This window comes from Methylococcus mesophilus, from assembly GCF_026247885.1.
GTDB lineage: Bacteria > Pseudomonadota > Gammaproteobacteria > Methylococcales > Methylococcaceae > Methylococcus > Methylococcus mesophilus.
The window spans coordinates 1,032,075-1,089,745 of sequence record NZ_CP110921.1; the positions used below are offsets into that span (position 1 = coordinate 1,032,075).

The 57,671-nt window shown below is 64.0% G+C and carries 49 protein-coding genes (2 of these 49 cut by a window edge); 19 read left to right on the forward strand and 30 right to left on the reverse strand.

The features are described 5' to 3' along the window. The 5 genes from OOT43_RS04660 to budA form a co-directional block, all read left to right on the forward strand. Nucleotides 1-95, forward strand: the 3' end of a protein-coding gene (locus OOT43_RS04660; protein WP_266023576.1) for a DUF2721 domain-containing protein. 346 nt of this gene lie to the left of the window's left edge; only the last 95 of its 441 coding nucleotides appear in the window; its start codon lies beyond the left edge, outside the window; it ends in the stop codon at nt 93-95. 13 nt (nt 96-108) lie between these two features. Next, a complete protein-coding gene (locus OOT43_RS04665; protein ID WP_266023577.1) occupies nt 109-1,830 on the forward strand; it encodes an NAD-dependent malic enzyme in 1,722 nt (573 codons plus the stop codon). A gap of 124 nt (nt 1,831-1,954) precedes the next feature. Further along, nucleotides 1,955-3,013: a linear amide C-N hydrolase gene (locus OOT43_RS04670; RefSeq protein WP_266023579.1), complete on the forward strand. Its 1,059-nt coding sequence runs from the start codon at nt 1,955-1,957 to the stop codon at nt 3,011-3,013. Nucleotides 3,014-3,087: 74 nt separating this feature from the next. Continuing rightward, entirely contained in the window at nt 3,088-4,749 is a 1,662-nt protein-coding gene (alsS, locus tag OOT43_RS04675; RefSeq protein WP_266023581.1) for an acetolactate synthase AlsS, read from the forward strand. Between the two features lie 119 nt (nt 4,750-4,868). Further along, nucleotides 4,869-5,651 carry an acetolactate decarboxylase gene (gene budA / locus OOT43_RS04680; RefSeq protein WP_266023582.1) on the forward strand — a complete coding sequence of 261 codons (783 nt, stop codon included), beginning with the start codon at nt 4,869-4,871 and terminating at the stop codon, nt 5,649-5,651. A gap of 17 nt (nt 5,652-5,668) precedes the next feature. Here budA and OOT43_RS04685 read toward each other — a convergent pair whose 3' ends face one another. From OOT43_RS04685 to OOT43_RS04710, 6 genes are all read right to left on the reverse strand, one after another. Beyond that, the gene (locus OOT43_RS04685; protein WP_266023583.1) at nt 5,669-6,139 is read right to left on the reverse strand and encodes a DUF1579 domain-containing protein; all 471 of its coding nucleotides are present in this window, start codon (nt 6,137-6,139) and stop codon (nt 5,669-5,671) included. Nucleotides 6,140-6,368: 229 nt separating this feature from the next. Next, nucleotides 6,369-6,899, reverse strand: coding sequence for an SRPBCC family protein (locus tag OOT43_RS04690; RefSeq protein WP_266023584.1), 531 nt, complete (start codon nt 6,897-6,899; stop codon nt 6,369-6,371). A 24-nt stretch (nt 6,900-6,923) separates the two neighbouring features. After that, complete coding sequence (locus OOT43_RS04695; RefSeq protein WP_266023585.1) at nt 6,924-7,364, reverse strand: YciI family protein; 441 nt, start codon at nt 7,362-7,364, stop codon at nt 6,924-6,926. Between the two features lie 17 nt (nt 7,365-7,381). Further along, nucleotides 7,382-7,804: a VOC family protein gene (locus OOT43_RS04700; RefSeq protein ID WP_266023586.1), complete on the reverse strand. Its 423-nt coding sequence runs from the start codon at nt 7,802-7,804 to the stop codon at nt 7,382-7,384. A gap of 126 nt (nt 7,805-7,930) precedes the next feature. Further along, nucleotides 7,931-8,263 (reverse strand): YciI family protein, encoded by a 333-nt coding sequence (locus OOT43_RS04705; RefSeq protein WP_266023587.1) that lies wholly within the window; start codon nt 8,261-8,263, stop codon nt 7,931-7,933. 211 nt (nt 8,264-8,474) lie between these two features. Then, a complete protein-coding gene (locus OOT43_RS04710) occupies nt 8,475-9,965 on the reverse strand; it encodes a choice-of-anchor tandem repeat GloVer-containing protein (RefSeq protein ID WP_266023588.1) in 1,491 nt (496 codons plus the stop codon). A gap of 165 nt (nt 9,966-10,130) precedes the next feature. On the opposite strand from OOT43_RS04710, the gene OOT43_RS04715 reads away from it, so the two are divergent. After that, the gene (locus tag OOT43_RS04715) at nt 10,131-11,375 is read left to right on the forward strand and encodes a dicarboxylate/amino acid:cation symporter (protein WP_266023589.1); all 1,245 of its coding nucleotides are present in this window, start codon (nt 10,131-10,133) and stop codon (nt 11,373-11,375) included. A 31-nt stretch (nt 11,376-11,406) separates the two neighbouring features. On the opposite strand, the gene OOT43_RS04720 is transcribed toward OOT43_RS04715, so the two are convergent. The 13 genes from OOT43_RS04720 to rlmE all read right to left on the reverse strand — a co-directional run bounded on the left by OOT43_RS04720 (nt 11,407) and on the right by rlmE (nt 29,915). After that, nucleotides 11,407-11,985: a lipid-binding SYLF domain-containing protein gene (locus OOT43_RS04720; RefSeq protein WP_266023590.1), complete on the reverse strand. Its 579-nt coding sequence runs from the start codon at nt 11,983-11,985 to the stop codon at nt 11,407-11,409. Nucleotides 11,986-12,083: 98 nt separating this feature from the next. After that, on the reverse strand, nt 12,084-12,485 hold the full coding sequence (locus OOT43_RS04725; protein WP_266023592.1) for a type II toxin-antitoxin system VapC family toxin: 402 nt from the start codon (nt 12,483-12,485) through the stop codon (nt 12,084-12,086). Then, nucleotides 12,470-12,664: a type II toxin-antitoxin system Phd/YefM family antitoxin gene (locus tag OOT43_RS04730; RefSeq protein ID WP_266023593.1), complete on the reverse strand. Its 195-nt coding sequence runs from the start codon at nt 12,662-12,664 to the stop codon at nt 12,470-12,472. Before OOT43_RS04730 ends, OOT43_RS04725 begins: the two co-directional genes overlap by 16 nt. A gap of 100 nt (nt 12,665-12,764) precedes the next feature. After that, the gene (locus OOT43_RS04735; protein WP_266023594.1) at nt 12,765-13,991 is read right to left on the reverse strand and encodes an FtsX-like permease family protein; all 1,227 of its coding nucleotides are present in this window, start codon (nt 13,989-13,991) and stop codon (nt 12,765-12,767) included. Continuing rightward, complete coding sequence (locus OOT43_RS04740) at nt 13,984-14,700, reverse strand: ABC transporter ATP-binding protein (protein WP_266023595.1); 717 nt, start codon at nt 14,698-14,700, stop codon at nt 13,984-13,986. Before OOT43_RS04740 ends, OOT43_RS04735 begins: the two co-directional genes overlap by 8 nt. Beyond that, complete coding sequence (locus tag OOT43_RS04745) at nt 14,697-16,658, reverse strand: vWA domain-containing protein (RefSeq protein WP_266023596.1); 1,962 nt, start codon at nt 16,656-16,658, stop codon at nt 14,697-14,699. Before OOT43_RS04745 ends, OOT43_RS04740 begins: the two co-directional genes overlap by 4 nt. Next, nucleotides 16,655-17,998, reverse strand: a complete 1,344-nt coding sequence (locus OOT43_RS04750; RefSeq protein WP_266023597.1) for a tetratricopeptide repeat protein — start codon at nt 17,996-17,998, stop codon at nt 16,655-16,657. The genes OOT43_RS04745 and OOT43_RS04750 overlap by 4 nt, the downstream gene beginning before the upstream one ends. Before the next feature lie 11 nt (nt 17,999-18,009). Further along, a complete protein-coding gene (locus tag OOT43_RS04755) occupies nt 18,010-20,679 on the reverse strand; it encodes a putative virulence factor (RefSeq protein WP_266023599.1) in 2,670 nt (889 codons plus the stop codon). 10 nt (nt 20,680-20,689) lie between these two features. Then, nucleotides 20,690-23,680: a virulence factor SrfB gene (locus tag OOT43_RS04760; RefSeq protein WP_266023602.1), complete on the reverse strand. Its 2,991-nt coding sequence runs from the start codon at nt 23,678-23,680 to the stop codon at nt 20,690-20,692. Nucleotides 23,681-23,701: 21 nt separating this feature from the next. Then, complete coding sequence (locus tag OOT43_RS04765; protein ID WP_266023604.1) at nt 23,702-25,282, reverse strand: SrfA family protein; 1,581 nt, start codon at nt 25,280-25,282, stop codon at nt 23,702-23,704. A gap of 435 nt (nt 25,283-25,717) precedes the next feature. Beyond that, nucleotides 25,718-27,061 carry a phosphoglucosamine mutase gene (glmM, locus tag OOT43_RS04770; RefSeq protein ID WP_266023606.1) on the reverse strand — a complete coding sequence of 448 codons (1,344 nt, stop codon included), beginning with the start codon at nt 27,059-27,061 and terminating at the stop codon, nt 25,718-25,720. Nucleotides 27,062-27,171: 110 nt separating this feature from the next. Further along, the gene (ftsH, locus tag OOT43_RS04775; RefSeq protein WP_266024833.1) at nt 27,172-29,079 is read right to left on the reverse strand and encodes an ATP-dependent zinc metalloprotease FtsH; all 1,908 of its coding nucleotides are present in this window, start codon (nt 29,077-29,079) and stop codon (nt 27,172-27,174) included. 203 nt (nt 29,080-29,282) lie between these two features. Further along, nucleotides 29,283-29,915 (reverse strand): 23S rRNA (uridine(2552)-2'-O)-methyltransferase RlmE, encoded by a 633-nt coding sequence (gene rlmE, locus OOT43_RS04780; RefSeq protein ID WP_266023608.1) that lies wholly within the window; start codon nt 29,913-29,915, stop codon nt 29,283-29,285. A gap of 57 nt (nt 29,916-29,972) precedes the next feature. Between rlmE and yhbY the strand changes: the two genes are divergently transcribed. After that, nucleotides 29,973-30,254, forward strand: a complete 282-nt coding sequence (gene yhbY, locus OOT43_RS04785; protein ID WP_266023610.1) for a ribosome assembly RNA-binding protein YhbY — start codon at nt 29,973-29,975, stop codon at nt 30,252-30,254. Here yhbY and greA read toward each other — a convergent pair. The 8 genes from greA to hrcA all read right to left on the reverse strand — a co-directional run bounded on the left by greA (nt 30,251) and on the right by hrcA (nt 41,024). Continuing rightward, nucleotides 30,251-30,727: a transcription elongation factor GreA gene (gene greA / locus OOT43_RS04790; protein ID WP_266023611.1), complete on the reverse strand. Its 477-nt coding sequence runs from the start codon at nt 30,725-30,727 to the stop codon at nt 30,251-30,253. The genes yhbY and greA overlap by 4 nt on opposite strands. A gap of 24 nt (nt 30,728-30,751) precedes the next feature. Further along, complete coding sequence (carB, locus tag OOT43_RS04795; protein ID WP_266023612.1) at nt 30,752-33,970, reverse strand: carbamoyl-phosphate synthase large subunit; 3,219 nt, start codon at nt 33,968-33,970, stop codon at nt 30,752-30,754. Between the two features lie 15 nt (nt 33,971-33,985). Further along, entirely contained in the window at nt 33,986-35,122 is a 1,137-nt protein-coding gene (carA, locus tag OOT43_RS04800; RefSeq protein ID WP_266023613.1) for a glutamine-hydrolyzing carbamoyl-phosphate synthase small subunit, read from the reverse strand. 131 nt (nt 35,123-35,253) lie between these two features. After that, nucleotides 35,254-36,063 carry a 4-hydroxy-tetrahydrodipicolinate reductase gene (gene dapB, locus OOT43_RS04805; protein WP_266023615.1) on the reverse strand — a complete coding sequence of 270 codons (810 nt, stop codon included), beginning with the start codon at nt 36,061-36,063 and terminating at the stop codon, nt 35,254-35,256. Nucleotides 36,064-36,081: 18 nt separating this feature from the next. Continuing rightward, the gene (dnaJ, locus tag OOT43_RS04810; RefSeq protein WP_266023617.1) at nt 36,082-37,218 is read right to left on the reverse strand and encodes a molecular chaperone DnaJ; all 1,137 of its coding nucleotides are present in this window, start codon (nt 37,216-37,218) and stop codon (nt 36,082-36,084) included. 95 nt (nt 37,219-37,313) lie between these two features. Next, on the reverse strand, nt 37,314-39,239 hold the full coding sequence (dnaK, locus tag OOT43_RS04815) for a molecular chaperone DnaK (RefSeq protein ID WP_266023619.1): 1,926 nt from the start codon (nt 39,237-39,239) through the stop codon (nt 37,314-37,316). A gap of 67 nt (nt 39,240-39,306) precedes the next feature. Then, a complete protein-coding gene (grpE, locus tag OOT43_RS04820) occupies nt 39,307-39,861 on the reverse strand; it encodes a nucleotide exchange factor GrpE (RefSeq protein ID WP_266023622.1) in 555 nt (184 codons plus the stop codon). 110 nt (nt 39,862-39,971) lie between these two features. Next, the gene (gene hrcA / locus OOT43_RS04825; protein WP_266023624.1) at nt 39,972-41,024 is read right to left on the reverse strand and encodes a heat-inducible transcriptional repressor HrcA; all 1,053 of its coding nucleotides are present in this window, start codon (nt 41,022-41,024) and stop codon (nt 39,972-39,974) included. Between the two features lie 214 nt (nt 41,025-41,238). Here hrcA and OOT43_RS04830 point away from each other — a divergent pair, with 214 nt between their 5' ends. The 5 genes from OOT43_RS04830 (at nt 41,239) to OOT43_RS04850 (ending at nt 46,084) form a co-directional block, all read left to right on the forward strand. Beyond that, nucleotides 41,239-42,111, forward strand: a complete 873-nt coding sequence (locus OOT43_RS04830) for an NAD(+) kinase (RefSeq protein WP_266023626.1) — start codon at nt 41,239-41,241, stop codon at nt 42,109-42,111. A gap of 3 nt (nt 42,112-42,114) precedes the next feature. Then, the gene (gene recN / locus OOT43_RS04835) at nt 42,115-43,791 is read left to right on the forward strand and encodes a DNA repair protein RecN (protein WP_266023628.1); all 1,677 of its coding nucleotides are present in this window, start codon (nt 42,115-42,117) and stop codon (nt 43,789-43,791) included. A 98-nt stretch (nt 43,792-43,889) separates the two neighbouring features. After that, complete coding sequence (locus tag OOT43_RS04840) at nt 43,890-44,045, forward strand: hypothetical protein (protein WP_266023630.1); 156 nt, start codon at nt 43,890-43,892, stop codon at nt 44,043-44,045. A gap of 108 nt (nt 44,046-44,153) precedes the next feature. Continuing rightward, nucleotides 44,154-45,200 (forward strand): agmatine deiminase family protein, encoded by a 1,047-nt coding sequence (locus OOT43_RS04845; RefSeq protein WP_266023632.1) that lies wholly within the window; start codon nt 44,154-44,156, stop codon nt 45,198-45,200. After that, nucleotides 45,197-46,084, forward strand: coding sequence for a carbon-nitrogen hydrolase (locus OOT43_RS04850; RefSeq protein WP_266023634.1), 888 nt, complete (start codon nt 45,197-45,199; stop codon nt 46,082-46,084). The genes OOT43_RS04845 and OOT43_RS04850 overlap by 4 nt, the downstream gene beginning before the upstream one ends. Before the next feature lie 79 nt (nt 46,085-46,163). Here OOT43_RS04850 and OOT43_RS04855 read toward each other — a convergent pair whose 3' ends face one another. Continuing rightward, nucleotides 46,164-46,502, reverse strand: a complete 339-nt coding sequence (locus tag OOT43_RS04855; protein ID WP_218806320.1) for an H-NS histone family protein — start codon at nt 46,500-46,502, stop codon at nt 46,164-46,166. A 365-nt stretch (nt 46,503-46,867) separates the two neighbouring features. On the opposite strand from OOT43_RS04855, the gene mfd reads away from it, so the two are divergent. Genes mfd through OOT43_RS04890 form a run of 7 tightly spaced genes read left to right on the forward strand, consistent with a single transcriptional unit; the run spans nt 46,868 to nt 55,545 of the window. Next, complete coding sequence (gene mfd / locus OOT43_RS04860) at nt 46,868-50,344, forward strand: transcription-repair coupling factor (protein ID WP_266023635.1); 3,477 nt, start codon at nt 46,868-46,870, stop codon at nt 50,342-50,344. Between the two features lie 16 nt (nt 50,345-50,360). After that, nucleotides 50,361-51,485: an ABC transporter permease gene (locus OOT43_RS04865; protein WP_266023636.1), complete on the forward strand. Its 1,125-nt coding sequence runs from the start codon at nt 50,361-50,363 to the stop codon at nt 51,483-51,485. 11 nt (nt 51,486-51,496) lie between these two features. Continuing rightward, nucleotides 51,497-52,222 carry an ABC transporter ATP-binding protein gene (locus tag OOT43_RS04870; protein WP_266023637.1) on the forward strand — a complete coding sequence of 242 codons (726 nt, stop codon included), beginning with the start codon at nt 51,497-51,499 and terminating at the stop codon, nt 52,220-52,222. Beyond that, nucleotides 52,209-53,123, forward strand: coding sequence for an HlyD family secretion protein (locus OOT43_RS04875; RefSeq protein WP_266023638.1), 915 nt, complete (start codon nt 52,209-52,211; stop codon nt 53,121-53,123). The genes OOT43_RS04870 and OOT43_RS04875 overlap by 14 nt, the downstream gene beginning before the upstream one ends. Next, nucleotides 53,120-54,493: a TolC family protein gene (locus OOT43_RS04880; protein ID WP_266023639.1), complete on the forward strand. Its 1,374-nt coding sequence runs from the start codon at nt 53,120-53,122 to the stop codon at nt 54,491-54,493. Before OOT43_RS04875 ends, OOT43_RS04880 begins: the two co-directional genes overlap by 4 nt. A gap of 40 nt (nt 54,494-54,533) precedes the next feature. After that, the gene (locus tag OOT43_RS04885) at nt 54,534-55,190 is read left to right on the forward strand and encodes a riboflavin synthase subunit alpha (RefSeq protein ID WP_266023640.1); all 657 of its coding nucleotides are present in this window, start codon (nt 54,534-54,536) and stop codon (nt 55,188-55,190) included. Nucleotides 55,191-55,242: 52 nt separating this feature from the next. Beyond that, on the forward strand, nt 55,243-55,545 hold the full coding sequence (locus OOT43_RS04890) for a DUF3175 domain-containing protein (RefSeq protein WP_266023641.1): 303 nt from the start codon (nt 55,243-55,245) through the stop codon (nt 55,543-55,545). Here the strand turns inward: OOT43_RS04890 and OOT43_RS04895 are convergent, their stop codons facing one another. Then, the gene (locus OOT43_RS04895; RefSeq protein WP_266023642.1) at nt 55,546-55,908 is read right to left on the reverse strand and encodes a (2Fe-2S) ferredoxin domain-containing protein; all 363 of its coding nucleotides are present in this window, start codon (nt 55,906-55,908) and stop codon (nt 55,546-55,548) included. Between the two features lie 40 nt (nt 55,909-55,948). Next, a protein-coding gene (gene recQ / locus OOT43_RS04900; protein ID WP_266023644.1) for a DNA helicase RecQ crosses the window boundary here: on the reverse strand, nt 55,949-57,671 show its 3' portion. Its footprint extends 437 nt past the window's final position; 1,723 of the gene's 2,160 nt are visible here — the last part of the coding sequence; its start codon lies off the right edge, out of view; the stop codon is at nt 55,949-55,951.

Consider the following 57,671-nt stretch of genomic DNA (forward strand, 5'->3'; position numbering starts at 1 on the left):
TCATCGCGGCCATGGCCACGCTGATGCTGGCCTTGCTCGTCTTCCTGGTGGAAATCTATATCGGCATCGCGACCCTGCGGGTCGGGCCGCGCTGAGGACTTGAATCCCATGATCGATTTCGAAATCGCCCGCGATGCTCAAACCGGCAAGGAAACCTGGTCGGTACCGCTCAAAGGCGCTTTGCTGCTGAACCATCCGTTGTTCAACAAGGGCACGGCCTTCCCTGAACAGGAGCGCCGCGAACTGGGCCTGCTCGGTCTGCTGCCACCGCATGTCGACACCCTTGAAACCCAGGTAGAACGTGCCTACGAGGCATTCAAGGGCAAGGCCACCGACCTGGAACGCCACATCTACCTGCGTGCCCTGCAGGACGAGAACGAAGTGTTGTTCTACCGGCTGATGCGGGATTACATCGGGGAGACGATGCCCGTCGTCTACACGCCGACCGTGGGCGAAGCCTGCCAGCGGTTCAGCCACATCTACCGGCATCCGCGGGGACTGTTCATCGCCTACCCGGAGCGCGAGCACATCGACGAGCTGCTGGCCAATACCCCGCAGCGCGACGTGGACGTCATCGTGGTGACGGACGGCGAGCGCATCCTCGGTCTGGGCGACCAGGGCGCAGGCGGCATGGGCATCCCCATCGGCAAGCTGGCGCTGTATACCCTCTGCGGCGGCATCCACCCCGCCCGCACACTGCCGGTGCTGCTTGACGTCGGCACGGACAACCCGGAACTGCTGAACGACCCGCTGTACATGGGCTGGCGCCACACGCGGGTGCGGGGCGCCGAATATGAAACCTTCGTCGAGCGCTTCGTGCAGGCGGTGACGCGGCGCTACCCGAACGTGCTGCTGCAATGGGAAGACTTCGCCCAGGCCAATGCCGGTCCGCTGCTGGAGCGCTACCGCGACCGGCTCTGCACCTTCAACGACGACATCCAGGGTACGGCGGCGGTCGCCACCGGCACCGTACTGGCCGCGGTCAAGGCCACGGGAGTTCGGCTGCAGGACCAGGTCTTCGCCGTGTTCGGCGCGGGCTCCGCCGGCTGCGGCATCGGCGAGCAACTGTGCGCAGCCATGGTCCGGGACGGCTTGTCCGAGACCGAAGCGCGCTCGCGTTTCTATCTGATCGACCGGCCCGGCCTGCTGCGCGAGGGGCTCACCGGACTGCTGCCGTTCCAGCAGCCCTTCGCGCAACCCGCCGCCCGGCTGGCCGGCTGGCGGTTGGATCAAGCCGGGACCATCGGCCTGGCCGAGGTAGTGAACAACGCACACCCGAGCGTGCTGATCGGCGTCTCAGGTGTGACCGGGGCTTTCACCGAATCCATCGTCAAAACGATGGCCATCCGGGTGCTGCGCCCTATCGTCCTGCCGCTGTCGAACCCGACTTCCCGCTGCGAAGCCCTGCCCGCGCAGATTCTGGCCTGGACCGAAGGGCGTGCCCTGGTCGCCACCGGCAGCCCGTTCGCCGACGTCGCCTGGGAGGGGCGGACGATCCCGATTTCGCAATGCAATAACAGCTATATTTTTCCTGGACTGGGGCTGGGCATCCTCGCCATAGGCGCGCGCCGGGTGACCCCCGGCATGTTCATGGCCGCTGCGCAAGCCCTGGCCGACGCCTCCCCCGCGGCAACCGACCCGGATGCGCCCCTGCTTCCGCCCCTGACAGCCATCCGCAGCGTATCGCGCCTTATCGCACTGGCTGTCGCGAAGGAGGCCATAGCCGCCGGCGTCGCCGGGTACTCCAGCGATGCGGACCTGGAACACTTGGTGGACGAACGGATGTGGACCCCGGTTTATGCGCAGCTGACAGGGATTAGCTCGTGGTAATACCTACGAAGCATGGCCGCTGCCGCTTTTGATCTTGAATCCCGTTCAGCCGCACCAGCATCGCAGCTTGCCTAGCGGGAGAGTTGGTTCATTTAATTGTTTGACGAAATTTAAGGGGATTTCCATGAAAAAAATAGCGGCTCGTATGGCAGGCTTTGTGGCCGTTGCCGGTGCTTTAGCAGGTCCAGTTGCCGATGCTTGCACCCGCTTCACCTATATCGGCGCGGAAAACAATGTAATTACCGGCAGATCCTGGGATTGGCCAAACGATGGACACGCGGATTTATGGGCATACCCGGCAGGAATTTCCCGTAGCGGCAATGGCAACGACAAAAACAGCCTGCACTGGGTCTCTAAATATGGCAGTGTTACCACGAGCGCTTTCAATATTGCAACCGCTGACGGCATAAATACAGAAGGGTTGAGTGTGAACATACTCTACCTTTCAGGAAGCGGGTATGCCAAGCCGGTTTCAGGCAAAAAGAACCTGACCCTGCTCAGCTGGGGGCAATTTATGCTGGACAACTATGCCACGGTCAATGATGCTGTAAAAGACTTTGGCAGCGGCAAATATAACATGCTGGCAGTGCCCGATGTTGACGGCAAAAAAATGGATCTTCACATGGCAATTAGCGATGCCAGTGGAGATAATGCCATTTTTGAATATATCAACGGCAAATTAGTCGTTCATCACGGCAGCCAGTATAACGTAATGACAAACGAACCATCGTTTGACCAGCAACTATCGTTGAATACCTATTGGCAGCGACAAGAGGGTAATTTTTTACCGGGAACCGAAAACCCCAGCGACCGTTTCGTTCGCGCCAGTTACTATCTGAGCAACGCCTTACGATCCACCGACTATCAACAAGAGATCGCCACGGTATTTTCAATTATTCGCAACGTATCGGTTCCGTTTGAGAAAGCAAAAGACGCCAGCCGTCCAAATTTGTATCCAACTTATTGGCGCAGCGTTGCCGACTTGAAACGCAAGATTTATTATTTCGAAGAAACCAATCATCCCAATGTGTTTTGGGTTGAGCTGGACAAACTGGATTTTAAACCGGGCGCCGCAATAAAAAAACTGGCCCTAGCTAACGGTGAAATTTATAGCGGCGAAACCAGTAAATATTTTATCGCGGCGCAAGCATTTACCACCCCGCAAATTACTCCCGACAAATAAAAATCTCGACCGCGGGTCCGAAACCCCACATTCAAACCAGTCTCCAACGACCGACGGATTCAGAGAACCCAGCCATGACCGAAACCTCCAAACGCTGCACCGGCGCCGACCTGTTGGTCGATTCGCTGCAAGCGCTGGGCGTCGAATACGTCTTCGGCGTGCCCGGCGGCGCGATACTCCCGATCCTGAACGTGCTGGCCGACCGCGGCCCGCGCTTCATCGTTTGCCGGGACGAAACCGGCGCCGCCTTCATGGCCCAGGCCTGGGGCCGGATCACCGGCCAGCCCGGCGTGGTGCTTACCACATCCGGCCCCGGCCTCATCAATGCCGTCTGCGGCGTGGCGACCGCTACCGAAGACCGCGACCCGCTGGTCGTCATCACCGGCCAGGTGCCGCGGGCCGTGCAGTTCAAGCAAAGCCACATGAACCTGGATTCGGTCGGCCTGTTCGCGCCGATCACCCAGTGGAGCGTCGAGGTCGAGGAACCGAACACCGTATCGGAAATCCTGGTCAACGCCTTCCGCACCGCGCAAGCGCCGCGCGCCGGGGCCGTCCACGTCTCGGTGCCGAACGACATGCTCACCGCGCCGGTCACGGCGCAAGCCCTGGCGCCGGCCGAACCCGCCGTCTGGGGTGCGGCCCCGGCCGCCATCGTCGAACGCGCGGCGTCCCTGCTGAACGATGCCAAAGCGCCCGCCATCCTGCTCGGCGTGCGGGCCAGCACACCTGGAGCGGCGGCGGCGGTCCGGCGTTTCCTGGAGCGGCATCCGCTGCCGGTGGCGATGACCTTCGAGGCCGCCGGCACCCTGTCGCGCAATCTGGTCGATCAGTTCGTCGGCCGGGTCGGTTATGTGCTCAACCAGCCGGGCGACGATGTGCTGCGGCAAGCCGATCTGGTGCTCACCATCGGCTACGACCCGATCGAATACGAACCTTCCGCCTGGATCTCACCGCAGTCGCAGGCGATCCACCTGGATGCGCTGCCCGCCACCGTCGACCGGGCCTACCGCCCTGCCGCCGAACTGGTCGGCGACATCGCCGCCAACCTGGACGCGCTCGGCAGCCTGCTCCGAATCGAGGATCGAGCCGAACGCCCCGCCGTCGCCGCGGCGCGGCAGCGTCTGCTGGAGGAGCAAGCCCGCGGCGCAGCGCTGACCGGCATGCCGGTCCACCCCTTGCGCTTCATCCACGACCTTCGGGCCACGCTGGACGACGCGGTGACGGTGACCTGCGACGTCGGCGCCCACGAGATCTGGATGGCCCGCTATTTCTTCTGCTACGCCCCGCGCCACCTCCTGTTCAGCATGGGCCACCAGACCATGGGCGTCGCCCTGCCCTGGGCCATCGGCGCGGCCCTGGCCCGGCCGGGGAAGAAGGTGGTTTCGGTATCCGGCGACGGCTCCTTCCTCATGACCTGCATGGAGCTGGAAACCGCCGTGCGCCTGAAGCTGCCGATCGTCCACATCGTCTGGAAAGACGGCGGCTACAACCTGATCCACAGCCTGCAGATGCGCGACTACGGCCGCAGCTTCGGCGCCGAATTCGGCCCCACCGACTTCGTCAAGCTGGCGGAAGCCTTCGGCGCGACCGGCTACCGGATCGAATCCGCGGACGACATCGTTCCGGTGCTGAACCGTGCCCTGGCCGCCGATGCGCCGGTCCTGATAGAAGTCCCCATCGACTACAGCGACAACGCCGACCTGGTCGATGCGATCAACGCCTCCGCCCAGCACTGACTTACTAATGGTTAAGAAAGCAATGTCACACAACATTACTCCCTCTCCCTCTGGGAGAGGGCTGGGTGAGGGCGATCAATCAATGACATTGCTTTCTTAACGACTAATAAGGAAACCCCATGGCCATCGACGACATCTTCATCCAAGCCTTCCGCAGCCACCAGCAGAAAGGCGATTTGTTCCACCCACCAGGCCGCGAGGACAATGAGGTGTTCCAGGCCTCGACCATCGGCGCGCTGATGGAAGGCGTTTACGACGGCGATACCACCTACGGCGAACTGGCAGAGCACGGCGACTTCGGTCTGGGCACCTTCAACGCGCTGGACGGGGAGATGATCGCCCTCGGCGGACGGTTCTTCCAGATCAAATCGGACGGCAAGGCCTATCCCGTCCCGCCCACCGCCAAAACGCCGTTCGCCGTGGTGACCCTGTTCGACCCGACCGTCCAGATCGACTGGCCCGACCCGATCGACTGGAAGCAGTTCCAGGCCGCCGTCGACAAAGCCGCTCCCAGCAAAAACCTTTTCTACGCCATCCGGGTACGGGCGCGCTTCGACCACATCCGCGTCCGCACGGTACCGCGCCAGCACAAACCCTACCCGCCCCTGGTCGAAGTCGCCCGCCGCCAGCCCGAATTCGAATACGAAAATCTGGAAGGCACCCTGGTCGGCTTCCGTTTCCCCGACTACACCCAGGGCGTCAACGTCGCCGGCTACCACGTGCATTTCCTGGACAAGGCCGAAACCGTCGGCGGCCACGTCCTGGACTTCACGATGCGCGAGGCGGAAGTCGACATCGACGTCACTTCCCAGTTCCGGATGGAAGTCCCCGAGTGCGGGGCTTTTCTCGACGCGGACCTGGCGAAGGATCAGGACGAGGCCATACACGAGGCGGAGGGCTGAAGCGGGGCAGATAGCCGCTACCGCTTCCTCCGATAGCTCGCCGTCATGAATGGGTGCCAGTTTCCGTCAGCATCCAGTTTGTAGCATGTCGTCAGCCGATGGTCGCCCGCTCTGATCTCGATGACGTCCTTTTGCTTCACCATCCTCCCTCCGTTGGCACAGTCGGGGCCTTCGGTTTCGAGCGTCAACACCTTTCCTTCCCCATCCAGGCATCCGTCATAGAGCCAGAGGTGGGTCATCATCGAGCCCACCCAGGTTCCGACATACCGCTTCTTTTCCGGGTCATAGCCCAGCGTCATCAAAGTATTTGCCACGCCTCCGCCGGGCATTTCTCCGCTGCTTTCGCACACCACCCAATAGCCGCCCATGGAACGCACGGTCTCAGATCCCTTGAATTTTTCCTGCGATTTGCCTATGCCCAGGGACCACTGGTGCTCGCAACTCCAGTCGCCCACCAGGTTTTGCAGCCATCGGTGTTCGTCTCGCATTTGGCTATTCATTGATCTTCTCTCAAGTTTCCATATGTCGTCATAGTCGCCAGTGGCAACAGCCGGTTGCAGGCGATGTAATCGCCGCTCCTTCGGCAACTTTCCGCCATACCTCGATTTGATCTTCCCGTATCGGATTCGGACGTCTGTTCCATCACGGCTTCGGCGCAGATCAGGCAAAGATATTTCATCGGTCGCTCCTGGCCCATACGCTGCTACGCGGCCTTTTTCAATTTTCGACGGCGGTCCTAAGGCTGGCGAGACCAACCTCGAAGTCCTTGCCTATCATCTTGTCCATGCTGAAGAATACCGTCATGAGTTTCGATAGGAACGGCATGGGCCCGTGTATGGCCCAGGTTAACTCCGTGGCGGCATCACCTTCAGGCTCCAGCGAAAATTCAACGATGTTGTGAGCTTCGAATGGACGGGTGAAATCCAGTTTCATGACCACCCTGGAAGGCGGCTGAGATTCGGTGATTTCCATGCTGCCGGCGCCGATTTCGTTGTTGCCGTCCCAGGCATACCTCGCCCCGACGCCGGCGGCCGGGCCGCTGAACGTCCTTTTCATTTCCGGATCTTTCTTCTCGTAAGGCGACCAGTCCAGCCAGGCGTGCAGATCATCGATGAACGGGAATATCTTTTCGGGTGGCGCCTTGATGCGGATACTCCGCTGTACTTGAAACGTATCGGGTTTGGTCGATGCATAGATGAGCAGTGCAAGGAGCAAGACCACGAGCATAATGGCAGTGAACTTCAGCATGAGTGACTCCAGTCGATATCAAAATCAAAGGGTCGAGGCGTCCTGCGGCCGTTTTTCAAAACAGACGTCGAGTTCCCGGAACCGCTCTATTGCCTCGCCTGGAGCAAAGTCTTCCAGCTCAAACAACTGACGAACTTCAATTTCGCAAGCAGCGCCGTCAATCGTTGGATTGGGAAAGCGCCGCGTCCATTCGATCGCTTCTTCCCTCGATTCCGCCTGGATGAGGGTGTAGCCGGCGATCAGTTCCTTGGTTTCGGCAAACGGACCGTCGACCACCGAGCGCTTGTCGCCCTGGTACCGGATCCGCCAGCCTTTCGCGCTCGGTTGCAGGCCAGAGGCATCGACCAGCATTCCTGCTTTCTGCAGTTCCTCGTGGTAGCTCGCCATTTCGGCAAGGAGTTTTTCCGTGGGCATCACCCCCTCCTCGGAATCCTTCGTTGCTTTGACGATGATCATGAATCGCATCGCTCTTCTCCTCTCGACTACGCCGGTTCGCGGCATTCGACGAGGACCATCCAGCACACGCCGAAGCGGTCGATGACCATGCCGAACCGGGGGGAAAAGAAGGTTCTCGCCAGAGGCATCTGCACCTGACCGCCCTCGGCCAGAGCGGCGAACAGGCGATCGGCCTCGTTTTCGTCCGCCACCGTCAGGGTCAGTGCAAATCCCTGGAAGCTGGGCTGTCCGCCGCAACAGCCGTCGGATGCCAGAATGACGCTGTCACCGACGCGGAAGCTCGCGTGCATCACTTTGTCTTCGCCCCCCTCGGGAAGCTCGCATTGCGGCGGCTCCGGACTCTCCTTGAAACGCATGAGCATGATCATCTCGGCGCCCAGTGCCGACCGGTAGAATTCGAGCGCTTCGTCGCAGCGTCCGTTGAAAAACAGATAGGGCTGAATTTGCATGACGTTTTCCTCAGTAGGGTTAATTGATCCCGACAAAGTCGGGCCAGCCGGCAAGCTTCTCACCCAGGCTTCACGCAACAGTCGAACGAGGGACGCGACAATCGACACGGGCCGTGAATTTTTTTGTCACGGGGTCAAAGTCCTGACCGGCCGCACCTCGATGCTGCCGACCCGTGCCGGCGGAATCTTCGCGGCGAGTTGGATGGCTTCGTTCAGGTCCCTCGCCTCGATCAGGTAGAAACCCGCCAGTTGCTCCTTGGTCTCCGCGAACGGACCGTCGGTGACGGACAGCTTGCCGTTACGGATCCGGACGGTAGTCGCGGTGTGCACGGGCTGGAGGGCTTCGGCGGCGACGAGATGCCCGCTGCCTTGCAGCGACTGGCAATAAGCTTGACACTCGCCGTCATCCCAACCTTCCAGTTTCTTTTCCTCACTGTAGACCAAACACAGGTATTTCATGGTTTTCCCCTATTGGACGGTCACGGGTTCGGCATTCGCCAAATCCCAAATTCGACAGTCTTGGATAATGGAGGCAATATCTTTCCGCCTCCGGCATTCTAGCCGGCTCCACAATCATTCGGCGGTTTGATGACGGAGCCTACATGGACAAGTCGAAAGCGTTCTTGATGTGGTCAGCGACGCAAGCCGAGAGTCCATTGCCCCAGTCTCTTCACTGATCCATGCCGATCCCGAGTTCCAGCTTGAACGCCGTGCCGCCGCCATACCTTCCGCCATGCTGCGTCGTGCCATAGAGAGTGCCGTCCACATCCGCAATCAGGCCCAACGGGGCGACACCGTCCGAGGCCCCTTGGGGACAACCGACTGGAACCCCAGGACAGCCGTCGCCATAGGGAGCACCAAAGCTCCACAATACCGTCTTTGTCCAAGCCGTTTCACCGGGGCCAGGCGGGGTCAGCTTGAATGCCGTGCCCGCGTTGTCATGGGTTCCGCCATACATGGTCACGCCGTACAGGGCACCGTGCTGGTCGGCAATCAGACCGCCCCGTGGTAAACCGCCGTCGAACGAACCGCCGAAGCTCCACAGCACCGCGTGGGTCCAGTCGGTCTGACCGGGACCCGGCGGCGTCAGCTTGAACACCGCGCCCCAGCCCAGGATCCCGCCCATTCCGGTCGTCGTGTATAAAGCGCCGTCCTTGTCAGCGAGCAGAGGGGCCTGGGTGTCGAAACCATCGGGTTGGCCTAATACCCACAGCACCGTATGGGTCCAAGTCTCCTGGCCGGGAACCGGCGGTGCCAGGCTGAACACCGTTCCTAAGCCCATCCCATCGTTTTCGGTCACGCCGTACAACACGCCGTTGTCGTCCATGATCAGCCCATTCTGTGAATAGACACCGTCGGGAAACGTCCATAGCACCGTCTTGGTCCAGGCCTTTTTTCCTGGTCTCGGTGGCGCAAGCTTGAACACCGTGCCGGCACTACCCATGGTCGTGCCATACAGCGCGCCGTACTGGTCCGCGATCAAACGGCCAACTGGGCCGATCGGAGCGCCGCCGCCTCGGGATTTCCACAGGGTCCTCAGACTCCACGCCTTCTTTCCGGGCTTCGGCGGCATCAGCTTAAACACCGTGGGGTGACCCGAAATACTGCTCGTCGCACCGTAGAGGATTCCATTCTTATCGGAGACGAGTTCAGCATCCAAATAGCGACTGTAGACAGGGCCGCTGAAGTCCCAAAGCACCCTCTTGGTCCATGCCTTCCGGCTAGGCGCAGGCGGCGTCAGTTCGAACACGGTGCCGCCCTTGTGCACCCCACCACCGAAGGTCGTCCCGTAGAAGACACCCTTTTTGCCGGCAGTCAGCCCCGACTGGACACCAAATCCGCCTTTGAAATTCCACAATACGGTTTCCGAGGAACTTGCGCGTGCGCCGGTGGGACATGCAGCGCTAGCTGTGATACCCACCGCGAAATAAAAACATAGGGAATGCAGAACCTTAGTCCTTATGGTCAACGCCTTCTTGCCTTGACGTGGAACGGGAGCGCCGAGTGCGGTCTGAGCCCGCCATCCGCATCCCAAATCGTTCGCGGTTGGCGCCGCAGCCAGGATTCTTGCTTGCAGCGATTCGCAATAATCTTGGCACTCGCCGTCATCCCAACCTTCCAGTTTCTTTTCCTCGCTATAGACCAAACATAGATATTTCATGGTTTTCTCCGGTCGTTGCGGACATTGGGTAGTCGTAAGCGAAAGGCCGGATTCGACACTCTTCAAACGAAAAAAGGAAGGATTTTCGGATTCGGCAAATCCGTATCGCGCTCTTCTCGCGGCATAATGGCCGGCCATTCGATCACCGGGTACCCGAACGCCTCCATGACTGACCATCACTCCAGCCCGGCCAGCCGGCAGACACTCTACGTATTGGCAGCGATCGCTCTCGGCGTGATCGCCGGGGAAGCCCTCAATCTCACCGTCGGCAAAGGCGAGCTGCTGAGCGGAATCACGAGCGTGTTCGGCGCGATGACAGACGTCTTCATGCGGCTGATCAAGATGATCATTGCGCCGCTGGTATTCGCCACCCTGGTGACTGGCATGGCGAAGATGGGGGACGGCCGCACCGTGGGAAGGGTGGGCGGCAAGGCAATCCTGTGGTTTTTCTCGGCCTCGCTGGTAAGCCTCCTGATCGGCATGGCCCTAGTGAATCTGCTCGCGCCGGGCGAGGCGCTGCACCTGGAGCTGCCGGCGGCGGGCGCCGACACGGGCTTGCAGAAGCATGATCCTACGCTCGCTTCGTTCGTGGCGCATGTGGTTCCGAGGAGCCTGTTCGAAGCCATGGCGCAGAACGAAATCTTACAGATCGTGGTGTTCTCGATCTTCTTCGGCATCGCCTGCGCCCAGCTCGGCGAGCTGGCCCAGCCCACGGTGCGGCTGCTGGACTCCCTGGGCCATGTGATGTTGAAGGTCACCGGCTATGTGATGCAGTTCGCGCCGGTCGCGGTGTTCGCGGCGATGGCCTCGATGGTCGCCAAGAACGGTTTCGGCGTGCTGGGCTCCTACGGCATCTTCATCGGCGAGTTTTACCTCGGCCTGGCCGTGCTGTGGACGGTGCTCGGCGGCGTCGGCTTTGTGCTGCTGGGCCGGCGGATCGCCAGCCTGCTGCGGCATGTCCGCGAACCGGCGCTGATCGCCTTCGCCACGGCCACCAGCGAAGCGGCCTACCCCAAGTTGCTGCAGCAACTGGAACGCTTCGGCTGCCCCGAGCGCATCTGCGGCTTCGTGCTGCCGCTGGGCTATTCCTTCAACCTGGACGGCAGCATGATGTACATGACGTTCGCCGTGCTGTTCATCGCCCAGGCCTACGGCATCGCGATGGCACCGGCGGACCAGTTGCTGATGCTGCTGGTGCTGCTGTTTACCAGCAAGGGGATCGCGGGGGTGCCGAGGGCGTCCCTGATCGTCATCGCCGCCACCCTGGACATGTTCGACCTGCCGGCGGAAGGCTTGCTGCTGTTACTGGGGATCGACCAGGTGCTGGACATGGGACGCAGCGCGACCAACGTGTTCGGCAACAGCATAGCCGCGGCGGTGGTGAGCCGGTGGGAAAAGGCGCTGAAGTGAGGCTTCCCGCCTCTTCCCTCTCCGGTTTGGGCTAGTTCAGGTCATCGTCCTTGTAGTACTTGGCGCCGGAGATGCTGATGCCGACGATAGCGCCGGCTTCGCTGATCTGGTACATCGTCACGCCCGGCGACACGGTGACCCCGAGACGACCGCCCGCACCCTGGGTAGTTGTCTGCAGGGCGGCCTCGGTATTCCCGCCGAACTCCCAGCCCGAATTCACGAACTTGTCGAAGGCATCCCGCGTGTCGAACAGGAGCACGACGCGGAACTTCTGGGCTCCGAAGCCCAGGCCCGGCGAAAGCTCGAACATCTTCATGAAGGTCGCCTTCTGGGTCGCGTTGCTGATGGCGACACCTTCGCCGTGCGAGCCGCCGCCGAAGATGATCTTCAAGCCGAAGTCGCTGAACACCGCATAACCGGCCGACTTGCGGACGCGCGCCTTGGCCTCGGGATAACTCTGATAGAGCTGTGCCATAGTCTGGCTCGCCATCGAGCGGATTTCCGCCCGCTGCGACTCTTTTTCGGCGCGAGTCAGCGGCTGCGACGCGCAGCCGGACAAGAAGAGAACGAAAACAGCGAACAGCGCAAATGCTTTCGGGGTTCTAGTCATCTGGAGTCTTTCCTTCGCTGGGGTTGTAAAAAATGTAGTCAGACAAAACCTGCGGCATCAGTTTAATCCGAGCGTGCCCCGGTCAATACCTGCTAAATCTACCAAATTGCCTTGGCATAGAACGCCCGCACGGTTTCATCCTTGCTGAGCAAAGGCAAATCGAACAGCTTCGCCGTGGCGACGATCGTCCGGTCGGCCGGATCGCGATGCTCCCACTGGAGTTCGAGATTAGCCATCCAATGTTCAACGTCGACCGGAACGATCCGCAAGCCCTTCACGAGCTGGAGCCGGCGGACGTAATCGGCGAAGTCGATGCCGAGCTCGAGCTGGCCTCGCTTGACCTTGATGCCGATCTCCCAAAGGGAGACGGAGCTCACTATCGCACCGACCGAGGCGACGGCATCGCAATGCCGCTTGGCAGGCGCGGAAAGCCGTCCCGGATCCAGCGTCCACCATACCAGCACGTGGGTATCGAGAACGACCATCAGGTGATTCCCCATTCTTCAGTCGTGGACGCCAGTAAATCACCGTGATAGGCGATCTTACCCCGCACGTCGGCGAAAGCTTCGTCCACCGTCATTTCCCGATGGTAGGGAACGACTTTCAGCACCGGCTGGCCGTTGCTGGTAACGACCAGTTCCTCGCCGCTGGCTTCGATATCCCGAAAATATTCGAGCATGCGCGCCTTCAAGACACTCTTGGATACGACCTTCATCATCGAGCCCCGGATACGACCATAGTCATCACTATGATCATAATAGGGATAGGCGTCAAGGCACTTAAACTTGCCGCAAACTCTCCGCCGGCTCGATACGGAGCACGTCCGCCACGCCGATCAGCGAAGCGATGACGGCGAGCACTTCTGTCAACAGCGCCGCTATCGCCCCGTCGCGCAGCAGCAGGCGGCACACGAATTCGTCCCGGCCCAGGTCCATCCGAAAGGTCTGGTTGATCGCCTCCGCTGCCGCGAAATAGGCGGCAAACGACAGTGCGATTCCAGCCGCGGCGACGCCTGCGGCCTGGACGGCCGGGAAGCCGGCGAGCAGCCGGTTGCGTATGCCGACCAGGCGCAGCAGCGCCAGTTCGCGCCGCTTGCGTTCGACGTTGGCCCAGAGGCTGGCGCCCAGCGACAGCACGCAGCCGGCGACGCCGACCCCGGCGATCAGGCGGAACAGGAAACTCAGGGCATGGTCGATGTTCTTGACCAGTTCGATGTCTTTGCTGCGGGTGGAGACGTCGTAGCCTTGGGTGCGCAGCGACTCGGCCAGCCCCGGCACCGCTTCCAGACTACGCGCATAGAGCCGGAGCCGGGCGTAGCGGGACGAACCGGAGGTGGGAGACGTGCCGTCGGCAACGCCCAGCTCGGACACGGCGTAACCGTCGCGGTAACGTTCCAGGGCTTGCAAGAGGGGTAAAGATACGAACGCGCCCCAGCCGGAATAATGGGATTCGGCCAGCACGGCGCTCACTCGCAGCGGCAGCCTCAGCACCTGGCGCTGCTGGTGGAGATTGCGGTAGACGACGCCTTCCACCCGCATCCCGGCCGAAACGCCGAGTTTGCCTGCCGCCTCGCGGGTCAAAGCCAGCTCGCCCAGCCCTTGCGGAACTGCATCCTCGACGCCGAACAGCGGATCGCCGGTATCCGTAGGAATCAGGTCGACGTCCTGCAGGCCTATCCCATCGGCTGCGGCAAGGTCCAGGGTGGCGGCCAGGGTCCGGGTGCTGGGCACTGCAAAGCCGACTTGCGGATTCGAGCGGAGCCTTTCCAACCAATCTGGCTCCAAGGAGGCGTTCAGCCGCCAGACGATCTCGAGGTTGCGCGGATCGGATTTCAGCCGCACCGTGAGGGTGTCGACGATGCCGGACTTCAGGCCGAACAGCACCAGCAGGGGAGCCAGCACGGCGGCGATCGCCAGCGCCAGGCAGAGCGATACCCGCCATTCGTGGAATAGATCGCGGCCGGCGAGCCCGCCGACTAAACGCAGTTGGCGCAACGTCTCACGCATTGGCTGGCCATTCCAAGCGGCTGCGGCAACCGGCGGGGCCAGCTTCCGGCACGACCCGGACCTCCGGCAGTCCCAGCTTGCGCACCAGCGCCCAGTCGTGGGAAACAATCACGAGGGCGATGCCGAATTCCGCCGCCAATTCCAGCATCAGCCGGCAGACTTCCAGCGCCTGGGGCGGATCGAGCGCGGCGGTGGGTTCATCGGCCAGCACCAGGGCGGGCCGGTGGGCGAAGGCGCGGGCGATGGCGGCCCGCTGGCGCTCCCCGACCGAAAGGGCGCGGGGTTTCTTGGCTGCGAGGCGGGCGAGTCCCAGGCGAGCCAGCAACTCGCCGGTCAGCGCGTCCGGCCCCAATCCCAGCAGGCGGCGTGAGAGCTCGACGTTTTCCCGCAAGTTGAGGAAAGGAAGCAGGCCGCCGGTCTGCAGGACATAGCCCAGGTGCCTGGAGCGCAGGGTGGCGAGCCCGCCGTCTCCGCCGGACCGCCATAGCGCGGCCACGTCATGGTCGAGAAACCGGAACGCATCCGCCCGATCCGGGCGCAGCACCAGTCCGAGCAGGTCGAGCAGGGTGCTCTTGCCGGAGCCGCTGGGGCCGGTGACGGCCAGGCATTCGCCTTTGCGGAGGGACAAACCCTCGACCGCCAGCGTGAAAGCCCCCTCGCCTTCGCCCCGGCGCCGCTCGACGCAGGAAAGCTCCAGCAACGGCGTCACGGCAAGGCGCCGATCGGCACCGGGTAGACCGCTTCGCTGGGGTCGTTCGAGCCGTCCAGCATCACCCAGCGGTCGGCGTCGTCGTGGTAGATCTGGTAGTGCCGCAGCTTGCGGCGGAGGCCGTCGAGGAAGTCCTCCTGCTGCCGCTGGCTCCACTGCTCCCATTGATCGGAAGTCAGGTTCATCACCGCGCTCTTGTACGGCAAGCCTTCCAGGTATTCGCCGAGCAGGCCCAGTTCGGCCAGCTTGCGGGCCTTGGGGTCGGCCAGCTTGGCGGGATCGCGCACCAGATGCGCGGCCGAGGACCGCAGCAGGTCGAAGAAGGCGGCGGTGCCGGTGGTTTCCTGCGACTTCTCGCCCTGGTCGAGGATGAGCTTGACGGTCTGGCTGAGATTGCTCAGTTCGTTCTTGGTCAGCAGCACCCGCACTTCGGTGGCGGCCAGCTCAGGATGGGCGTAGTCGCGGTCGCACAGCCAGGCCTGGAACAGATCCGGCGCCTGCGTGCCCTTCTCCCGGCCGAGATAGGCGAGCTGCATGGCGTGGCCCAGCAGCAGGGCGTCGCTGGTGATCCGTTCGCTCTCGTCCTTCGGTTTGACGCTCGCCGCGGTGCGTGCACTGCCGGCCACCATCTGGCCTTGCGAGGCCCCTTCCACCAGCTTGGCCATGGTGTCGGCCAGCGAATCGACGATCTTCCCGAACCTGCCCACGTCGCCGGATTCGACGTCGTAATACAGCGGCCGGCCGGCAACCGGGTTCTGGGTCAGCGCCTTGTACTGGCCGGCGGCCTTGGCATGGTCGGCCTTGCCGGCGGGCGTCTTCAGGTGCAGTCCGAACAGGGCCACGCCGAGCTGTTCGGCCTCGATGCGGACCTGCTCCGCGCCGAGTCTGGTCTGGGACAGCGGGTCGTTGCCGTCGATGGCGCCGGCGTCGGTGATGAGAACCACGTAGCGCCCGCCGAATTCGCTCCATTTGATCTTTTGCAGCGCAGTCATCACGCCGGCGTAACTGTCCTCGTCGAACGCCGAGCTCGACACCTTGGCCGGGCTGAGGCTCGCGACCTTGGCGAGAAAGTCCTTGCCGGTCTTCACTTCGCCGGGGTCGGCGTAGACCTTGGAGACGTATTCCAGCCCCGGTACCGCCTGGGTGCTGGAACGGAAGGCGACCAGCCCGAACCGGACCTGATCGCCCAGCCCGGCTTTCTCGAGCTTGGCGTAGACCCGGCGCACGGCGTCTCGGGTGCGGTCGATGTACGGCCCCATGGAGATGGTCGAATCGATCACGAACACCACCGCGGCGCTGAAGCTGCGCAGCACGGAAGGCGCATCGTGGGCCTTGCGCTGGGCTTCCGCCGGCGAAGTTTCGCCGGACTTGGCGGTAACCGAGGCGACCTCCAGTACCCGCACATTGCGCGGCGAGGTGAGTTCCTCCGCCTGCATGATGGGCAGCAGGTAGAATTTCTTGGCCGGATCGACGTATTCCTGGGGTTCCATCGAAATCAGCCGAGGATCGGGCTTGCCGGATTCCACGGTCTTCAGGATGGACGCGGCCGCGGCGCCGGGATCGGCGGCCTTGAGCAACTCCAGCACGCTCTCCTTCTTCTCGAACAATGGCGCCCTGGAACGGTTGGCCGGATTGGTGAACGCCAGCGTCAGTTGCTGGTTCCACGGCACGCTCTGGGCGGCGTCCAGCCAGCCGTCGATCTTGCCGCGGGCATTGCCGCCGACCTGCAGCCATTCCTTGCCGTCCAGGGTTTCCCGCTCGTAGACGTAGTAGCGCGACAGCGCCGCCGCGGGCTTGCCGTCGGTCTTTCCCGGATTGGGCACGATGCGGGCGCCGGGGCGGGTCAGGACGCGCTGGTAGAGGGTTTTCTTGCCGGGCATCAGCAGAGGCTCGGCGGCAAAGGCCGGAGCCATGAACAGAACGGCGACGAAGCCGAATACCCTCAAGCGCAGTTTCATTTCGCCTTCTCCTCACATTCCTTCAACAGTGCCTCAGCGGCCGCATCGCCCGGCGCTTCCGCGACGGACTTGCGCAGCAATTCCAGGGCGTGCGACAGGAAGGCCGGGTCCTGGGTATTGCGGCAGTACAGCCGCCCCGCCCCGAGCCTGCCATCCTTGTCTCCGGTGCGGGCCGCCTCGTCGTACCAGTAAGCCGCGGTCTCCCAGTCGGCGTTCGCCGCAGGGCTGGTTTCGGCGGACCAGGTGTCCGGATCGTACATCCGGCCCAGTTGGATATAAGCCTTCGGCGCACCCAGCTCCGCGGCCTCCTGGAACAACTGGCGGGCGGCATCCGGCTGGTGTGCAGCCAGACTCTTCTGCGCCGCCGCCAGGCAATCCTCGGCGCTTAAGCCCGTGCAATGCTGGGGCGGTGAAATCGGCTGCACCTCGGCGTTCTGCTCCGTCTTCGGCGCGGCGGTTTGGCACTGCGGCCCCGGCAGCGCGGGGATGCGGCAGTCCCACCAAGCCCAAGCGCCCGCGCCGGCCAGCGCCAGGGCGAGGGCGAATCCGAGCCAGAGGCGGCGCGACGGACGGGGAACAGGCACCGGAACCGGCTCGGGCGGCGGCTCCAGCGCCGGAATGGGCTCGGATTCGGAAACCGGCGCAGGCTCCGGGACCGGTTCAGGCTCCGCTTGGGGCGCGGGAGCCGGCTTGGCTTCGAAATATGCGCCGGAACCGAGCAAAGGCCGCTGAATCCGCAGGACGCAAGGGTAGCGGGCGCCGTCCGCCGACAGGGTCAGGCGGAACACCACGCTGTGGGGCTGGCTGACGATGGGGTCGACGATTTCGGGGCCGACCGGGATTTGGCGGGGGATGGACTGGAGGGTCCCCTGGCCCATAGATAGCATATCGGCGCCATGCGGCTTGTCACCCTCATCCGGCCCTTCGGGCCACCTTTTGTTTTCGGGCCATCCTGCCCGAAACCCTTCGGGTGAGCGCTGCTCAACCAAAACCGCTCCCGGCGGTTTTGTCCCAGAGGGAGAAGGATGCGAAGATCGGGCTTCGGCTGCTATTTCCTGAACTGTGGAAAAAGAAGATACGTCCGCTCCCTTCTCCCTCTGGGAGAAGGGTTGGGGATGAGGGCCTGCAACCGCAGAATCAGGCCCAACCTCCGAATCCACCCCATGCCAGAATTCCTGAGCCTGCCAAGTCCCCCCCGGCCCCAGAAAAGGCGCCGAGCCCTGGTTACGCTCCAGGCAGAATTCCAGCCGGCCCGCGGTTTGCTCCAGCCCGCCGACGCGGATCAGCCCGTGGCCGGGGCCCATGCCCGGATCGTTGACCAGTTCGCATTTGATCGCCATCGCCGCCTCCCTCAATGGCCAGGCACGGCGCCCAGCGCCGCCAGGATTTCGCCCAGGCGCAGATTCTGCTCCGGCGTGATCTCGCGGCCGGCGCTGTGTCCGGCGTTGTCTATCGCGAGTTTGCGGAAGGCTTCCAGCCAGTCGACGATGAAGGCCGCGGGGTAATTCAGCTCTTCCGCGCTGAGCTGAGGCAAGGCAGCCGCCGCGATCGCCGCCGGCGGTTCGAACAGCCGGCGTCCACCTATCGGAGATTCCGGCCGGGCCGCAACCGACGTCTCGCCCAGTCCCAGCAGGTCGACGAATTCGCCGATGATTCGCCGCACCGCCATCACCTGCTGGTCGACGATCCCGATGCGGGTGGTCCCGCGCATCTCTTCCAGCGGACGCAAGGCCTCGACCAGCTTCCTTTCCAGCCTGTGGCGGTCGATGCCGGTGACGAGTTCGTCGCTCAGGATGCGGATGGCTTCCATGCTGAAAGCCAGATAGCGCAGCACGTCGGCGTTGTCCGGCAACGCCCGGAGCTGGCGGATCCAAGCCGAGACCGCGGCCTTGGCGAAATTCTCGGCGCGGCCGCTGCGTTCCGGCACCGGCGCCGCTTCCGCGGGTTTCGACACCGGCAGATTGATGAGGCCGCGGCGTGCCGGGGCGGGTTTGGCGGCATCGGCTTCGCCTTCTTTGTCCACGTCGTCCGCGGTGAGATACAGCCGCCGCAACTGTTCGGCGGCGGGATGCAGGCGGTAGAGCAGCTCGCCGAAGCCGTCCGGGGACTCGACCACTGCCTGGTAGAGCTGCTCGGCGCAGCGCTTTTTCTTTTCCACCTCGCCGGCGCCTTCGGCCAGGAAATACGGCAGCAGCCGGTGCTCGCCGATTTCCTGCTGGATCTTCACGACCTGCTCGCCGATCCGGTTCCATTTCGCCCCGAGCAGGCAGACGGTACACAGGTATTCGGCCAGCCGGGTCATGCCGCCGTCGTTGACGCTCAGCACCGCGTCCCAGGCCGCGCCGGCATCGCGGACATGGCGCTGCACCGCTTCGTTGCCCACGAAAAACTCGCGCTGCCCGGCCAGCCGTTGGCGCTCCTCCTCCGACAGAAAATCGGTTTCCACGCCTTCCGCATCGACCTTGAAAGCGCTGCGCAGCATGCCGGGCTTGCGCACCATGAAGACGTTGTCGAACGGCTTGCCCTCGGTCCAGTCGTTCAGCCAGTCGCACTGGGCGAAACGCTCCAGCAGGGTGATGTGGACCATGTTGGCCCATTCCTGCTGCTGCTGCACGGCGGTCTGGCCCGGCTTGGCTTCCAGCCGGCGGTCGAGCTGGGTGACCACCCAGACCAGCCCCGGCGGGCGGGCGCCGCGGTCGGCCGGCGTCTCGCCCTGAGTGCCGTGGACCCAGGCCGAGAGGGCCGGCGCCAGCGAAGTGACCTCGATCTGGCTGTCGCAGCGGGTGCACATCAGGAGCACGTTCATCTCCTGATCCTCGGTGTAGCGCTCGAACAGATAGGCGACCTTGGCCCGCAGCATGAGCTGCGCCACCGGGTCGGCGTCCTCGCGCTTGAGCTGCTTGCGCACCTCGTCCAGGTCGGCGATGTCCAGCCGGCCGCGGTAGCCGGGAAAGTCCAGCAAATCGACCTCTTCCAGCAGGCCGATCGCGGGGGCGTCGGCCAGCACGAAGCGCAGCTCCGCCGTCAGCGCCGCCAACACCGGGCGCGACACCGCCGCCTCGGCCAGGGTTTGGCCCTCGCGCTGGGGCAAGACCTTCAGGCTTTCGCCGCCGTCCTTGCCCAGCTTGTCCAGCACGTCCACGTTGAGGATGCTGTCCGGCCGCCAGGCCAGTTCGCCGCCGGTCTCGGACACCAGCGCGGCCAGCGGAACGAACACGGTACCGGCGTGCGACATCCGCGCCAGGGCCTCGGCCAGCAGGCGATAGGCGCGGGTCAGGTCGGGAATTTCGCCCCACAGCACCGACAGCAATTCCGCCCGGTGCTCGGTCCGCAGCCGAGGCGCGAGTTCGATCACCTTGGGCCAGTAGTCGGCGCGCAAGGGACCGAAGGATTTCTCGAAGCGGCGCTCGAAATAATCGATGAGGTCGATGACCTCGTCGCTGCTCAGGCCCCCGGTCGGCTCGGGCTGGCGCAAGGGTTCCAGCCGCCCCAGCAGGGCGCGGAGCTTGTCCGGATCGGTGTCGAAACTCACCCGCTCCCGGTCGAAGTCGTTGAAGAAGCTGTTGCCCAGGATCTTGGCGATGTCGCCTTCCGAGAACAGGGTCAGCTCGACCGGGAATCCCTGCGGCGCGGCGCTGGATTTGCGGGTGAAACGCGTCACCAGCCCCGTCGCCTCCTTGCCGCCGCCGGGCGGATTCAGATCGCCGATGAAATCGACCCGCTTGCCGTCCAGCAGCGTCTGCAGATCGCCCTCGGCGGAACGCGCCAGGGTGGAAATCAGATACGACTTGCCGGCCTGCGACATGCCGAAAACGCCGGCGGAGAAGGGGCGCTTGGCCGCCGCCCCCAGGCGCCGGCACAGGTTGCGCGAGCGCCTGAGCTTTTCGATCAGGCCGTCGCCCTCCCGGTCCAGCCGCTGGGCGTTGTTGCGCACCTCCGCCACCCAGTCCAGCGCCTCTCCCGCACCCCGGAAGATCGCGTCGCAGCGCTCGCTCAGTGACTTGTCGTCCCAGTTCGTCATGTGAATGCCCTTAACGGATGATGCTGCCCGTATCCAGCCAGTAGCTGCTCTCGCCGATGCCGACCGTGGTCAAAGTGTTGAGCTTGAGCACGATGTCGCGCGCCGGGTTGAGGGCGGTGCCCTGGCTGGTGACGGCGGAGGCCACGCTGAAGCTCTCGGGCCCCGCGCCCTTCTTGCGGTCCAGCTTGAGGGCGACCTGGATCACGGCGGGCGCGGTGCGGTCGGCGCTGGCGAGGAGCTGCTTGGCGCGTTCGCTCAGGTCCAGCACGTACAGCGGCGTCGCCGGCCAGCGCTCGGAGGCGAGCTGCCTGAACCCTAAAATCATCCGGGCGCGCATTTCGAACGGCTGCTCCGGAAGCTCGTAGTTCTCGTCGTCCAGATTGACGTCACGGTAATACACGTCGGCGTCCCGCAGCACGAGGTTCTGGTCGATCAGCCCCAGATGGCGGACGGTGGAGTACACCTTGTAGGCATGGGCCAGGAAGTTGAAGTTCGGGATGCGGCGGGCGCCGCCGACTTTGCAGATCATTGCGCCGACCACCGCGGTGGTCTTGGGGTCGCCGATCCGTCCGTCGCGGTGGAAGGGATACCAGACCCCGGCGCGGAACCCTGCCAGCGGGACGATTCGTTCGGGCGGCAGCGGCAGCAGGCGGCGGAACAGCGCCAGAATGCCCGGCATGCAGGAAGGCCGGCCGCTCAGTAAAAGGACGTCGCAGTGATAGAGGTGGACGATCTCGCACAGCGCCCGGATGGTCTTGCAGATCTCGAACTGGTCTTCCAGGAACAGCCGGTGCAGCCGGTGCAGATCGAAGGGAATCGCCACTTCGAGCAGGTCGAAGTCCCGGCTCCCCGCTCCGGTCGCCCGTTTCACCCCCAGCGCGAAATGCCGCACCACGTGTTCGGAAGGGCGGTCGTCCCCTGCCAGCAGCTCACCGATCTTCGGCGTGCGCGATTCGGACGGCAATGTCGGATCGAAGCGCTCGTAGGCATGCAACAGCTTCAGTCCCAGCGGATAGAACACCTCCAGGGCGAGTCGCTGACGCGAGGTACGATCCTGCACCGAGAGGGTCTCTGCACCGATGAGCTGCGACAGCAGCGGCGCGGGATCGGCCACGCCGAAATCCTGCAGCGCCGCTTCGATCGCCGGCACGATCATCTTCTGCACCGTCTCCAGCAGCAGATCGTCGCCAGCCACCTTGAAGCCGTCGCGAAAGCGCTGCTCCGGCAGGATGTAGACGTTGGCGCCCTGGCCATGGTCCAGCCGATAATCCGCCACCACCAGATCGCTGGTGCCGCCGCCGATGTCGATCGAGGCGACCGTGATCGCTTGGGCCACGCGGTCCGAACCGGCCCGTCGGAGGGAACGGAAGAAATCCTCGGGTCGTCCGCCGAAATGTTCGTGGATGCCGCTGAACAGGAATACCGCCTGCGCGCAGGTGGCCTCGTCCCATTCCGTGTGGACGGTCGGGAAGCGCGGCCAAGCGGTGGAGTTGCCGGCCGCGTCCACCGCGTCGATGCCGTCGTCCTCCGGCTGCCAGCCCAGCGCCTTCCATACCAGAGCCATGGCCTGGCGCAAACGCGCCGCGAAGATCTGCCGCTCCGGCTTGGGCATGGAGGGCGGCACGGTGATGATGATGGAGCGCAGATGCCTGGGCTTCTCCGGATCGCCCTGCTTGATCCGCTGGGCCGGGCTGTTGATCTGGCCGAGCGCATGGATGAGGATTTCGGCCAGGAAGAAGCACATCAAGGAGCTGCGCGAATATTTGGGCACGAACACCGGCATGCGCTCGGCCTCCGGCAGCTCGTGCAGGGCTTCGCCGCGTTCGTTGATCAGGTTGCTGAACGGCGCGCCGGTGGCGTGGGGTTCGATCTCCTCGCGGCTGTAGGCGACGTTGAAACGCCAGCCGGGTTCGTAGCGGTCTTCGTCCCAGAGGTAGCGCTTGGGGCTGGAAAGCCCGGTCGAGCCTTCGGTGCCGCGGCGGTGGTTGGCCAGCTGCGCCGCCTCTCGCCCCACCCGGACGATGGTCGGCCAGACGAAAGCGTCGTTGCGTCCGCTCTTGCAAGCCAGGTGCTCCTTGCCCAACAGGGCCTGGGCGAATTCCACCCGGCTCTCGAAGGGTTCGTGATAGACCTTGTGCGGCTCGGACAGGTCGCGGATAGTGAGTTCGTAGCGGTTCTTCAGGCCATCGTGCTGCTGCGGGTGCTCCTCGACCAGGATGCCGCAGGTCCTGGAGTTGCCGACGTCCAGCACCAGATCCACCGGGATCGGCGCGTAGACGTCGTCAGGCGCGTTGCTGCGGACCCGGACTTCCGGGACACCGGCCCGCGTGCCGATCAGGTGCAGGAAATTTAGATAATGGGCGTGATGGCTGAGCTGTTCAATCTCGCTGTCGACGTCTTCCGCCGGCAGCCGCAGCCTCGCCGCCGCCTCGTCGCGGAACACCTCCGCCAGCCATTGGTCCACCCAGGGCAGCTCCGGATACCAGCCCATCTCGTGCGCCCGGTGGGCGAGCTGGAAACTCGCGCCGGTCTGCACGTCGGCGCGGGTCGGCGCCAAATAGGCCGTAGCCTCGCGCGCCTCCAGCACCTGGGTGTCGAAAGCCAGCGTCAGGCGGTGGGTGTGGCCGCGCAGGTCCTCGCCTTCACCGAGCTTGACGATGCGGCCGCGGGCCCAGGTGGTGGGCCCCTGATCGAAGCGGCGCTGGGGACCGGCGCGCAGCATGGGCAGCGGCAGCCAGCAGCCGTCCAGCAGCTTGATGGACTCCTCCGTGCCGACGCTGAACTTGGGTTTGACCACCAGCACCGGATCGCCCGGATGCACGTGGCGCTCGCGCCGCTCGTCCCACTCCAGCCGCGCCAGCGAGCGCTGGCCGCTCTGCAAGGCGAACTCGCCGGGCGGCTCCCGGCGCAGATCCAGCGTCAGCCCGAAATCCATGAACTGGACCCCGCTGCGCATGATCAGCGTGGCGTTTTCGGCGAACTCCACCAACTCGCTCAGCATTCGGCTTCCCCGCTCGTTCCGCTATTTCTTGGTGATCCGGACATTGTAATCGGAGCCGTCCGGATTCTTGCCCTTGCACACGGCATGGCCTTGCGGGTCGGTGGCGCATTCCACCTTGGAGCGCTGTATGCTGCTGCCGTCGGGACAGCGGATGTCGCCGGCCTGGTCGATTACCAGCTTGGAACCGCTGAAGCTGGAGGTCACCGGCGCGGTGCATTCCATCTCCTTGCCGCCGACCGAGCGCTTCAGCCGGGCCATGCCTTCCTTGCCCTTGAAGTCGTATTCGAGCTGGACCGGATTGCCGGAGCTGTCCTGCAGACCGGTGACGGAATGCCACTGGCCGTTCAGGAAGTCTGTCGACCCTTGCCTGGCGGCCTCCTTGGGGATCGTCAGCGGCGCGCCGGAAGTCCTCGCGTTGCCGCCAGCCTTGGAAATGGCTTTTTCGGACGGAGCCTCAGCAGGCGGTTCGGTTTTCGCTGCAGATTTATCTTCGCCGGATTGGCCGCCTTCATCGGCCGGCTCGCCCTCGGCAGTTTGTCCTCCCCTACCGGGATCCGGTTGCGGCTTATCGTCGCCAGGCGATTCGGTCTCAGCCATGCCGGTGTCGGCAGACTCGGCCTCAGAGGCTGACGTGCTTTCGGCCGCGTCAGCCGCACTTCCCGGCGGCATGGCGGCTGACGTGTCCCAGTTCTCGGTATCGGTCGCACCTTCCGGGCTTTGACCCGCTTGCGTGGAGTCCACGACGGTCCGGGACCCCTCCACCGAGCGGTTCACGCTCACCGTATCCCGATCGTGGCGCTCGCTCCGGTCGATCCGCTCGCCGAAGGCGGCATCGTCACGGCGGCTCTTTTCCCCACTTTCCTCCTTTGCATCGGGACTGGGAGATACGTCGGGGATGACATCTCCATCCCTTTCCAGCGGAACCGGGCTCGGCGTAGGCCCTTGCCGGACGAACCCGGACAGACGGTCCGGCCCGCAACTCTTCAAGCCGAACAAGAGGAATCCCAGCAGAAGCAGCAGCGGCAACAATAGCCACAGCCAGCGCAACCAGCGCCGACGCTCAGGCATCGGTGGAATCCTACCCGGCCCCGCCTCGAAACGCGCCGCCGATGCCGAGATGCCGCTTACGTCGAGGCTGGCCAGCACGTCGCGCTCCGGCGGCGCGTCACGCTCGCCAAAGCCCCAGAACGTCATTACCGGCCGGCCTCCGACGAGATACACGTGATCCTCTCCCGGAATCCGCGTTGCCAGCGCCAGCAGCTTGCCGAAAACCTGCTGCTCGCTGTCCTCCGACGCCTGCAGCGCCCGGCTCTTTTCCAGCAGGCGCTCGCGCGCGGCCAAGAGGCTGGCCCTCGCCGGACCTCGTTCCTCCGGCATTGCCGAAGTCCAGGGCACCACATCCCCATCGAAGGCGGAATACCAGTCCAGGGCTTCTCCCTTTTCGTCCTGAACCGGTACGGCGAAGTAATCCGCCGCCTCCTGGCCGAGTTGCCGCCGAATCGCGGCCCGCAATTGCGAAGCAGCCCGATAGACCGGATTGCCGGTCGCACCCAGGGGCAAAAATTGCTTCAGGCTGCCGGATCTAAGCAGGACGCCAGCCATAGGGAACTCCTTGGAATCGTCGAAACTGGGGAAAGGTCGGACGGATCGGACACTCGGCCGGCAGCCGGACTCCGCCCCTGCCGCCCGATTGTAGCAAAGATGCTGATTGAGAACGGGAAACCATCCGAACACACGGCGCAGAGGGTATTCATTGCCGCTTTCTAAGCGTTAAGGAAAAAGTCATTCGTCACCTCGGGAGGGAGTGCCGAGGTCCAGGTTACATGGACGTATCGGCCTTGCCATCCCTGGCTTCTGGATTCCGGCACAAATCCGCCGAGAGCGGATTTTAGGCGGCACATCCCTATGCCGTCCCCTTCGGGCGACAGGCAGGTTGGCCTGCCGTGAATCCATGCCGGAATGACGGGCGATGCGACATTCATTTCTTTACGCTTAGTAAGCGGCAGAAGCCGGACAGCGCCCACGCCGGAGGACGGTTCAGCCGCAAAACGCCTGCGTGACGGCACCGGCCAGCCGGTCCGCGAGTTCGTGGACTTTGCCCTCGTCGGCTCCTTCGACCATTACCCGGATCAACGGCTCCGTCCCGGAGGGGCGCAGCAATACGCGTCCGGAGTCGCCCAGTTCCAATTCCACTTCGGCCTTCACCTTCTGAACCAGCGGCGCCGAATCCAGGCTGACCCTCTCCTTCAGCCGTACGTTGACCAGACGCTGGGGATATTTTTTCATTCCCTGCTTCAGTTCGTTCAGGGATTTGCCGGTCCGGGCGATTTCCGCCAGGACTTGCAGGGCGGAAACGATGCCGTCGCCCGTGGTCGTGCGGTCGCGGCAAATGATGTGTCCCGAACTTTCGCCACCCAGAATGCTGCCGTGCTCGAGCATCATTTCCATGACATAGCGGTCGCCGACAGCGGCCCGCCTGAACTCCAGGCCCAGGCGTCCGATGGCCTGCTCCAAGCCCAGATTGCTCATCAGGGTTCCGACCACGGAACCGGCCAACTCGCCGCTTGCGCTCCGGGCATTGGCGATGACGTAAAGCAGTTCGTCGCCGTCGACGACCTGTCCCTGGTGATCGACCATGATCAGGCGGTCGCCGTCGCCGTCCAACGCGATGCCCAGATCGGCTTTTTCCTTGAGCACCCTCTGCCGAAGGCTTTCAGGATCGGTGGCGCCGACGCGGTCGTTGATGTTGAGACCGTCCGGCGCCGCGCCGAGGGTGCTCACCGTGGCCCTGAGTTCCGAAAACACATCCGGGGCGACGTGATAGGTCGACCCGTGTGCGCAGTCCACCACGATCCTCATCCCCGAAAAATTGATGCCCAGGGGGATCGTGCTTTTGCAGAATTCGATGTAGCGCCCCGCCGCATCACCGATACGCGTCGCCTTGCCGATGTGCGAACACTCCACGGTGGTCATCGGCTTGCGCAGGTGGCCCTCGATCTCCAGTTCGATTTCGTCGGGCAGCTTCATGCCGTCCGGCCCGAAAAATTTGATGCCGTTGTCGTAATAAGGATTGTGGGAAGCGCTGATGACGACGCCCGCCTGGGCACGGAAGGTCCGAGTGAGATAAGCGACCGCCGGGGTCGGCATCGGACCCAGCAGCTGCGTATCTACACCGGCGGCGGAAAATCCGGCTTCGAGAGCCGACTCGAACATGTATCCGGAAATCCGCGTGTCCTTGCCTATCAAGACGCGCTGGCTCGGCCTGTCACGGGCGAAGACGCAACCCGCCGCCCAGCCGAGTTTGAGCATGAAATCCGGCGTGATCGGGTATTCGCCTACCTTGCCGCGAATGCCGTCGGTTCCAAAATACTCTTTCTTCACTGCTTCCTCCTCATATCTGCCGCCAAAAAAATAGCGAACTCGCAGACAACAGAAAACCCCTGGCAGACGCCAGCCTGCCAGGGGTTCGAAGGCCTGTGCGGCCCGAATGTTTAGTGCTGCTCCGCCGGCTTGCCGAAGGAACCCGACACCGACTCATCGCCTCCCTTTGAAGCGGACTCGCCGCTGCCGGGAGGAGTGGTGTCCTCCCAGCTCTGGGGTGCCCGCGGCGGCTTCCCTTCCATGATGTCGGCGATCTGCAGACGGTCAATGGTTTCGTATTTGATCAGCGCTTCGGCCATGAGATGCATCTTGTCCATGTTTTCCCGAAGGATGCGCTCGGAGCGTTCGTAGTTCCGGTCGATGATCGAGCGGATTTCCTCGTCGATCAGATGCGCCGTTTCTTCCGAAACGCTCTTGTGCTTGGTGACCGAACGGCCGAGGAAGACTTCGCCCTCCTCTTCGCTGTAGGCCAACGGCCCCAGCCGCTCAGACAGTCCCCACCGCGTCACCATGTTCCGCGCCAAGCTGGTCGCGCGCTCGATGTCGTTCTGAGCACCGGTGGTGACGCGCTCACGTCCGAACACGATCTCCTCGGCCAGCCGCCCGCCGAACAGGCTGGAAATCTGGCTCTCCAGTTTCTGCTTGCTGGCGCTGTAGGTGTCGCGCTCCGGCAGGAACATCGTAATGCCGAGGGCGCGGCCACGCGGCATAATGCTGACCTTGTAGACCGGATCATGCTCCGGCACCGACAGGCCGACGATGGCGTGGCCGGCTTCATGGTAGGCCGTGAGCTTCTTCTCCTCGTCGCTCATGACCATCGACTTGCGCTCGACGCCCATGAGGATCTTGTCCTTGGCCTTCTCGAAGTCCTCCATCTCCACGACCCGCTTGTTCTTGCGGGCCGCGAACAGGGCCGCCTCGTTGACCAGGTTGGCGAGATCGGCGCCGGAGAAACCGGGCGTACCGCGCGCCAGGTACTTGGCCTCGACGTCGTCGGCCAACGGCACCCGCTTCATGTGGACCTTGAGGATCTGCTCGCGCCCGCGGACGTCGGGCAAACCTACCACCACCTGACGGTCGAACCGGCCCGGCCGCAGCAGCGCGGGGTCGAGCACGTCGGGACGGTTGGTCGCGGCGATCACGATGATGCCCTCGGTGCCTTCGAATCCGTCCATTTCGACCAGCAACTGGTTCAGAGTCTGCTCGCGCTCGTCATGACCGCCGCCGAGCCCGGCACCGCGGTGGCGGCCGACCGCATCGATTTCGTCGATGAAGATGATGCAGGGCGCATGCTTCTTCGCCTGTTCGAACATGTCGCGCACGCGCGAGGCGCCCACGCCGACGAACATTTCCACGAAATCCGAACCCGAGATCGAGAAGAACGGCACCCTGGCTTCGCCGGCGATGGCGCGGGCCAGCAGGGTCTTGCCGGTACCCGGAGGGCCGACCATGAGCGCGCCGCGCGGAATCTTGCCGCCCAACTTCTGGAACTTGCTGGGATCCTTGAGGAAATCGACCATTTCGGAGACGTCCTCCTTGGCCTCGTCGGCACCGGCGACATCGGCGAAGGTCACCTTGACCTGGTCTTCCTCGATCAAACGCGCCTTGCTCTTGCCGAAGGACATCGCTCCCCGGCCGCCGGCACCTCCCTGCATCTGGCGCATGAAGAATATCCACACGGCCACCAGCAGCAGCATCGGGAACCAGGAGATGAATATCTGCATCAAGAGCGACTGCGACTCCGGCGGCTGAGCCTTGATCTCTACATGGTTCTTGAGCAGATCATCGACCAGGTGCGGGTCTTCCGGGTTGTAGGTCGAGAATTTCTCGCCCGTTCCCAGCATGCCGCGCACGTTCTGTCCGTCGATGGTCACCGATTTGACCTGCCCTTCATTCACGGCCGCAATGAACTGCGAATAGGACATGCTGGAATCGACCGATTTACGGGACCCGAAATTGTTGAAGACGGACATCAGCACGACGGCGATGACCACCCAAAGAAGGATGTTCTTTAACATATCGTTCACGACTCGAATCTCCGTAGTCGGATTGGGATGGGATGGAGAGCGGCTTTTATTATTTATGTCAGACCGATGACGACAATATTATCCACACATGCTGGCGACCGCCACGAAATTCCCCGTGACACAACGAAATCATCGACGCAACACGTCATAAATATGACACATGGGTGGCCAAAATCGTTCCCGAACCCGCCCCATCATCGACCCCCGCCGCGGTACCCCTTGCCGACGAGGTAGATTTCCGCGCTCCGGGCACGGGAGGCTTTCGGCTTCCTCATGGCTACGGACCCAAACGCCTTTCTGGCCAGCGCCACATATTCCTGGAACCCCTCACCCTGAAACAGCTTCACCGCGAAGCGTCCGTTCGGCGCCAGGACCCTGTCCGCGAGATCGAAGGCCAGTTCCGCCATGTACATGCTGCGCGGCTGGTCGACGTTGCGGTTCCCACTCATATTGGGGGCTATGTCCGACAATACCACATTCGCCGAACGCCCACCGATGGCTTCCAGCACCTCCTGGAACACCGCGTCGTCGAGGAAATCCCCTTGCACCACGGTAACTCCCGGCAAAGGCTCCATCGGCAGGATATCCAGGGCGAGAACCTTGCCTTTCGGACCCACCCGCTGCGCCGCATACTGCGACCAGCCTCCAGGTGCCGCGCCGAGATCGATTACCGTGGCGCCGGGCTCGAACAAACGGTCGCGCTCGTCCAACTCGGTCAGCTTGAATACCGCACGCGAGCGGTAGCCCTTTTCCTGCGCCAGGCGCACGTACTCGTCGGAGAAATGCTCCGCAAGCCAGCGGCCACTGCTTCGGCTACGCTTTGCCATGAGAAATTTCTTCAATCACGCTAGAATGACCGGCTTTTTCCCTCGAGAGTAACCTGTATGACCCCTGAACTCAGACGTCAGCTGCGCGCCAAGGCTCACAAACTGAAACCGGTCGTGATCACCGGCCAAGCCGGCATTACGCCCGGCGTGCTCGCTGAGATCAGCCTGGCACTGGATCATCACGAATTGATCAAGGTCCGGGTCAATGCGGGGGACCGTGAAACCAGGGCGGAGATGACGGCGTTGATCTGTGGGGAATCGGGTGCCGAACTGGTCCAGTCGCTCGGGCACGTGATCACGCTGTTCCGGAAATCGCCTGAGCGGGGTAAAAAAACCTAGATATATTTGACCGACACAATTTCATATTCGCGGGTACCGCCCGGCGCCTGCACCGTGGCCACGTCGCCTTCCTGTTTGCCGATCAGGGCACGGGCGATCGGCGAAGTCACCGAGATCCGGCCTTCCTTGATCTCTGCCTCGTCCTCCCCGACGATCTGATACGTCACCACATCGCCCGAAGCCAAGTCCTCGATCTCGGCAGTCGCACCGAAGACGATCTTGCCGCCGGGGTTCAGGCGGGTGACGTCGATGATCTGGGCGTTGGCGAGTTTGCCTTCGATCTCCTTGATCCGTCCCTCGATGAATCCCTGCTGTTCCCGCGCGGCATGATACTCGGCGTTTTCCTTCAGGTCGCCATGGGCACGCGCCTCGGCGATCGCCTCGATCACTCGGGGCCGCGCCACCGACTTCAGATGATTGAGTTCTTCACGCAGCTTTTCGGCGCCGCGCGTGGTCATGGGAGTCTTGTTCATCGCTATTCGTTCCGATTCTCCGATTCAAGATAGGGAGCCGTGCAAATCCTGCAGCCGGTTGACGTCCACCGAGCCGAGTTCGTCCAGCGCGCAGCAGATGGCATGGGCGCCGGAAATCGTGGTGGTATAGGTCACCTGATGCTGCAAAGCCTGCCGTCGAATGGTGAACGAATCGGCGATGGCTTTCTTGCCCTCGGTCGTGTTGATGATAAGCTGAATCTGGCCGTTCTTGATCATGTCGACGATGTGCGGCCGCCCTTCGTACACCTTGTTCACCTTTTCGCAGGGGACGCCCGCTTCCTGCAGCACCTTCGCCGTGCCCCGCGTGGCCACCAGGCGGAAGCCTTTGGCGACCAGCGCTCGGGCGATGGGAACGATCTTGGGCTTGTCGGCGTCGCGGATGCTGATCAGTGTCGCCCCTTCGTAAGCCAGCCGGACGCTGGCAGCCCGCTGCGCCTTGGCGTAGGCTTCGCCGAAGCTGGCACCGACACCCATGACCTCGCCGGTGGATTTCATCTCCGGCCCCAGCAACGGATCGACGCCGCGGAACTTGATAAACGGAAATACCGCTTCCTTGACTGAAAAATACGGCGGGATGCGCTCCTCGAACACGCCCTGCCGATCCAGGCTGCAGCCGACCATACAGCGTGCCGCAACCTTGGCCAGCGGATAGCCGGTCGCCTTCGAAACGAAGGGGACGGTCCGGGACGCGCGCGGATTCACTTCCAGCACGAATATCTCCTCACCCTGGATGGCGAACTGGGTATTCATCAAGCCGACCACTCCCAACGCCTCCGCCAGCAGGCGGACCTGCTCCCTGACACGGTCCTGGATGTCCGGTCTCAAGTCATAGGGCGGAATCGAACAGGCGGAATCGCCCGAATGCACCCCGGCCTGCTCGATATGCTGCATCAAGCCGCCGATCATCACGCGCTGACCGTCAGCGACGGCGTCGACGTCCATCTCGATGGCGTCGGACAGAAAGCGGTCGAGCAGCACAGGGGACTCGTTGGAAACGCTGACGGCCTCCAGCATGTAGCGCTTGAGATCGTCGTCGTTGAATACGATTTCCATCGCTCGGCCGCCCAGCACGTAGGAAGGGCGCACGACCAGCGGATAGCCGATTTCCTGGGCGCCGCGCAGGGCTTCATCCAGCGAGCGCGCGGTGCGGTTGGGCGGCTGTTTCAGGTTGAGGCGGTCGATCAACTTCTGGAAGCGCTCGCGGTCCTCGGCCAGATCGATCGAATCGGGCGATGTGCCGATGATCGGCACCCCTGCCGCCTCCAGCGCCCGAGCCAGCTTCAGCGGCGTCTGGCCGCCATATTGCACGATGACGCCTTTCGGCTTCTCCAGCTGGACCACCTCGAGCACGTCCTCCAGCGTGAGGGGTTCGAAATACAGGCGGTCGGAAGTATCGAAGTCGGTGGATACCGTCTCCGGGTTGCAGTTGATCATGATGGTCTCGAAACCATCCTCGCGCAGCGCCATCGCCGCGTGCACGCAGCAATAGTCGAACTCGATGCCCTGGCCGATCCGGTTGGGGCCGCCGCCGAGCACGACGATCTTCTCGCGCTCCGTCGGTGCGGCTTCGCACTCTTCCTCGTAGGTGGAGTAGAGATAGGCGGTGAAGGTGGCGAATTCCGCCGCGCAGGAGTCGATCCGCTTGTACACCGGGCGGATGCCGACACGGTGCCTCACCGCTCGCACTTCCGCCTCGCTGCGGTCCAGCAGACGAGCCAGCCGCGAATCGGAAAAGCCCTTGCGCTTCAGTCCCAGCAGTTCATCGGCGGTCAGCGAAGCGAGCGTACGCCGGGCCAGAGCAGTTTCTTCGAGAATGAGATCCTCGATCTGGGCCAGAAACCAGGGGTCGATGGCACTCAGTTCATGGATCTCGTCCAGGCTCCAGCCCAGCCGGAAGGCGTCGGCGACATAGAACAGGCGGTCGCAGCCCGGATGGCCGAGCTCGCGCTGCAGGCGCTCGACCCGGTCCTCGCTGTCCACGGCCAGTTTGCCGACCAGCCCGTCGACGCCGATCTCCAGGCTGCGCAGGGCCTTCTGCAGCGACTCCTGGAAAGTCCGGCCGATCGCCATGGCCTCGCCCACCGATTTCATCTGGGTGGTGAGGCGGTCGTCCGCCTGCGGGAACTTCTCGAAGGTGAAGCGGGGCGCCTTGGTCACCACGTAATCGATGGTAGGCTCGAACGAAGCCGGCATCGCGCCGCCGGTGATCTCGTTGCGCAGCTCGTCCAGGGTATAGCCGACCGCCAGCTTGGCGGCGACCTTGGCGATGGGAAAGCCGGTGGCCTTGGAAGCCAGCGCCGACGAGCGCGACACCCGGGGATTCATCTCGATCACGATCAGGCGGCCATCCTTCGGGTTGACCGCGAACTGCACGTTGGAACCGCCGGTATCCACCCCGATCTCGCGCAGCACCGCGATGGAGGCGTCGCGCATGATCTGGTATTCCTTGTCGGTCAACGTCTGCGCCGGCGCGACCGTGATCGAGTCGCCGGTGTGGACGCCCATGGGATCGAGGTTCTCGATCGAGCAGACGATGATGCAGTTGTCCGCCCGGTCGCGCACCACCTCCATCTCGTATTCCTTCCAGCCGAGCACCGACTCCTCGATCAGCAGCTCGTGGGTAGGCGAGAGTTCCAGGCCGCGCTCGCAGATTTCGACGAACTCCTCGCGGTTGTAGGCGATGCCGCCGCCGGACCCGCCCAGGGTGAACGAGGGCCGGATGATGGCGGGATAGCCCACCGTGTCCAACACCGCCAGCGCCTCCTCCAGGCTGTGGGCGACATCGGACTTGGGCACCGACAGGCCGATCTTGACCATGGCTTTGCGGAACTGGTCGCGGTCCTCGGCCTTAGAGATGGCTTCGCGTTTGGCGCCGATCATCTCAACGCCGAAGCGCTCCAGCACGCCTTCGCGGTCGAGGTCCAGCGCGCAGTTGAGTGCAGTCTGGCCGCCCATGGTCGGCAGCAGCGCATCCGGCCGCTCCTTTTCGATGATACGGGCGACGGTCTGCCAATCGATCGGCTCGATGTAGGTGGCATCGGCCATCTCCGGATCGGTCATGATCGTGGCCGGATTCGAGTTGACCAGGATGACCCGATAGCCCTCTTCCCGCAGCGCCTTGCAGGCCTGCGCGCCGGAGTAGTCGAACTCGCAGGCCTGGCCGATGACGATGGGCCCTGCGCCCAACAGCAGAATCGATTTGATATCGGTACGTTTTGGCATGAACGAAGGACGCTATTAATGACGGTTGCGGGCGACTTTCATGTCGGCAATGAAGCGGTCGAACAGATCGCACAGATCGTGCGGACCGGGACTCGCTTCCGGATGCCCCTGGAAGCTGAACGCGGAACGATCGGTGTATTCGATGCCCTGAAGACTGCCGTCGAACAGCGAACGGTGGGTCGGCCGCACATTTTCGGGCAGGCTGGCTTCCTCGACGGCGAAACCGTGGTTCTGGCTGGTGATCACCACCCGGCCGGTGCTCAGATCCTGCACCGGATGATTGGCGCCGTGATGGCCGAATTTCATCTTCAGGGTGCGCGCGCCGGCCGCAAGGGCCAGCAACTGGTGTCCCAGGCAGATGCCGAACACGGGAATGCCGGTGGACAAAAATTCCCGGATCGCGGCGATGGCGTAGTCGCAGGGCTCCGGATCGCCGGGGCCGTTGGACAGAAACAGGCCGTCCGGCTTCAGCGCCAGCGCCTCAGGCGCCGGCGTCCTGGCGGGCACCACTGTGACGCGGCAGCCTCGGTCCGCAAGCAGGCGCAGGATATTCTGCTTGACGCCAAAATCGTAGGCCACCACGTGGAAGCCGCCGTTACCGGCATGCACCGGCTCGGCGCCAAGCTGCCAGGTGCCTTCGGCCCACTCATAGGACTGCTGCGTAGTCACGACCTGGGCCAGATCCATGCCCTGCAGGCCGGGAAAGTCGCGAGCCATGTCCACCGAGGCATCGGCATCCAGGCCGTCGCCGGCCGCGATGCAGCCGCGCTGGGCGCCCTTGTCGCGCAGGATACGGGTTAACCGGCGGGTATCCAGGCCGGCGATGCCGACCACGCCCCGCTGACGCAGATAATCGTCGAGCCGGATCTGGCTCCGCCAGTTGCTGGCCCGCAGCGGCAGGTCGCGGATGACCAGGCCGCTGGAGAAAATGCCGGCGGATTCGGCATCCTCTTCGTTGATACCGGTGTTGCCGACGTGCGGATAGGTCAACGTGACGATCTGGCGGGCGTAGGACGGATCGGTAAGAATTTCCTGGTAGCCGGTGATCGAGGTATTGAACACCACCTCGCCCACCGACGAGCCTTCGGCTCCAATCGCGTAGCCGCGAAACACGGTACCGTCTTCAAGAGCAAGCAGCGCGGGAGTTTTCAATAAGGCCACCTTAAGATGTGCAAAACGGGGCAGACCCGAAGATATGCCCCGCTCGTTGGAATTCGACGCGTTTTAGCCGCTCGATTATAGAAGATCGCCCTAATGGAGTCCATCTGGAGCGCGGGGGCGGCTCATCCCTTCAACCCCAACACATCCTGCATATCGAACAGGCCTTTGCCTTGGGACATCAACCAGACGGCCGCCCTTACCGCCCCCTTGGCAAAGGTCATGCGGCTGCTGGCCTTGTGGGTGATCTCGATGCGCTCGCCCTCATCGGCGAACATGACGGTGTGTTCGCCGACGATGTCGCCGGCGCGGATGGTGGAGAAGCCGATGGTCTTGGCATCGCGCGCGCCGGTGATGCCTTCGCGGCCGTAGATCGCACAATCCTGTAAGCTCCGCCCCAGCGCCGCGGCCACCACCTCGCCCATCCGCAGGGCGGTACCCGAGGGCGCGTCGATCTTGTGGCGATGATGCGCCTCGACGATCTCGATGTCGGAATGTTCGCCCACCACCCGGGCGGCGACATCCAGCAGCTTGAGCGCCAGATTCACGCCCACGCTCATGTTGGGCGCGAACACGATGCCGGCGCCTTCCGCGGCGGCGGCGATGGCCTGGCGCTGCTCCGCGCTGAAGCCGGTCGTCCCGATTACCAGCCGGATTCCGGCCGAGCGGCAGAACTCGAGGTGGGCCAGGGTGACTTCCGGCAGAGTGAAATCGATCAGCACATCGACTTTGTCCGACACTTCGCTCAGGTTGCCGACCACGGGCAAACCGATAGCCGACAGGCCCGCCAGTTCGCCGGCGTCGCGGCCCACCGCCGGACTCCCTGGACGCGCGATCGCCGCCGTCAGTTCCACGGCCGGATCGGCCAGACAGGCGCGCACGAGATTGCCTCCCATGCGTCCCGCAACACCGGCTATTCCAACTCTAATAACCATGGTTCCAGCCTGCCCCCCTCAAAGTCCCAGACGATCGAAGAACTGCTTGACGCCGTCCAGCCAGCCGTGCGCCTGTGGGCTGTGATGGCTGCCCCCGCCGCGCAGGGATTCGTCCAGCTGCCGGATCAGCTCGGTCTGCTCCTTGTTCAGGTGCACCGGCGTCTCCACCCGCACCCGGCACAGCAAGTCTCCGGCCACGCCGCCACGGACCGGCTTGACGCCCTTGCCCCGGACCCGGAACAGCCGCCCCGTCTGGGTCTCGGACGGAATCTTGAGCACCACCTTGCCGTCCAGTGTCGGCACTTCCAGCTCGCCACCCAGGCAGGCGGTGGGAAAACTGATCGGCACTTCGCAATACAGGTCGGCGCCGTCACGGGTGAAGATCGCATGCTCCTTCACGCCGATGTGTACGTAGAGATCACCCGGCGGCCCCCCGCCCTCTCCCGCTTCGCCCTCGCCGGACAGACGGATGCGGTCGCCGGTGTCCACGCCGGGCGGGATCTTGACCGAAAGCGTCTTGGTTTCCTGCACGCGGCCCTGGCCGTAGCAGACCCGGCATGGATCGGAGACGTGTTGGCCAGTGCCGCGGCAGGTCGGGCAGGTCTGCTGGACGGAGAAGAAGCCCTGCTGCATGCGGACGGCGCCCTGGCCGTGGCAGGTCGGGCAGGTCACGGGTGAACTGCCTTTCTTGGCGCCGGAACCCTCGCACTCGGAGCACGAAACCCAGGTCGGTACCTTGATCTTGGTTTCGGTGCCGGCCACGGCCTCTTCCAGCGTCAGCTCGAGGTTATAGCGCAGGTCGGCGCCGCGCTGTCCGCGGCCACGGCGGCGACCTGCGCCGCCGCCGAAGATGTCGCCGAAGACGTCGCCGAAGACGTCGCTGAAATTATCGCCGGTGAACCCGAAGCCGCCGCCTCCGCCCATCGAGGGATCAACGCCGGCATGGCCGAATTGGTCGTAGGCGGACCGTTTCTTGGGGTCGGACAGCACCTCGTAGGCTTCCTTCGCGCTCTTGAAACGCTCCTCGGCCTCGGGATTGTCCTTGTTCCGGTCGGGGTGGTATTTCATCGCCAGGCGGCGGAACGCCGTTTTGATGTCGCTGTCGCTGGCGTTGCGCGGAACCCCGAGCGTTTCGTAATAGTCTTCTTTTGCCATAAACGCACAACCGCCGGCTTGACGCCGGCGGCCCGATTAGAGGGATAAGGATGAGCCGCCCCGCACCCTAAAGACGCGAAGCGGTCCGCCGCGGTTTAACGCTTGTCGTCGCGGACTTCCTCGAATTCGGCGTCGACGACGTCGTCACCGCCGGCCCCGCCGGCTTTTTCATGGCCTTGCGCTTCCGCGGCGCCCGGCTCACCCTGCTGGGCATAAAGCCGTTCGGCCAGCTTGCCGGAAAGCTCGGTCAGTGTCTTGGTCCGCTGCTCGATCAGATCCTTGTTATCACCGCCCATGGCGTCCTTCAGATCGTTCAGGGCCGCCTCGATCTTCGCCCGTTCCTCGCCGGACACCTTGTCACCCAGTTCGGACAAGGTCTTGTTGGTGGCGTGGACCATGGCGTCGGCGTGATTGCGCGCGGTCACCAGCTCATGCATGCGGCGGTCTTCTTCCGCATGCACCTCGGCGTCCTTCACCATACGCTTGATCTCGTCCTCGGACAGGCCGCTGGAGGCGCGGATGACGATGGACTGCTGCTTGCCGGTCGCCTTGTCCTTGGCGGAAACGTTCAATATGCCGTTGGCGTCGATGTCGAAGGTCACCTCGATCTGCGGCACGCCGCGCGGCGCCATCGGGATGTCGCTCAGGTCGAAGCGCCCCAGCGACTTGTTGTCGCGCGCCATCTCGCGTTCGCCCTGCAGCACATGGATGGTCACGGCCGTCTGGCTGTCCTCTGCGGTGGAGAACACTTGCGCAGCCTTGGTCGGGATCGTGGTGTTCTTTTCGATCAGCTTGGTCAGGACGCCGCCGAGGGTCTCTATCCCTAAAGACAGCGGGGTCACGTCCAGCAGCAGCACATCCTTCACCTGGCCGCCGAGCACACCCGCCTGGATGGCGGCGCCAACGGCCACGGCTTCGTCCGGGTTGACGTCCTTGCGCGGCTCCTTGCCGAAGATTTCCTTCACGAAATCCTGCACCTTGGGCATGCGGGTCTGGCCGCCGACCAGGATGACCTCGTCGATGTCGCCCGGCTTGACGCCGGCATCCTTCAACGCGGTTTCGCAGGGGCCGCGGGTGCGTAGGATCAGGTCCTCCACCAGCGCTTCCAGCTTCGCGCGGGTAAGCTTGACGTTCAGGTGTTTGGGTCCGGTCGCATCCGCCGTGATATAGGGCAGATTGATTTCGGTCTGCTGACTGGACGACAGCTCGATCTTGGCCTTCTCGGCGGACTCCTTCAGGCGCTGCAGCGCCAGCGGGTCGTTGTGCAGGTCGATGCCCTGCTCCTTGCGGAATTCATCCACGATGTATTCGATGATGCGCAGGTCGAAGTCTTCGCCGCCGAGGAAGGTGTCGCCGTTGGTCGACAGCACTTCGAACTGGTGCTCGCCGTCGACTTCGGCGATCTCGATGATGGAGATGTCGAAGGTGCCGCCGCCCAGGTCGTAGACCGCGATCTTCTGGTCCCCACGGCTCTTGTCCATGCCGTAGGCCAACGCCGCTGCGGTCGGCTCGTTGATGATGCGCTTGACGTCGAGGCCGGCAATGCGGCCGGCGTCCTTGGTGGCCTGGCGCTGGGAGTCGTTGAAATAGGCCGGCACGGTAATGACCGCTTCCTTGACCTCTTCACCCAGATAGGCCTCGGCATCCTTCTTGAGCTTCATCAGCACGCGCGCCGAGATCTCCGGCGGCGCCATCTTCTTGCCCGCAGCCTCCACCCAGGCATCGCCGTTTTCCGCCTCGACGATAGTGTAAGGCACCATCTTGATGTCCTTCTGGACGACATCGTCCTTGAAGCGGCGGCCGATGAGCCGCTTGATCGCGAACAAGGTGTTCTTCGGATTGGTGATAGCCTGCCGCTTGGCGGACTGCCCGACCAGCGCCTCGTTGTCGGTGCTGAACGCAATGATCGACGGCGTGGTGCGCGCCCCCTCGGCGTTCTCGATCACGCGGGGCTTGCCACCTTCAAGAATGGCCACGCACGAGTTGGTGGTGCCCAGGTCGATCCCGATAATTTTTGCCATGGATTTCTCCGGTTTATCTGTGATTGTTCTGACGGATAGATGCTATGTGAGGCCGATCCAGGGGATTTCAAGCCTGGGCTACGACCACGAGCGCAGGGCGCAGCAGACGGTCGTTCAACAAATAGCCTTTCTGAAATACCTTGAGCACAGTGTTCGGCTCGACCGCCTCGGCGGATTCCATGGCCATGGCCTGGTGCTGTTCCGGATTGAATTTCTCGCCGACCGGATCGACGGCCAAGATGCCGAACTTCTCGAACACGCTCTGAAACTGCTTCAAGGTCAGCTCCGCGCCTTCCCTGAGCTTGGCGACATCGGGGGTGTCAGCAGTCGAGGCCGCGATGCCGAGTTCCAGGCTGTCCATCACAGGCAAAAGCTCCCTGGCGAATTTTTCCAGGGCGTACTTATGTGCATTCTGGAGATCTTTCTCCACCCGCCGGCGCAGGTTTTCCATTTCCGCCTGAGCCCGCACGAAACGCTCCCAGTTGTCGCTCGCCTGCTGCTGCGCTTCAAGCAATGCCCGGTCGGGCTCAGCGGCAGGCACTTCGGCAGGTTGCGCCTCCACTTCCAGAAGCTCCGGCTGCGCGTCTGTGCCGGGACCGTTGGTCAATTCTTCTTCGCTCATAATCCGAATTATAGGGGTTCAAAATTTTTCGATCGGGAAAAACGAAACCGCCCGGCTCCTTAAAGGGAGCGGGCGGCGGACGTCCCGGTGCCGTCGCAACTCCGGAGACGTTAAGTTGGGGCCAGCGTCCGCTGATTCAAGGCTGCCCCCACCAGTTTCGCGGTGATGTCCACCAGCGGGATCACCCGTTCGTATTTCATCCGGGTCGGCCCAATCACGCCGAGGACACCCACCACCCGGTTGTCGACCGAGTAGGAGGCGGTCACCAGGCTGCAGGGCTCAAGCGGCCGGAAACCGCTTTCTTCTCCAATGAGTATCTTGACGCCGGGCGAATCGAGGCAGCGATCGAGCAGGCCGACGATGCTTTCCTTCTGCCGGAACGCCTCGAACAGGCCGCGCAGCCGATCGACGTCGGCCAGTTCGACGAAGTCCATGAGGTTAGTCTCGCCGCGCACCAGAAACGGCTTCTTGGAGCGTCCACCCTCGAGCAGAGCCTGCTCGGCGATTTCGCCCGCCTGCAACAGCTGTTCGCTCAAACGCTCGCGTTCGTTCTGCAATTCGGCGCGCAGATGTTCGCGCGCCGAAGCCATGTCCTTGCCGGCGCAGACGGCGTTGAAAAAGTTGGCGGCGGCCTGCAATTCCGCGGCGCTGAAACTGTGGGGAGTGTGAATGATCTTGTTGTGGATTTCCTGGTCGCTCGTCACCAGGATGGCGAGCACCCGATGGTCCGACAGGGGCAGAAATTCAATGTGCTGGAATGCCAGAGTTTCCCGCCTCGGCATGGAGATGATGCAGGCCATGTGGGTGAGCTCCGACAGCAGCTTGGAAGCCGTCTCCAGCAAGTCACGCGGATTGTCCCGGCTTTCGAGATCCAGCCACAACTGGTCGACGATGCCCTGCTGCAACGGCTTCACGGTAAGCAGAGAATCGACGAACAGGCGATAGCCGCTCACGGTGGGCAGGCGCCCCGCCGAGGTATGCGGCGAGGTGATCAGACCGAGTTCCTCGAGATCGGCCATGACATTGCGTATCGTTGCCGGACTCAAGCCGGCATCCCTGGCAAGGATACGCGAACCGACCGGCTGGCCTTCGCCGATATAGCGCTCCACCAGCGCCTTCAAAAGGTGCTGCGCTCGCTCGCTCAGTTCGGGAAAACTCGCCACGGAAATTCCGGAAAGAATCTGGATTAGCACTCGACCGATTGGAGTGCCAAAAACTAGCAACCCCTAGATTAAGTGTCAAGAAGGTCCTACCATTTGGCGGACATGCCGCACCCGGATTATTTAACCGGCTGCGGCGACTGAGCCTTGCCAATCCTGTCAAGACCTTAAGGCATCGAACTTTCAACCCCTCCCTATCTCACCCGAGTTCAGGCGGATGCTTTCGCAATTTCGCACCATCGCGCTCATCGGAAAGCCGGACGCTCCCCGGATAGCGGATACGCTCGCCGCCATTCATACCTATCTGCTGACTTCCGGACTCGAAATCCTGGTGGAACGTGGGTGCGCGACGCTTTTTCCGCATTCCGAACGGATATGCACGATGCCGGAACTGGCGCAGCGGGCGGACATCGCCGTGGTCGTCGGCGGGGACGGCACTTTGCTGGGAGCCGCGCGGAGCCTTTATGCGCACGGCGTTCCCCTCATCGGGATCAACCTGGGCCGGCTGGGCTTTCTGGTGGACATTTCCCCGAACGAGGCCGTCGGCAAACTCCACGCGATACTGACCGGCGCCTGTCGCGCCGAGGAACGTTACCCCCTGGTGGCACGGCTGATCCGGGAGGAAGAGATCATCGCACAGGGCAGCGCCATCAACGAAGTCGTCGTCCATAGCGGCAGCGCGACCAGTATGATAGAGCTCGAAACCACCATCGACGGCGTCTTTCTGAATTCGCAGCGCTCCGACGGCCTGATCGTCTCCACGCCTACCGGTTCGACCGCCTATGCGCTGTCAGCCGGCGGTCCGATCCTCTACCCCGCACTCAATGCGATGGTGCTGGCGCCGATCAACCCCCATACGCTGTCCAATCGCCCCATCGTCATCTCCGGGGACAGCCTGGTCGCGATCGCCTTCCGGCCGAACAAGGAATTCCGCGCCCAGGTGAGCTGCGACAACGTCCCCTTCCCGGACGTCGCGATCGAGGACCGCATCGAGATTCGCAAGGCGGAACGGCCCTTCCGCATCCTCCACCCGACGGATTACGATTTTTTCCAGATCCTGCGGCTCAAGCTCAACTGGAGCAACCGCTAGGCCATGCTGACCACTCTCAGCATTCGGGATCTGGCGGTGGTGTCCGCCCTCGACCTGGAGCTCCGGCCTGGCTTCACCGTGCTCACCGGCGAAACCGGCGCAGGCAAATCGATCCTGCTCACCGCTCTGGGCCTGGCACTCGGCGACCGGGCCGACTCCGGCCTGGTGCGGCCAGGTGCGGAGCGTGGCGAAGTCAGCCTGTGCTTCGATCTGGACGACGCTTCGTCCGCCCGCGATTGGCTACTCGATAACGAACTGGCCGAAGCCGACGAGGACACCTGCCTGATCCGCCGGACCATCAGCGCCGACGGGCGTTCCCGCGCTTTCATCAACGGCCGCCCCGCGACCCTGCCGAACCTCCAGGCCTTGGGCCGGCACTTGGTGGAAATCCACGGCCAGCACGCCCATCTGAACCTGCTGCAGGCCGGCGAGCAGCGAGCCTTGCTGGACCGGCATGCAGGTTCCCGTGAACTGGCCTCGGAACTGAAGCGGCTTTTCGATCGCTGGAAAGAGATTTCCGAGCGGATCGACCGGCTGCAGCAGGATGCCAGCAGCCGCAACGCCCGCCAGGAACTGCTCCAGTACCAGGTGAACGAACTGGAACAGCTCGAGATCGAGACCCTGGATTACCGTGCCCTGTCGGAAGAACACGAACTTCTGGCCAATCTCGGCCGAGTCTCCGAAATCGGCTACGCCCAGCTCAAGCTGCTCTACGAGGACGAACAATATTCAGTCAACGGGCTGCTGGCCCAGTCCACCCATGCGGTCGGCGAACTCGCCCAGATCTCGCGGGACTTCGCGGAAACGCTGGAACTGCTGGAAAGCGCCCGCATTCAGGTCAAAGAGGCGGCGATGGCGTTGCGCCATCACCTGGACGCCCTCGATCCCGACCCGGCTAAATTCGCGGCGCTGGAACAACGGCTGGCGGAAGTCCACCAGCTCGGACGCAAGCACCAGGTGCGCCCGGAAGAGCTGCCCGCCCACCTTGAAACGCTCCGGACCGAATTGCGGGGCCTTGCGACCGGCGAGGAGCGGCTCGAGCACCTGCTTTCCGAACAAAGCGAACTGCTTTCCGCCTATGACGCCGCCGCCCGCAGCCTGTCTCAACACCGGCAGCAAGCCGCGGAGGCGCTGGAAACCGACATCTCCCGGCTCATCCACGAACTCGGCATGCCGCACGGACGCTTCGCCGTCGCGTTCGAGACCGACGCGGAGGCATTGCCCGCTCCCCATGGGCGGGACAGGATCGAGTTCCTGGTCAGCGCCAATCCGGGCCTGCCGCCGCGGCCGCTGTCGCGGGTTGCCTCCGGCGGCGAGCTTTCGCGCATCAGCCTGGCGATCGAGGTCGCATCGATTGCGCAAAAGACCACGCCGACCCTGATCTACGACGAGGTGGACACCGGCATAGGCGGCGGCGTCGCCGAGATGGTGGGGATCAAGCTGCGCTCGCTCGGCATCAACCGCCAAGTGCTGTGCGTGACCCACCTGCCCCAGATCGCGGCTCTGGGTCATCAGCATCTGCTGGTCGAGAAACATGCGAAAGACGGCATCACCCAGTCCACGGTACGCCCGCTGAACATGGACGAACGTACCGGCGAGATCGCCCGCATGCTCGGCGGTCTGCGCATCACCGAGCAGACCCTGGCTCACGCACGGGAAATGCTGGCCCTGGCGCATTGAAATCGATTCCTCCACCGAATTTTGCTTTAAAATTGGCGCAAGCATCGCAATATCGGTTTTCTTCGACCCGATTACCCACATAACCACCAGGAATCCGCATGACTGACTCGACCCCAGAGACGAAGCCGACACGGTCCCTCAAGGAAAATCTCCAGGAAACCCTGGAAATCCTGAAAAGCGGCGAATCCGTTACCCTGCCCAGAAAGGTGGTGATCGCGGCCGTAGTAATCGCCCTGGGTCTCATCGTTTTCTGAATTCGACTGCGTCCTTACCGTGCGCCGCCGGCTCACGGTCTCGCCGTTCCGCTACCCGTTTCCTGAACCCGGCGGTACAAGCCGGTCATCCGCATCTTTCCGAATCACGTGACCTCGATACGATTCATTCCCGAATGGGAAAAACAATCCGCCGTGCTGATCGCCTGGCCGCCGGGCAGCGGCGATTTCGCCCCCTGGCTGGGCGACGTCGAGCAGACCTATGCGGCCATCGCCGCGGCAGTGAGCCGGCGCGAAACCCTCCTGATCGCCTGCCTGGACCCGGCCCATGAACGGCGTATCGGCGAGATCCTGAAAAATACCGGGGTGGACGACAACCGAGTTGTTTTCATCCGGATTCCGTACGACGACATCTGGGTGCGCGACACCGCACCCTTGAGCCGCCTGAATGATGGCCGGGTGGAACTGCTGGATTTCCGTTTCAACGGCTGGGGCGGGAAATACGAATGCGCTGACGATGCGGCACTGGCCGCCCGCCTCGTTGCGGCGGGCATCTTCGGCCGGACGCCGCGAGTGGCGGTCGATTTCGTACTGGAAGGCGGCAGCGTCGAAACCGACGGGCTCGGGACCGTGCTGACGACCAGCCACTGCCTGCTCAATCCGAACCGCAATCCCGGCTACGGCCGCTCGGAAATCGAGGCTTGCCTTTCGGAGACGCTGGGGGCCGACCGGATACTTTGGCTGGATCACGGCAAAGCCGAAGGTGACGACACCGACGCTCATGTCGATACCCTGGCGAGGTTCTGCTCGGAACACACCATCGCCTACACCGCCTGCGACGACGAATCCGATCCGCACCATGCACCGCTCAAGGCGATGGAGCGGCAGTTGCAAGATCTGAAACAGCGCGACGGCCGCCCCTACACCCTGGTGCCGCTGCCGATCCCTCAACCCATCCGCGACGAGGAAGGCCGGCGCCTGCCCGCCACCTATGCCAATTTCCTGATCGTCAACGGCGCCGTTCTGGTCCCCGTCTACGGCGATCCGGCAGACTCGGTCGCCCTCGAGCGCCTGGCGCCGTGCTTCCCGGACCGCGAAATCGTCCCCATCCGCTGTACGCCGCTGATCCACCAGTACGGCAGCCTGCACTGCATGAGCATGCAATTTCCCGAAGCCGCCGGAGTCTCCCGCCCATGAAGTCCACCCTCAAGCTGGCACTGGCACAGCAGCCCTGCAACGGCAGCCGGGAACAGAATCTGGCCTCATCCGTCGAAGGCATCCGCAACGCCAAGGCCCAGGGCGCCGATCTGGTGATGCTACCGGAACTGCACCTCGGCCCGTATTTCTGCCAAACCGAGGACTGCAGCTGTTTCGACGGCGCGGAAACCATCCCCGGCCCCACCACCGCCGAACTTGGGTCCGTGGCGCGGGAACTCGGCATCGTGGTGGTCGCCTCGCTGTTCGAACGGCGGGCCCCCGGCCTCTATCACAACACGGCGGTGGTGCTGGAAAGTGACGGCAGCCTGGCCGGAAAGTACCGGAAGATGCACATCCCGGACGATCCGGGCTATTACGAGAAGTTCTATTTCACCCCGGGCGATCTCGGCTTCCGCCCCATCGACACTTCGGTCGGACGCTTGGGGGTGCTGGTCTGCTGGGATCAATGGTATCCGGAGGCCGCGCGCCTGATGGCGCTGGCGGGTGCCGATCTCCTGCTGTACCCCACGGCGATCGGTTGGAACCCGGCCGACGACGAGGCCGAACGGTCGCGCCAGCTCGAGGCCTGGATCACCGTGCAGCGCGGCCACGCGGTCGCCAACGGACTGACGGTAGCGGCCTGCAACCGCATCGGCAGCGAACCCGACCCGAGCGGCCAAACGCCGGGCATTCTGTTCTGGGGAAACAGTTTCGCTGCAGGCCCGCAGGGAGAATTCCTCTGCCGTGCCGGATCCGCGGACGCGGAATTGCTGATGGTGGAGGTCGACCGCAAGCGCTCCGAAGACGTCCGGCGCATCTGGCCTTTCCTGCGGGACCGCCGTATCGACGGTTACGACGGATTATTACGGCGCTATCTCGATTAACTCTTCTCCTGGGCAGCCCTCCCCCAAAAAAAAACCGGGGACGAGCAAGAAGCTCGCCCCCGGCTTTTTACCACCGGAATCAGGCCTTGATCTCGAATTCCTTGATATCGCGGCCCTGCGCAACCAAAGCCTGCAACCAACGCGGTTTTACGCCCCGGCCGCTCCATTTTTCCGCAGGATTATGCGGATTCTGGTATTTCGCGGGCACTTTGGCACCCCGACGAGTACTCGGTGCGGCCGCACCTTTCGAAAGATCTTCGACGATCTGGAACTTGACGCCCGCCTTGGAAGCCAGTTCATTCATCTGGCGAAGATATTCGCGCCGCTCCGATTCCTGTTTTTCCTTGAGCGCCTTGGTCGCCGCATCGATCAACGACTGTAATTCCTGCGCCGTATAACCCGAAAAATCATGTGACATTGACAACACCTCTCTGAGCAAGTCTTAAACTATATTGTTGCGACCGTTAATATAATACATAAATCCGAGAACACAATACAATATGTCTCAGCCGATCCGTCCCGAGAAGCGTGAATTCCCCGCAGGAAGCCCATCTTTTTCGCGCCGATGCCGTTTAGCGCATAACAGGCGGAGAGGAACCAACCCTTCGGCTTCGTCGACCGCGAGGCAATTCGTCAAGGCCGTGGAGCCCGATTTAACGCCGCCGCGCGCTCGCGTCCGTTGCCGGAAATTTTCCCTGGCCAGCCTCGCGCTTTAGGACGCCGCTCCACTAAAATACGCCCCTTTCCGCGGACATATCATCGGACGTCCGGTATTCCGATAGCATGAAACCACAAGCCTCTTCTTCCTCCCTGTCCTCGCCGTTGAAACCCGCCTTGCCCATCTCGCGCCGCCAGGCGCTTTGTTGGAGCGGGCTGCACGGCTGCAGTGATTCCCTTGCGATCGCCTCGGCGTTCGATGCGTCACCCGGCTTGTTTCTCGTCGTTACCGCCGACGCTCAGAGCGCTTTGCGCATTGAACAGGAAGTGAGGACTTTTCTCGGCGGAGAGGCGGCGATTCTCCCATTCCCCGACTGGGAAATCCTTCCCTACGACGTGTTTTCCCCGCTGCCTGAAATCACCTCCCAGCGGCTGCGGACCTTTTATGAATTATCCCGCGTTCAGCATGGCCTGCTCGTCACGCCGGTATCCACCCTGATGCATCGGGTAGCCCCGCGGACCCACACCCTGGCCAATACGTTTTCCATTCGCGCCGGCAGCGCCGTGAATATCGACCAGACCCGGCAGACACTCGAAAGCGTAGGCTACCAATGCGTGTCGCAGGTATACCAGCACGGCGAATTCGCGATCCGGGGCTCGATACTCGACCTTTACCCCATGGGCAGTGAAACGCCTTATCGGGTCGAGCTGTTCGACGAGGAGGTAGAAACGATCCGCACCTTCGATCCCGAAAGTCAGCGCTCGATCGAAAAAGTGGCCGGGATTGAGCTTTTCCCCGCCCGGGAATTTCCGTTCGACGATGCTGCCATTAAAAGGTTCCGGCAGAAATTCCGGGCCGAATTCCCGGATGCGGTGAGTCGCAGCGTCCTGTACCAGGACGTCAGCAAGGGAATCGCGGCCGGCGGGATCGAATACTACATACCTCTGTTCGTGGAACGGATGGATACGCTGTTCGATTACCTGCCGGGCGATGCGACCCTGATATTGCACGGCGACGTCGAGCAGGCCGCCGCGGCCTACTATGCCGAAGCCGCCAGCCGTCACCAGCAGCGCATCCACAATCTGGACCGGCCACCGCTGCCCCCGGCCCGGCTGTTTCTGGAACCCGAGACGCTGACCTCCAGCCTCGCGTCCTTCAGCCGCATCGCCATCCAGCCAGCGGACGCCGCTCCCGCCGCCGCCGCGGTGAGATTCGACTGCGCTCCGCCGCCGGCACTGCATCCCGAAACCAAGACCCAGCCACCCTACGAGCCGCTGCAACGCTTCATCGGGGAGTTCGCCGGAAAAATCCTGCTAGTCGCGGAATCCGCCGGCCACCGTGAAACTCTCGCGGCGAATCTCGCCAAGTGCCGGATCCGTCCCAGGATAGTTGACGGCTGGGCCGACTTCCTCGCCGCTCCCGATCCGCTGTGCCTGATGGTCGCCGCTCTCGACCACGGGCTGGTCGTTTCCGAGCCGCCGCTCGCGATCGTGACCGAAGCCCAGATCTCCGGCGACAAGGCCCAGCAGCGCAGGCGCCGGCAACGCACACAATCCAAGGATTTCGGCCAATTCCTGCGCAGCCTGGAAGAGCTGGAAATCGGCGCACCGGTGGTGCACCGCGAACACGGCGTCGGCCGCTATCTCGGCCTGCAACGGATCCAGACCGGAGGAGTGGAGTCGGAATTCCTGACCCTGCGCTACGCCAACGACGACAAGCTCTACGTGCCGGTATCGGCCCTAGGCATGGTCAGTCGCTACGCCGGCTCGGACCCGGACCACGCACCGCTGCACCGCCTGGGCAGCGAGCAATGGGCCAAGGCCCGGCGCAAGGCGCTGGAACAGGTCCGCGACGTCGCCGCCGAACTGCTCGACATCCACGCCAAACGTGCCGCTGCGAGCGGCAAGAGCTTCGCCACCCTGACCGAGGAATATGCAGGCTTTGCCGCCCAGTTCCCGTTCGAGGAAACGCCCGACCAGGAAACCGCGATCCAGGACGTCATCCGCGACCTCGCCGCCGCCCGTCCGATGGACCGGGTGGTCTGCGGCGACGTCGGCTTCGGCAAGACCGAGGTCGCGATGCGGGCCGCCTTCATCGCCGCCCAGAACGGCCGCCAGGTCGCCGTGCTGGTCCCGACGACCCTCCTGGCCCAGCAGCACTACAAGAACTTCTGCGACCGCTTCGCCGACTGGCCGATGCGGATCGAGGTGCTGTCGCGCTTCGTCTCCAAGAAGGAGCAGACTCAGGCCATCGCTGACATCGGCGAGGGCAAGATCGACATCGTCATCGGCACTCATCGCCTGCTGCAGAAGGACGTCCGATTCAAGGATCTGGGGCTGGTCATCATCGACGAGGAGCATCGCTTCGGCGTCGCCCACAAAGAACACTTCAAGAAACTGCGCAGCGAAGTGGACTTCCTGGCGCTGACAGCCACGCCCATTCCCCGCACCCTGGACATGGCCCTGACCGGCCTGCGCGAGATTTCCATCATCGCCACCCCGCCGCCGCACCGCCACGTCATCCGCACCTTCGTCACCGAATGGGACGACGCCTTGGTGCAGGAAGCCCTCAACCGCGAGATCAAGCGCGGCGGCCAGGTCTATTTCGTGCACAACAAGATCGAGACCCAACCTAAGCTGGCGGAGCGGCTGGAAAAGCTGGTGCCCGGCGTGCGCACCCGCATCGCCCACGGCCAGATGCCGGAGCGCGAGCTGGAAAACATCATGCTGGACTTCTACCACCAGCGCTTCAACGTGCTGCTTTGCACCACCATCGTGGAAAGCGGCATCGACGTGCCCAGCGCCAACACCATCCTGATCGACCGCGCCGACACCTTCGGCCTGGCCCAGCTCCACCAGTTGCGCGGACGGGTCGGACGCTCCCATCACCGCGCCTACGCCTATCTGCTGGTGCCGCCGAAAAAAGCCATGACCGCCGACGCGGTGAAGCGGCTGGAAGCGATCGAGGCAGCGGGCGAACTCGGCGCCGGCTTCCTGCTGTCCTCGCAGGATCTGGAGATACGCGGCGCCGGCGAGTTGCTGGGCGAGGACCAGAGCGGCCAGATCCAGGAAATCGGCTTCACCTTATATACGGAATTGCTGGAGCGCGCCGTCAACGCCCTGAAATCCGGCAGACAGCCGGAGCTGGAGACCGACCATCTCGGCGGCACCGAAGTCGACCTGCAATGCGCCGCGCTGATCCCGGACGAATACCTGCCCGACGTGCACACCCGTCTGGTGCTGTACAAGCGCATCGCCAACGCCCGCGACGACGATGAGATGCGCGAGCTGCAGATCGAGATGATCGACCGCTTCGGCCTGCTGCCGGACGCGACCAAGAACCTGTTCGCGGTCAGCACGCTGAAGAACGAGGCCGCCAAGCTGGGCATCGCCAAGATCGAAGCAGGCGCTGGCGGCGGCCGGCTGATTTTCGAGGCCCAGCCCAACATCGACCCGGCCGCGATCATCCTGCTGATCCAGAAACAGGCCGCCACTTACAAGCTGGACGGCCCGGACAAACTTCGGTTCATCGCCAAGCTCCCCACCCCGGCGGAGCGCGTCCAGTTCGTGGAAACGCTGCTGGGCCGGCTGGCGGCAAAGTGAGGCGACGGCAGGCCTGATGGTCTCCCTGGCCCGCTCCTCACTGGTCTACGACTGGCGCCGCTATGCCGCCGCGGTGTTCGCCATCACCTTCGCCGGGCTGCTGGTGCTGGTCCAACTGGCGCTGCTGCTGGGACTGTTCGGCACGGTCTCGGTAGCGATCGACCAGTCCGACGCGAACCTCTGGATCGGCTACCCCAAGACCCAGAGCGTGGATCTGGGCCGGCCGCTGCCGCCGGGCAGCGCGGTCAATGCCTGGATGCACCGGTGCGTCCGCCGCGTAGAGCCGCTGACCTTCGCGGTCGGCGACCTGCGCCGTCCCGATGGCGGCGCCGTGTCGGTGTTCCTCTACGGCATCGAGCCGGCGCCGGAGGGACTGGCCTTCTCCCGCAAGCTCAGTCGCGAACAGCGCAGGCTGCTGGACGAGCCCGACGCCGTCATCATCGACGTGGCAGACCAATACAAGCTGGGAGCGAGCGTAGGCGCGCGGGTCGAGATCAACGGCAAGCGCGCCCGCATCGCCGGCATCGTCGAAGGCATTCGCGGAGTCGGCACCGTCAGCGTGCTGACTTCCCGCGCCAGCCTGCGGCGCTTCTCGCCGGACCTGGGCACGACCACGACCTATCAGCTGGTTGGTCTGCGCAGCCGCGCCGATCCGGCGAGGGTTGCAGGCGAAATCGCCGATGCGGGAGGAATCAAGCGCTACGGCGTCTGGACGGCGGAAGATTTTTCGGTCCAGTCGCAGATCTATTGGCTGCTGGAATCCGGCGTCGGCATCGGCACCGGATTCGCCTCGGCGCTGGCCCTGCTGGTAGGCGTGGTCATCACCAGCCAGACCCTCGGCGGCGCCATCCTGGCGTCCTTGAAGGAGTTCGCGGCCTTGCGCGCCCTGGGCGTGTCGAACGCCAGCTTGCGCCAGGTGGTGCTGGAGCAGTCCGCGTGGCTGGGCCTCATCGGCTTGGGGCTGACCGGCCTGCTGACGGCGGTCTCCGCCTGGCTGGGCGATGTCTTCCATGTTGCCATGTCCTTTCCCTGGTGGCTGCTGCTCGGCGTTTCCGCGGTGATTCTGGCGGTGGCGCTGGGCTCGGGCCTGCTGGCATTGCGGCCGCTGTATCAGGCCGATCCGGCCAATCTCCTGCGCTGAGAGTCCCGGCAATGCCCGCACCGACCCTGTCCAGCCACGGCATCTCCAAAGCCTTCACCACCGGCCACATCACCCAGCAGGTGATCAAGGACAGCTCGCTCGACATCTTTCCGGGCGAGCTGACCCTGGTCGTCGGCCCCTCCGGTTCCGGCAAGAGCACCCTGCTGTCGATCCTCGCCGGCCTGCTGCGGCCCGACAGCGGCCACGTGCTGTCGCTTGGCGTCGACCTTTGGACGCTGAAGGAGGACGAGATCGACCGTTTCCGGTTGAAACACTGCGGCTTCATCTTCCAGGGCTTCAACCTGTTTTCACCGCTCACCGCGCTGGAAAACGTCATTCTGCCCCTGCAATATCTCGGCATCCGCGGCAACGACGCCGAGCGGCGCACGCGCCGGGCGCTGGACGAAGTCGGGCTGGGGCCGCGCAGCCATCTGCGGCCGATCGAGCTGTCCGGCGGCGAAAAGCAGCGGGTCGCGATCGCCCGCGCGCTGGTCAAGGAGCCCCAGTTAATTTTTGCCGATGAGCCGACTTCCGCCCTGGACAAGACCAACGGCCAGATCACCGTCGATCTGCTCAAGCGCATCGCCCACGAACACCGGGCGATGGTGCTGGGCGTGACCCACGATCCGCGCCTGCTCTCCCACGCCGACCGGGTGATCGAGCTGGAGGACGGCTACGTGAAGAGCGACCGGCGCTCCAGCGCCACCATGGAGGAGCCCAACCATGCTTCCGATTGACCCGCGGGGCCTGCGGCCGATTGTCCTGCTGGCCCTTTGCGCCGTCCCGCTCGGCGGCTGCGGGCGCGATGCCGAGCCGCCCGCGGCCGCCGAGCAACCGGCCTATGCCGCGGCCTCCAAAGGACGGATCGACGTCGAAGGCGGGCTGGTCAAGCTCGCGGCAAAGCGCGACGGCGTGGTCCGCTCGGTGCTGGTGGAGGAAGGCGCCCAGGTCCAGCCCGGCCAGGTGCTGGCGATACTGGACGACGAGCAGGCCCGGCTTTCGGTGGCCCTAGCGCAGGCCGAGCTGGCGCAGGCACAAGCCGTCGAACCCCAGCTCCAGGTGAGACTGGCAGCGGCCGAACGCGAGCTGCGCAGGCTCAGGCCGCTGGCCGCCGACGATACGGTCGAACGGCGCGAGTTGGACTTGACCCAAGACCAGGTCCGCCTCTTGGCCAAGGAAATCGCCGCGGCTCGCGCCGCCGCGGAAACCGCGGCCCGCCGGCTCAAAGTCGCCGAGTACGAAATCGAGCAGCGCGTCGTGCGCGCCCCAGGCGCCGGCCGGATCGTCCGGCGCACTGCGCGGGCCGGCGACGGCGTCAGCACCTTGAACGTCACCCCGTTGTTCCTGTTCGCCCCCGACACTCCCCGCATCGTCCGTGCCGAGCTGGAAGAGCGCTTCGTCGGAGCCGTCCAACCCGGCCAACCGGCCGAAGTTGCGCTGGAGGCCGACGAATCTCGGCGTTTCCCGGCGAAGGTCTTGCGGATCGGGCTGGTAGTCGGCCACCGCACGCCCACCGACGACCCCAACGAGCGGCAGGACAACCGGGTGGTCGAATGCGTGCTGGCGATCGAGGCGCCCGAGCTGCTGATCGGCCAGCGCGTGATCGTCCGTTTCCCGCAAGGCACCGGCGGCGGATGAGAAGGCTGCCGCCCCTCCTCTTGGCCGCAACGGTCGCCGGCTGCGCGCCCACGCCGCCGCCCGCGCCGGAACCGGCCGCCGTTCCGGCGCACTGGCGGGCCCAGGCCAGCGACACCCGGCCGCAGCCCGCCCCCGCCGAATGGTGGAAAACCTTCGCCGATCCGCAGCTCGACCGGCTGGTGGACCAGGCCCTGAGAACAAACGCCGAGGTCGGTCAGGCCGCTGCCCGTGTGCTCCAGGCGCGGGCGGCACAGGCCGGCGCCGAGGCCGAGCTCCGGCCCGCCGTAAACGCCTTAGCCGGCGTGGACCAGGTGCGCCTCCCCGCCATGCGCCTGGGCGGGCAAAATTTCGCCCCGGAGGACGACACCTGGCCGTACGCCGGCTTCGGCTTCGACTACGAAGTGGATCTTCTGGGCCGGCTCGCCAAGGGCGCGCAGTCGGCAGCGGGCACCGCGGCGGCGGCCGAGTTCGAAAGGCAACAGGTACGCCAGTCGGTAGCGCAAGAAGTCGTCAAGGCCTACCTCGAGCTGCGCCACGCCGAAGCCCTCTCGGAGATCGACGCACGCCGCGCCGATCTGGCCGAAACGCTGGCGGCACAGGAGCGGCGCCGGCTGGCCTCCGGTTTGTCCGACCGGCAAAGGGTGAACGAGGCCGAGCGCGGCGTCAGGGACATCCGCATCGCGCGCAACCGAGCCGAACGCGAACGCGAACTGGCCCGCGCCCGGCTGGCCCTGCTGGTCTCGCGTCCGGCCGATACCCTGGCGCTGCCGAACCGAACGGCAGCCACCCCCGAACTCGCCGTCGAACCGGATCTGCCGGCCAGCGCCGTCGGCCGCCGCCCCGACGTACAGGCCGCCTGGCAACGCCTGCTGGCCGCGACCACCGACATCGAGCGCGCCGAGCTGGAACGCTATCCGCGCCTCACCCTGACCGGCCTGGCCGGCATCGCCGCCTCCGGCTTCAGCGGCTGGCTGGCCAGCGACGCCGTGGGCTGGCTCGTCGGCGCCGCCGGGCGCCTCCCGCTCTACGACGGCGGCCGCATCCAGGCGCGGGTCGACGCCGCCGCGGCCGTCCGCGACGAACGCTTCGCGGCCTACCGCCGCGCGGTCTATCTCGCCCTGGCCGAAGTCGAATCGGCGCTGGTCGAATGGCAAACGGCGCGGACTGCCTTAGAATTCCACGCCGGCCAGTTGGCCTCGCGCCGCCAGGACGCCGCCCGCCGAGCCGAAGCGCTGGAGCTTGGCCGCACCGATCGCGCCGAACTCCTACGGCTCCAACTCGCCGCGAGCGAAGCGGAGGCCACCGTCATCACCGCCGGCTATCAGCGCATGCAGGCCTACGCCGCAGTGCAGCGGGCGCTGGGCCGCTAGGCCTTTTGAATCCTCACCTTGAACCGATAGGAGCCAACCCATGTTTACGGGAATCGTCCGAGGCCGCGGCCTGATTGTCGCTGCCGACCCGCAAGACACCGGCACCCGTTTTCGCATCCGATTTCCGGACGACCTGCTCGGCGGCCTGGAAACCGGCGCCAGCGTGGCGGTCGACGGGGTCTGTCTCACCGTGGTGCGGATCGCCGGCAACGAGATCGACTTCGACGCCATCGCCGGCACCTTGGCGCTGACCAATCTCGGTGACCGCCGCGCCGGCGACGAGGTCAACCTGGAGCGCTCCGCCCGGCTGGGCGACGAGGTCGGCGGGCATCACGTCTCGGGCCATGTCTCCACCACCGGCGTACTCACCTCGATCGAGCTGGAAGGCCCCGGCAGCCACCACATCGAATTCCAGGTGGACCCGGAGTGGGCGCGCTACATTTTCCTGCGCGGCTTCCTGGCGGTGGACGGCGCCAGCCTCACGGTGGCGGAAGCCGATCCCGAGCGCGGCCGGTTCCGGATCAACCTGATTCCCGAAACCCTCCGCAACACCTGCTTCCGCCGCTACCGCGCCGGCGACCGGGTGAACATCGAAGTGGAGCACCAGACCCAGGTGCTGGTGGACGTGGTGACGCGGACGATCAGCGCCGCGCTGGCGGGCCGGGAGACCGTCAGGCCGCGAAATGAATCTCCTTGACGGCCTGAATTGGTTCTTCCTGAACCAGGAATCCGTGGGTGAGGTGTAGCCTATGGCACCGGATGACCGCAAGCGCTGGTCCCAGCGCGTCACCGAGACCAGCAATGCCCTGGACCTGGAGCCGGGCGTGTTCACCTGGGACGATCCGCGCCGGATCGCGCTGTCGCTGCAGCGCTCCGCCGAATCCAGCGGGCGCCGCAAGGCCCGGCCGTTCCAGTCGGCCATGTCGATGCTGAATTTCTACATCAACCGCGCCGGCAGCCAGCTTTCCGAATCGCAGCGGGCCCGCCTGGAGGCGGCGAAGGACGAGCTGAGGGCGCTTTACGGCAGGCCGCGCCGGCGCCCGCCGCCGTAATCAGTCCGTCGCCACGCCGCCGCGGGAGGCGATCACGTATTCCGCTACCGGCGTACCGCCGATCAGATGCTCCTGGATGATCCGCTCCAGCACTTCCGGGGTGCAGTCGCGATACCACACGCCTTCGGGATAGACCACGGCGATGGGGCCTTGAGCGCAGACGCGGAGGCAGTCCGCCTTGGTGCGGAACACGCCGCGCCTGGTCAGGCCGAGTTCCTCGAGACGGCGCTTGAGGTAATCCCAGGACGCCAGGCTTTCCTCCCTGCCGCAGCACTTGGGCTTGTTCGCGCCGGCGCACAGAAAGATATGTCGCTCAATGTCGTTCAGCCCAAGTTTGGCCACGACGGCTTGCAATTCTTCCATTGTTCCTCCTTCCTCGCTGTAGGAGCGGCTCCGCCGCGATTCAGTTTGACAATGCGCCCCAGGAAACCAGCAGGCAACGCAAGACGCCATAGTCGTAGCGCCCTTCCAGCGCCTCGAACAGGGGTTTGATGGCGCCCGGCCGGTCCTGGGGCAGGTTCCTCCACACGCTTCCGATCCGCGCCGCCTCATCGGCCGACAGCCCGGTCACCTCCAGCGCATCCAAGGCGCCCCTGGCTACGGCCTGGGCCAGATGGGTATAGATGATGGACGGCTTGAGTTCACGCCGCGCGGCGATCTGCTCGACGCCCAGGCCGAGCCGGAACAGCGCCAGGCTTTCCTCCGCCGTGGGCTGCTCCGCGATGTCCCCGCCGCCGCGCTGGCCGGCATGCTCGCGGATCAGTTCCAGGAATTCGTCGCCGTACAGCTCGAGCTTGCGCTCGCCGATGCCGGGAATCCGTGCCAACTGGACGTGAGTTTCCGGGCGGCGCTGGACCATTTCCGTCAGCACCGCGTCGTGCAGGATGACGTAGGGCGGGACGCTCTGTTCGTCGGCCAGTTGCCGACGCAGGCCGCGCAGAGCCTGGAACAGGTTTTCGTCTTGGGGATCGGAAAAGCGGATCGCGCCGCGCCGCGTGTCGCGGCCGGACGCGGCAGTCTTCCTGGTTTCTTCGTCCTTGCGCAGGAACAGAGTCTGTTCGCCCTTGAGCAGAGGGCGGCTGGCAGGGCTCAGCCGCAAGGCGCCGTGGGCCTCCCAGTCGACCACGAGGAAGCCCTGGGTCACCAGTTGCCGGAACACCGAGAGCCACTGCTTGTCGTCGAGCTCGCGACCGATGCCGAAGGTGCTGAGCCGGTCGTGGCCGAAGCTGCGGACGCGTTCGCTGTTCTTGCCGAGCAGCAGGTCGATGACGTAATGGGCGCCGAAGCGCTGGCCGCTGCGGTAGACGCAGGACAAGGCCTTGCGCGCGGCCTCGGTGGCATCCCATGTCTGCACCGGGTTGAGGCAGTTGTCGCAGTTGCCGCAGGGCCGTTCCAGGGTGTCGCCGAAATATTGCAGCAGGGTCTGGCGGCGGCAGGAGGTCAGCTCGCAGAAGCCCAGCATGGCGTCGAGCTTGTGGCGCTCCACCCGCTTGTGCAGTTCGTCGGCGTCGGAGGATTCGACCATGCTGCGCAGGGTGATGACGTCCTGCAGCCCGTACACCATCCAGGCATTGGCGGGCAGCCCGTCGCGGCCCGCGCGGCCGGTTTCCTGGTAATACGCCTCCAGGCTCTTCGGCAGGTCCAGGTGCGCCACGAAGCGCACGTTGGGCTTGTCGATGCCCATGCCGAAGGCGATGGTCGCCACCACGATCAGCCCTTCCTCGAGCAGGAAGCGGCGCTGGTTGTGCTGGCGGGTTTCGGCGGACAAACCGGCATGGTAGGGCAAGGCCCTGAGGCCCTTGCTGCAGAGCCAGGCGGCGGTTTCCTCCACCTTCTTGCGCGACAGGCAGTAGACGATGCCGGCGTCGCCCTCGTGCTCGCGCCGGATGAATTCCAGCAACTGCTGGCGGGCGTTCGATTTCTGGCCGATGGCGTAGCGGATGTTGGGGCGGTCGAAGCCGCCGAGGAAAACCCGGGCCTCGTCCAGTCCCAGCCGTTCGATGATCTCCCCGCGGGTCCGCTCGTCGGCAGTCGCGGTCAGGGCGATGCGCGGCACCGCAGGGAAGCGCTGGTGCAGCAGCGACAACTGCCAGTAGTCGGCGCGGAAATCGTGCCCCCATTGCGAG

Coding starts and splice junctions, on each gene's coding strand:
- OOT43_RS04875 (WP_266023638.1), top strand. CDS start 52,209: ATGCTTCCGATTGACCCGCGGGGCCTGCGGCCGATTGTCCTGCTGGCC.
- OOT43_RS04865 (WP_266023636.1), top strand. CDS start 50,361: ATGGTCTCCCTGGCCCGCTCCTCACTGGTCTACGACTGGCGCCGCTAT.
- OOT43_RS04730 (WP_266023593.1), bottom strand. CDS start 12,664: ATGCTCGAATATTTTCGGGATATCGAAGCCAGCGGCGAGGAACTGGTC.
- OOT43_RS04735 (WP_266023594.1), bottom strand. CDS start 13,991: ATGCGTGAGACGTTGCGCCAACTGCGTTTAGTCGGCGGGCTCGCCGGC.
- OOT43_RS04765 (WP_266023604.1), bottom strand. CDS start 25,282: ATGGCTGGCGTCCTGCTTAGATCCGGCAGCCTGAAGCAATTTTTGCCC.
- OOT43_RS04745 (WP_266023596.1), bottom strand. CDS start 16,658: ATGAAACTGCGCTTGAGGGTATTCGGCTTCGTCGCCGTTCTGTTCATG.
- dapB (WP_266023615.1), bottom strand. CDS start 36,063: ATGGTTATTAGAGTTGGAATAGCCGGTGTTGCGGGACGCATGGGAGGC.
- mfd (WP_266023635.1), top strand. CDS start 46,868: ATGAAACCACAAGCCTCTTCTTCCTCCCTGTCCTCGCCGTTGAAACCC.
- OOT43_RS04720 (WP_266023590.1), bottom strand. CDS start 11,985: ATGACTAGAACCCCGAAAGCATTTGCGCTGTTCGCTGTTTTCGTTCTC.
- OOT43_RS04725 (WP_266023592.1), bottom strand. CDS start 12,485: ATGGGGAATCACCTGATGGTCGTTCTCGATACCCACGTGCTGGTATGG.
- OOT43_RS04755 (WP_266023599.1), bottom strand. CDS start 20,679: ATGACGAACTGGGACGACAAGTCACTGAGCGAGCGCTGCGACGCGATC.
- OOT43_RS04895 (WP_266023642.1), bottom strand. CDS start 55,908: ATGGAAGAATTGCAAGCCGTCGTGGCCAAACTTGGGCTGAACGACATT.
- OOT43_RS04710 (WP_266023588.1), bottom strand. CDS start 9,965: ATGAAATATCTATGTTTGGTCTATAGCGAGGAAAAGAAACTGGAAGGT.
- OOT43_RS04870 (WP_266023637.1), top strand. CDS start 51,497: ATGCCCGCACCGACCCTGTCCAGCCACGGCATCTCCAAAGCCTTCACC.
- OOT43_RS04685 (WP_266023583.1), bottom strand. CDS start 6,139: ATGCGAGACGAACACCGATGGCTGCAAAACCTGGTGGGCGACTGGAGT.
- rlmE (WP_266023608.1), bottom strand. CDS start 29,915: ATGGCAAAGCGTAGCCGAAGCAGTGGCCGCTGGCTTGCGGAGCATTTC.
- OOT43_RS04690 (WP_266023584.1), bottom strand. CDS start 6,899: ATGCTGAAGTTCACTGCCATTATGCTCGTGGTCTTGCTCCTTGCACTG.
- OOT43_RS04850 (WP_266023634.1), top strand. CDS start 45,197: ATGAAGTCCACCCTCAAGCTGGCACTGGCACAGCAGCCCTGCAACGGC.
- OOT43_RS04705 (WP_266023587.1), bottom strand. CDS start 8,263: ATGAAATACCTGTGTTTGGTCTACAGTGAGGAAAAGAAACTGGAAGGT.
- OOT43_RS04750 (WP_266023597.1), bottom strand. CDS start 17,998: ATGGCGATCAAATGCGAACTGGTCAACGATCCGGGCATGGGCCCCGGC.
- OOT43_RS04695 (WP_266023585.1), bottom strand. CDS start 7,364: ATGCGATTCATGATCATCGTCAAAGCAACGAAGGATTCCGAGGAGGGG.
- recN (WP_266023628.1), top strand. CDS start 42,115: ATGCTGACCACTCTCAGCATTCGGGATCTGGCGGTGGTGTCCGCCCTC.
- alsS (WP_266023581.1), top strand. CDS start 3,088: ATGACCGAAACCTCCAAACGCTGCACCGGCGCCGACCTGTTGGTCGAT.
- OOT43_RS04670 (WP_266023579.1), top strand. CDS start 1,955: ATGAAAAAAATAGCGGCTCGTATGGCAGGCTTTGTGGCCGTTGCCGGT.
- OOT43_RS04830 (WP_266023626.1), top strand. CDS start 41,239: ATGCTTTCGCAATTTCGCACCATCGCGCTCATCGGAAAGCCGGACGCT.
- budA (WP_266023582.1), top strand. CDS start 4,869: ATGGCCATCGACGACATCTTCATCCAAGCCTTCCGCAGCCACCAGCAG.
- OOT43_RS04880 (WP_266023639.1), top strand. CDS start 53,120: ATGAGAAGGCTGCCGCCCCTCCTCTTGGCCGCAACGGTCGCCGGCTGC.
- OOT43_RS04855 (WP_218806320.1), bottom strand. CDS start 46,502: ATGTCACATGATTTTTCGGGTTATACGGCGCAGGAATTACAGTCGTTG.
- OOT43_RS04760 (WP_266023602.1), bottom strand. CDS start 23,680: ATGCTGAGCGAGTTGGTGGAGTTCGCCGAAAACGCCACGCTGATCATG.
- OOT43_RS04890 (WP_266023641.1), top strand. CDS start 55,243: ATGGCACCGGATGACCGCAAGCGCTGGTCCCAGCGCGTCACCGAGACC.
- ftsH (WP_266024833.1), bottom strand. CDS start 29,079: ATGTTAAAGAACATCCTTCTTTGGGTGGTCATCGCCGTCGTGCTGATG.
- OOT43_RS04665 (WP_266023577.1), top strand. CDS start 109: ATGATCGATTTCGAAATCGCCCGCGATGCTCAAACCGGCAAGGAAACC.
- dnaJ (WP_266023617.1), bottom strand. CDS start 37,218: ATGGCAAAAGAAGACTATTACGAAACGCTCGGGGTTCCGCGCAACGCC.
- carB (WP_266023612.1), bottom strand. CDS start 33,970: ATGCCAAAACGTACCGATATCAAATCGATTCTGCTGTTGGGCGCAGGG.
- OOT43_RS04715 (WP_266023589.1), top strand. CDS start 10,131: ATGACTGACCATCACTCCAGCCCGGCCAGCCGGCAGACACTCTACGTA.
- OOT43_RS04700 (WP_266023586.1), bottom strand. CDS start 7,804: ATGCAAATTCAGCCCTATCTGTTTTTCAACGGACGCTGCGACGAAGCG.
- yhbY (WP_266023610.1), top strand. CDS start 29,973: ATGACCCCTGAACTCAGACGTCAGCTGCGCGCCAAGGCTCACAAACTG.
- greA (WP_266023611.1), bottom strand. CDS start 30,727: ATGAACAAGACTCCCATGACCACGCGCGGCGCCGAAAAGCTGCGTGAA.
- grpE (WP_266023622.1), bottom strand. CDS start 39,861: ATGAGCGAAGAAGAATTGACCAACGGTCCCGGCACAGACGCGCAGCCG.
- dnaK (WP_266023619.1), bottom strand. CDS start 39,239: ATGGCAAAAATTATCGGGATCGACCTGGGCACCACCAACTCGTGCGTG.
- OOT43_RS04885 (WP_266023640.1), top strand. CDS start 54,534: ATGTTTACGGGAATCGTCCGAGGCCGCGGCCTGATTGTCGCTGCCGAC.
- OOT43_RS04840 (WP_266023630.1), top strand. CDS start 43,890: ATGACTGACTCGACCCCAGAGACGAAGCCGACACGGTCCCTCAAGGAA.